Annotated in this window: 53 protein-coding genes and 1 tRNA gene (2 of these 54 only partly in view); 27 read left to right on the plus strand and 27 right to left on the minus strand. The window is 35.2% G+C overall.

Features of this window, described 5'->3' with window-relative positions; all coding sequences use genetic code 11:
• Positions 1-903, plus strand: partial view of a POTRA domain-containing protein gene (locus tag ACFO3O_RS12605; protein WP_379979320.1) — the 3' portion only. The gene continues 348 nt to the left of window position 1, outside the view; 903 of the gene's 1,251 nt are visible here — the last part of the coding sequence; its start codon lies off the left edge, out of view; its stop codon occupies positions 901-903.
• 351 nt (positions 904-1,254) lie between these two features.
• Here ACFO3O_RS12605 and ACFO3O_RS12610 read toward each other — a convergent pair whose 3' ends face one another.
• From ACFO3O_RS12610 to ACFO3O_RS12655, 10 genes are all read right to left on the minus strand, one after another.
• A complete protein-coding gene (locus tag ACFO3O_RS12610; RefSeq protein WP_379979322.1) occupies positions 1,255-1,974 on the minus strand; it encodes a TIGR04283 family arsenosugar biosynthesis glycosyltransferase in 720 nt (239 codons plus the stop codon).
• A 6-nt stretch (positions 1,975-1,980) separates the two neighbouring features.
• Positions 1,981-2,916, minus strand: a complete 936-nt coding sequence (locus ACFO3O_RS12615) for a DUF547 domain-containing protein (RefSeq protein ID WP_379979324.1) — start codon at positions 2,914-2,916, stop codon at positions 1,981-1,983.
• Between the two features lie 190 nt (positions 2,917-3,106).
• Entirely contained in the window at positions 3,107-4,075 is a 969-nt protein-coding gene (gene arsM / locus ACFO3O_RS12620) for an arsenosugar biosynthesis arsenite methyltransferase ArsM (protein ID WP_379979326.1), read from the minus strand.
• Between the two features lie 133 nt (positions 4,076-4,208).
• Complete coding sequence (locus ACFO3O_RS12625; protein WP_379979328.1) at positions 4,209-5,021, minus strand: purine-nucleoside phosphorylase; 813 nt, start codon at positions 5,019-5,021, stop codon at positions 4,209-4,211.
• A 9-nt stretch (positions 5,022-5,030) separates the two neighbouring features.
• Positions 5,031-5,738: a T9SS type A sorting domain-containing protein gene (locus ACFO3O_RS12630; RefSeq protein ID WP_379979330.1), complete on the minus strand. Its 708-nt coding sequence runs from the start codon at positions 5,736-5,738 to the stop codon at positions 5,031-5,033.
• Positions 5,739-5,749: 11 nt separating this feature from the next.
• Positions 5,750-6,370 (minus strand): TIGR04282 family arsenosugar biosynthesis glycosyltransferase, encoded by a 621-nt coding sequence (locus ACFO3O_RS12635; protein WP_379979332.1) that lies wholly within the window; start codon positions 6,368-6,370, stop codon positions 5,750-5,752.
• 1 nt (position 6,371) lies between these two features.
• Positions 6,372-6,857, minus strand: coding sequence for a rhodanese-like domain-containing protein (locus ACFO3O_RS12640; RefSeq protein WP_379979334.1), 486 nt, complete (start codon positions 6,855-6,857; stop codon positions 6,372-6,374).
• 122 nt (positions 6,858-6,979) lie between these two features.
• Entirely contained in the window at positions 6,980-7,675 is a 696-nt protein-coding gene (locus ACFO3O_RS12645; protein ID WP_379979336.1) for a TIGR04282 family arsenosugar biosynthesis glycosyltransferase, read from the minus strand.
• A 5-nt stretch (positions 7,676-7,680) separates the two neighbouring features.
• Complete coding sequence (gene arsS / locus ACFO3O_RS12650; RefSeq protein WP_379979338.1) at positions 7,681-8,739, minus strand: arsenosugar biosynthesis radical SAM (seleno)protein ArsS; 1,059 nt, start codon at positions 8,737-8,739, stop codon at positions 7,681-7,683.
• A 112-nt stretch (positions 8,740-8,851) separates the two neighbouring features.
• Positions 8,852-9,187, minus strand: coding sequence for an arsenosugar biosynthesis-associated peroxidase-like protein (locus tag ACFO3O_RS12655; RefSeq protein WP_013750118.1), 336 nt, complete (start codon positions 9,185-9,187; stop codon positions 8,852-8,854).
• Between the two features lie 217 nt (positions 9,188-9,404).
• Here ACFO3O_RS12655 and ACFO3O_RS12660 point away from each other — a divergent pair.
• Positions 9,405-9,477: transfer RNA gene (locus ACFO3O_RS12660), tRNA-Phe, on the plus strand.
• A gap of 96 nt (positions 9,478-9,573) precedes the next feature.
• The gene (locus tag ACFO3O_RS12665; protein WP_379979340.1) at positions 9,574-9,801 is read left to right on the plus strand and encodes a hypothetical protein; all 228 of its coding nucleotides are present in this window, start codon (positions 9,574-9,576) and stop codon (positions 9,799-9,801) included.
• A gap of 12 nt (positions 9,802-9,813) precedes the next feature.
• Here the strand turns inward: ACFO3O_RS12665 and ACFO3O_RS12670 are convergent, their stop codons facing one another.
• Entirely contained in the window at positions 9,814-10,326 is a 513-nt protein-coding gene (locus ACFO3O_RS12670) for a hypothetical protein (protein WP_379979342.1), read from the minus strand.
• Between the two features lie 351 nt (positions 10,327-10,677).
• Between ACFO3O_RS12670 and ACFO3O_RS12675 the strand changes: the two genes are divergently transcribed.
• The 6 genes from ACFO3O_RS12675 (at position 10,678) to ACFO3O_RS12700 (ending at position 18,301) form a co-directional block, all read left to right on the plus strand.
• Entirely contained in the window at positions 10,678-11,403 is a 726-nt protein-coding gene (locus ACFO3O_RS12675) for a type III pantothenate kinase (protein ID WP_379979344.1), read from the plus strand.
• Positions 11,396-12,643, plus strand: a complete 1,248-nt coding sequence (locus ACFO3O_RS12680; RefSeq protein WP_379979346.1) for a hypothetical protein — start codon at positions 11,396-11,398, stop codon at positions 12,641-12,643. Before ACFO3O_RS12675 ends, ACFO3O_RS12680 begins: the two co-directional genes overlap by 8 nt.
• Before the next feature lie 18 nt (positions 12,644-12,661).
• Positions 12,662-14,047 carry a hypothetical protein gene (locus ACFO3O_RS12685; RefSeq protein ID WP_379979348.1) on the plus strand — a complete coding sequence of 462 codons (1,386 nt, stop codon included), beginning with the start codon at positions 12,662-12,664 and terminating at the stop codon, positions 14,045-14,047.
• Entirely contained in the window at positions 14,047-14,613 is a 567-nt protein-coding gene (gene lptC / locus ACFO3O_RS12690; RefSeq protein WP_379979350.1) for an LPS export ABC transporter periplasmic protein LptC, read from the plus strand. Before ACFO3O_RS12685 ends, lptC begins: the two co-directional genes overlap by 1 nt.
• Before the next feature lie 191 nt (positions 14,614-14,804).
• Positions 14,805-16,103, plus strand: a complete 1,299-nt coding sequence (locus ACFO3O_RS12695; RefSeq protein ID WP_379979352.1) for a hemolysin family protein — start codon at positions 14,805-14,807, stop codon at positions 16,101-16,103.
• A gap of 77 nt (positions 16,104-16,180) precedes the next feature.
• A complete protein-coding gene (locus ACFO3O_RS12700; protein ID WP_379979354.1) occupies positions 16,181-18,301 on the plus strand; it encodes a peptidylprolyl isomerase in 2,121 nt (706 codons plus the stop codon).
• 269 nt (positions 18,302-18,570) lie between these two features.
• On the opposite strand, the gene ACFO3O_RS12705 is transcribed toward ACFO3O_RS12700, so the two are convergent.
• Complete coding sequence (locus ACFO3O_RS12705; RefSeq protein ID WP_379979356.1) at positions 18,571-19,482, minus strand: GYDIA family GHMP kinase; 912 nt, start codon at positions 19,480-19,482, stop codon at positions 18,571-18,573.
• Positions 19,483-20,811: a hydroxymethylglutaryl-CoA reductase, degradative gene (locus tag ACFO3O_RS12710; RefSeq protein WP_379979358.1), complete on the minus strand. Its 1,329-nt coding sequence runs from the start codon at positions 20,809-20,811 to the stop codon at positions 19,483-19,485.
• Positions 20,812-20,987: 176 nt separating this feature from the next.
• On the opposite strand from ACFO3O_RS12710, the gene ACFO3O_RS12715 reads away from it, so the two are divergent.
• The 4 genes from ACFO3O_RS12715 (at position 20,988) to ACFO3O_RS12730 (ending at position 27,312) form a co-directional block, all read left to right on the plus strand.
• Positions 20,988-23,183, plus strand: a complete 2,196-nt coding sequence (locus ACFO3O_RS12715; RefSeq protein WP_379979360.1) for a S9 family peptidase — start codon at positions 20,988-20,990, stop codon at positions 23,181-23,183.
• 51 nt (positions 23,184-23,234) lie between these two features.
• Positions 23,235-24,794: a peptide MFS transporter gene (locus tag ACFO3O_RS12720; protein WP_379979362.1), complete on the plus strand. Its 1,560-nt coding sequence runs from the start codon at positions 23,235-23,237 to the stop codon at positions 24,792-24,794.
• An 11-nt stretch (positions 24,795-24,805) separates the two neighbouring features.
• Entirely contained in the window at positions 24,806-26,554 is a 1,749-nt protein-coding gene (locus tag ACFO3O_RS12725; protein ID WP_379979364.1) for a peptide MFS transporter, read from the plus strand.
• 218 nt (positions 26,555-26,772) lie between these two features.
• Positions 26,773-27,312 (plus strand): thioredoxin family protein, encoded by a 540-nt coding sequence (locus ACFO3O_RS12730; RefSeq protein WP_379979366.1) that lies wholly within the window; start codon positions 26,773-26,775, stop codon positions 27,310-27,312.
• Positions 27,313-27,567: 255 nt separating this feature from the next.
• On the opposite strand, the gene ACFO3O_RS12735 is transcribed toward ACFO3O_RS12730, so the two are convergent.
• The 9 genes from ACFO3O_RS12735 to ACFO3O_RS12775 form a co-directional block, all read right to left on the minus strand.
• A complete protein-coding gene (locus ACFO3O_RS12735; RefSeq protein ID WP_379979368.1) occupies positions 27,568-29,592 on the minus strand; it encodes a ComEC/Rec2 family competence protein in 2,025 nt (674 codons plus the stop codon).
• A 383-nt stretch (positions 29,593-29,975) separates the two neighbouring features.
• A complete protein-coding gene (locus tag ACFO3O_RS12740; RefSeq protein WP_379979370.1) occupies positions 29,976-30,152 on the minus strand; it encodes a hypothetical protein in 177 nt (58 codons plus the stop codon).
• Between the two features lie 17 nt (positions 30,153-30,169).
• Positions 30,170-31,339 carry a hypothetical protein gene (locus tag ACFO3O_RS12745; RefSeq protein ID WP_379979372.1) on the minus strand — a complete coding sequence of 390 codons (1,170 nt, stop codon included), beginning with the start codon at positions 31,337-31,339 and terminating at the stop codon, positions 30,170-30,172.
• Positions 31,340-31,346: 7 nt separating this feature from the next.
• Positions 31,347-31,799 carry a hypothetical protein gene (locus ACFO3O_RS12750; protein ID WP_379979374.1) on the minus strand — a complete coding sequence of 151 codons (453 nt, stop codon included), beginning with the start codon at positions 31,797-31,799 and terminating at the stop codon, positions 31,347-31,349.
• Between the two features lie 42 nt (positions 31,800-31,841).
• Entirely contained in the window at positions 31,842-32,570 is a 729-nt protein-coding gene (locus tag ACFO3O_RS12755; RefSeq protein WP_379979376.1) for a hypothetical protein, read from the minus strand.
• Between the two features lie 50 nt (positions 32,571-32,620).
• Positions 32,621-33,241, minus strand: coding sequence for a hypothetical protein (locus ACFO3O_RS12760; protein WP_379979378.1), 621 nt, complete (start codon positions 33,239-33,241; stop codon positions 32,621-32,623).
• A gap of 427 nt (positions 33,242-33,668) precedes the next feature.
• Complete coding sequence (locus ACFO3O_RS12765) at positions 33,669-34,199, minus strand: DUF6705 family protein (RefSeq protein WP_379979380.1); 531 nt, start codon at positions 34,197-34,199, stop codon at positions 33,669-33,671.
• A 9-nt stretch (positions 34,200-34,208) separates the two neighbouring features.
• Complete coding sequence (locus tag ACFO3O_RS12770; RefSeq protein ID WP_379979382.1) at positions 34,209-35,840, minus strand: hypothetical protein; 1,632 nt, start codon at positions 35,838-35,840, stop codon at positions 34,209-34,211.
• Positions 35,841-36,297: 457 nt separating this feature from the next.
• Positions 36,298-36,711: a JAB domain-containing protein gene (locus ACFO3O_RS12775; RefSeq protein ID WP_379979384.1), complete on the minus strand. Its 414-nt coding sequence runs from the start codon at positions 36,709-36,711 to the stop codon at positions 36,298-36,300.
• Positions 36,712-37,109: 398 nt separating this feature from the next.
• Here ACFO3O_RS12775 and ACFO3O_RS12780 point away from each other — a divergent pair, with 398 nt between their 5' ends.
• The 7 genes from ACFO3O_RS12780 (at position 37,110) to ACFO3O_RS12810 (ending at position 44,667) form a co-directional block, all read left to right on the plus strand.
• Positions 37,110-37,781, plus strand: a complete 672-nt coding sequence (locus ACFO3O_RS12780; protein WP_379979386.1) for a hypothetical protein — start codon at positions 37,110-37,112, stop codon at positions 37,779-37,781.
• A gap of 97 nt (positions 37,782-37,878) precedes the next feature.
• A complete protein-coding gene (locus ACFO3O_RS12785) occupies positions 37,879-38,529 on the plus strand; it encodes a hypothetical protein (RefSeq protein ID WP_379979388.1) in 651 nt (216 codons plus the stop codon).
• Positions 38,526-40,640, plus strand: a complete 2,115-nt coding sequence (locus tag ACFO3O_RS12790) for a hypothetical protein (RefSeq protein ID WP_379979390.1) — start codon at positions 38,526-38,528, stop codon at positions 40,638-40,640. The genes ACFO3O_RS12785 and ACFO3O_RS12790 overlap by 4 nt, the downstream gene beginning before the upstream one ends.
• Complete coding sequence (locus ACFO3O_RS12795; protein WP_379979392.1) at positions 40,640-42,337, plus strand: hypothetical protein; 1,698 nt, start codon at positions 40,640-40,642, stop codon at positions 42,335-42,337. Before ACFO3O_RS12790 ends, ACFO3O_RS12795 begins: the two co-directional genes overlap by 1 nt.
• Before the next feature lie 517 nt (positions 42,338-42,854).
• Positions 42,855-43,388, plus strand: coding sequence for a hypothetical protein (locus ACFO3O_RS12800; protein ID WP_379979394.1), 534 nt, complete (start codon positions 42,855-42,857; stop codon positions 43,386-43,388).
• Between the two features lie 192 nt (positions 43,389-43,580).
• A complete protein-coding gene (locus ACFO3O_RS12805) occupies positions 43,581-44,348 on the plus strand; it encodes a DUF4145 domain-containing protein (RefSeq protein ID WP_379979396.1) in 768 nt (255 codons plus the stop codon).
• A 157-nt stretch (positions 44,349-44,505) separates the two neighbouring features.
• Positions 44,506-44,667: a hypothetical protein gene (locus ACFO3O_RS12810; protein ID WP_379979398.1), complete on the plus strand. Its 162-nt coding sequence runs from the start codon at positions 44,506-44,508 to the stop codon at positions 44,665-44,667.
• Between the two features lie 183 nt (positions 44,668-44,850).
• On the opposite strand, the gene ACFO3O_RS12815 is transcribed toward ACFO3O_RS12810, so the two are convergent.
• Positions 44,851-45,327 (minus strand): C40 family peptidase, encoded by a 477-nt coding sequence (locus ACFO3O_RS12815; protein ID WP_379979400.1) that lies wholly within the window; start codon positions 45,325-45,327, stop codon positions 44,851-44,853.
• Between the two features lie 973 nt (positions 45,328-46,300).
• Between ACFO3O_RS12815 and ACFO3O_RS12820 the strand changes: the two genes are divergently transcribed.
• Positions 46,301-47,647 (plus strand): microtubule-binding protein, encoded by a 1,347-nt coding sequence (locus tag ACFO3O_RS12820; protein ID WP_379979402.1) that lies wholly within the window; start codon positions 46,301-46,303, stop codon positions 47,645-47,647.
• A 146-nt stretch (positions 47,648-47,793) separates the two neighbouring features.
• On the opposite strand, the gene ACFO3O_RS12825 is transcribed toward ACFO3O_RS12820, so the two are convergent.
• Positions 47,794-47,952 (minus strand): hypothetical protein, encoded by a 159-nt coding sequence (locus tag ACFO3O_RS12825; RefSeq protein WP_379979404.1) that lies wholly within the window; start codon positions 47,950-47,952, stop codon positions 47,794-47,796.
• A gap of 14 nt (positions 47,953-47,966) precedes the next feature.
• Here ACFO3O_RS12825 and ACFO3O_RS12830 point away from each other — a divergent pair, with 14 nt between their 5' ends.
• The 5 genes from ACFO3O_RS12830 to ACFO3O_RS12850 all read left to right on the plus strand — a co-directional run bounded on the left by ACFO3O_RS12830 (position 47,967) and on the right by ACFO3O_RS12850 (position 54,179).
• Positions 47,967-48,353, plus strand: a complete 387-nt coding sequence (locus tag ACFO3O_RS12830) for a hypothetical protein (protein ID WP_379979406.1) — start codon at positions 47,967-47,969, stop codon at positions 48,351-48,353.
• Between the two features lie 83 nt (positions 48,354-48,436).
• Positions 48,437-48,982, plus strand: coding sequence for a PH domain-containing protein (locus tag ACFO3O_RS12835; RefSeq protein ID WP_379979408.1), 546 nt, complete (start codon positions 48,437-48,439; stop codon positions 48,980-48,982).
• Positions 48,983-49,023: 41 nt separating this feature from the next.
• A complete protein-coding gene (locus tag ACFO3O_RS12840) occupies positions 49,024-50,076 on the plus strand; it encodes a hypothetical protein (protein ID WP_379979410.1) in 1,053 nt (350 codons plus the stop codon).
• 3 nt (positions 50,077-50,079) lie between these two features.
• Positions 50,080-52,041 carry an AAA family ATPase gene (locus ACFO3O_RS12845; protein WP_379979412.1) on the plus strand — a complete coding sequence of 654 codons (1,962 nt, stop codon included), beginning with the start codon at positions 50,080-50,082 and terminating at the stop codon, positions 52,039-52,041.
• An 899-nt stretch (positions 52,042-52,940) separates the two neighbouring features.
• Entirely contained in the window at positions 52,941-54,179 is a 1,239-nt protein-coding gene (locus tag ACFO3O_RS12850) for a DUF6638 family protein (RefSeq protein ID WP_379979414.1), read from the plus strand.
• 212 nt (positions 54,180-54,391) lie between these two features.
• Here ACFO3O_RS12850 and lpxB read toward each other — a convergent pair whose 3' ends face one another.
• From lpxB to surE, 3 genes are all read right to left on the minus strand, one after another.
• Positions 54,392-55,507, minus strand: a complete 1,116-nt coding sequence (gene lpxB / locus ACFO3O_RS12855) for a lipid-A-disaccharide synthase (RefSeq protein ID WP_379979416.1) — start codon at positions 55,505-55,507, stop codon at positions 54,392-54,394.
• Position 55,508: 1 nt separating this feature from the next.
• The gene (locus ACFO3O_RS12860; RefSeq protein WP_379979418.1) at positions 55,509-55,787 is read right to left on the minus strand and encodes a hypothetical protein; all 279 of its coding nucleotides are present in this window, start codon (positions 55,785-55,787) and stop codon (positions 55,509-55,511) included.
• Between the two features lie 110 nt (positions 55,788-55,897).
• Complete coding sequence (surE, locus tag ACFO3O_RS12865) at positions 55,898-56,674, minus strand: 5'/3'-nucleotidase SurE (protein ID WP_379979420.1); 777 nt, start codon at positions 56,672-56,674, stop codon at positions 55,898-55,900.
• A 164-nt stretch (positions 56,675-56,838) separates the two neighbouring features.
• On the opposite strand from surE, the gene ACFO3O_RS12870 reads away from it, so the two are divergent.
• On the plus strand, positions 56,839-57,671 hold the 5' portion of the coding sequence (locus tag ACFO3O_RS12870) for a carboxy terminal-processing peptidase (RefSeq protein WP_379979422.1). Its footprint extends 1,306 nt past the window's final position; the window shows 833 of its 2,139 coding nt (coding positions 1-833); the start codon lies at positions 56,839-56,841; the stop codon falls past the right edge of the window.

A 57,671-nucleotide genomic window follows, 5' to 3' on the forward strand; every position in this document is an offset into this window, starting at 1 on the left:
AATACGTTAGGTAGAAATATTGCTTTTGGAGGTTTTTATCAAAAGGATATTTTTGATTCTTTTGGAATTAATTTAAGAACTCCTTTTCTCTTTAATAATAAACTGGGCATTGCCATTAATTTTCAAAGTTTAACAACACAGGAACCTGTATTTTTAGAAGAAGGCATTGCCGATTATAGGTACAACAATACTTCTTTTGAATTTTTGGGATTGTATGCCTTTAATTTCCGGCATCGTATAGAAACGGGTGTCACTATTTTTACAGAAGATTATGACTATTTGTTCGGAGTAACCAGTGATAATGTACCTCAAGAACTTGTCGTAGATAAGTTGCTTTTTAAAGGGGTCTACGAATATGATTCTTTAGACTATTATTACCAATACACTAATGGTTTTAAGAGTACGTTTAACATTCAATATGTGATAGCCAGTAATGAGACATTACCTGATTTTTTAATCTGGTGGAATGATTTTCAATACTTTTTAAAAGTTGGGCAAAAAGGTAATTGGGCTAACCGATTGCGTTTAGGTTTAGCGACCAATGACGATTCTCCTTTTGCCCCTTTTTCAGTAGATAATAACTTGAATGTACGGGGCGTTGGAAATACCATTGACCGTGGTACAGGTGTGATTGTGTTAAACACAGAGTATCGCTATACGTTTCTGGATAAACCCTGGTTTGCTATTCAGGGAAATGCTTTTATAGATGCTGGGAGTTGGCGCAATCCCGGCGGAGACCTAGGAGACTTTGGTGATGATCAGAATCTAAGGGTGTATCCAGGAATAGGGATGCGATTTATTCATAAAAAAATATTTAATGCTACTTTTAGAGTGGATTATGGATATGGGATTACGCCAAGTGCTACAAGTGGACTCGTCTTCGGAATTGGTCAGTATTTCTAGCCATAGTAACCAAAGCAATCTTATTTTTTTATAAAAACAAAGCTTCCTCTGAATGTGAAATCATCGGCGATTATATTTTCTTTTAAGCTTTTAAAGATAGAGCGGGGTGATTTATGCTTTCAGATGTTTATAGTACGCTTTCGCGAAAGCATACTCACCTCTTTTTGAAATAGAAGAGCGTTTATCAATTAAATTCATTCAAATTGTAAATCTTTACTCCTTATACCAATTTAGTTTTATCATATTTTTAATTTGAAATATAAGTACATCAGAAACGAATTATAGCAAGCATTTTATGGCTAAATTGTTATTAATCAAGATAGTTTCGTTTTGTTATTCATTGCAGTAAACCTAAGAAACAATGTTCTTTTTATAATACTCGTGTAGTTCTTCGGCTGACGCGCCAAACCATTTTTTTATGTAAATAGCCCAAAAATGGTATTGTAACTTCCAAATGCCATTAGTTTTGTAGCGTCTAGAAGAGGTTGTAATTTTCTTGTTAATGACTGTAAATTGATTACGAGCATATAATTTATTGATAAGGTCGTTATCTTCATAAATAATAAAATGTTCATCAAATTTCCCGAGTTCTTCAAATAGATCTTTGGTGATAAACTGACTTTGGTCACCTCCTCGACAAGCTCTCCAAGAAAATTGAGTAAGCCAACTAGCAAGACGTAGCCACCAGTGATTACTATCAAAACGCATTCTGAAGCATCCTGCAAGATTCCCTTTTGATATTTCGCCGACGATGTCTTGGTCGTAGCCTTTTGGAGGAAAGCTATCTGCGTGTAAAAAATAGAGAATCGTTCCTTTTGCATTAGTAGCTCCTGCATTCATTTGCTTTGCACGTCCTTTAGGAGCTGTGATCACCCTAATATAATCTATGTTATTTTGTTGGATATATTTCTGGATGATAGTAGGTGTATGATCATCACTTCCGCCATCTACGATAATCATTTCGATAGGAGTTTTTGCTGTTTTATTAGCAGCTAGATGCTTCAAAAGCCGAGAGATATTCTCGGCTTCATTGAGCGTTGGGATAATGATCGAAATTTTGGGTGTTCCCAAAGGTGTTTATTTATTAAGTGACCAATTATACTCTTTATATTTCTTTTTTGCATTAGATGCAATCTGGGTATCAGAATACTGATTTAAAAAATCAATAACAGACCCGTTGGTTTTAAAATCTTTAGCAAACCAATTAAAAATCTCTGAGATTTCAATGCTATTAGGTGTTATTGTATTACGTTGTGTATCATTTACAAAACGTCTTGCTAGCGTATCTAATTGTGCATCTACTTTTTGAGCTGTAAAGGCTTCGTTTAACAAAGGCGGACAGGAGAAGGATGCACAGTTGATCCCGAAATGAATCCGAGCATCTCCCATTTTTCGTAAAATCTTATGTTCAATTTCATTAAGATTGTAGTATTTGTCTCCTAATTTCCAGAAGCGCTGTCCCCAAGGATCTTTAATATCTTTAATACTTTCCAGAGGGTAATTACGCAGGATCAGATCTACAGTCATGGCATTGTAGGCGTTCATCCAATAAGCAAGCTTGTCTTCTGTAGTCCATGCATCTGTAGGCATGTTTTCTCCTAAGGCTTTGATATAATTTCTAAGCGTATTCCAATTTCTTTTAAAGCCTTCATAGTTTACATTTCCCTCATTAGAGACATATGTTGCGACGAGGTTGTTGTAATTTGTATGATCAAAGGCTTCTAAAGGTATTTTGTCTGGAACAGATGTGTCAGCTACGGTCTCATTCTCGTCGTGGGTTTTTGTATCTGTATTTTGAGGTGTTGAAATCTCCTTCTGAGGCTCTTTTTTTGGTGTTTCCATGATATCTTTTTCAACCTCTGGTGCTTCGCGTTCAATGACGGTTTCTTTTTCAGCCTTTTCTTCAACAGTAGCCACTTGTTTTATTTGCTCTGTGTTGACTATTTTTTTGCTTCCGCCACAAGCAATAAGTGTGCAAGCCAATAGAATTCCTGTAAGTATGTGATATTTCATGGGTTTGATTTTCGAGGTCTATTTTTAAATAACTGTTTTTATCAGCATAGATTCTGCACTAGTAGTCCAAAATGTACGCCATACTTTACATTCTATATTGATTTATTTCTTACCCCCTTTTATTTTATACATCAAAAGAGGATAACATATAACAGCTATCCTCTTTTGATGTATAAATTACACATAAATATTAGCAACAGCCCCCTCCATCGTAATGATACGTAGACTCACTTATAAAAATATCATTGCGTCCTAGGTCTGCGATCGCTTGTGCTGTTTTATCACAAATAGCTAGTGGCTGATTTTTTAAAAGAATATGTCCTTTTTTGTCATCAAAATAATCTTCACGGCCATAGTAAATAGCTGCTTTTCCAGTAAAGATACACGGGCCATCTTCTGGCATAGGATCTTTAATGGCTGCAATTTCAATAGACTCTATATAGATGAGTTCGTCTGTAGGGTAATCACCAGGATTTAAGATACGATAGGGTTTACGGGCTCTGATCTCTATGGTTCCAAAACCTACATCTGTCAATGCTTTTACATATTCGGCGATAGGGAGACTACCACTAAGACAAAGTGCACGTAATCTATCATCGTTACGTAGCTCATCATTCATAGGTTGCTCACAGGTAGGGTCACTCATGACGAGACGGCCATGAGGTTTTAATACGCGGTACATCTCTTCAATTGCCTTTTTCAAATCCTCAGCTTTGAATATGTTGAAAAGACAATTTTGTGCTGCTACATCAATGGTATTGTCAGCTACGGGTAGGTTAAGAGCATCTCCTTTTTTGAGATCCACAAATTCACTTTTAAACCAAGGATTCATGGCTTCAGCTTCTATGAAGTTTTTACGCGACGCTTCTAACATTTCATCGACAACATCTACACCTACAACACCTCCTTTGTGTCTATTAAAATAGGCGAATTGTAGGAGTTCCATGCCTCCTCCAACACCTACATATAGCATTTTAGGTTCGTTGGTTAGATCTCTTGCATTTACGGTACTACCACATCCGTAATTCATTTCTTGCATGATTCTAGGGATTTTTAACCCAGGTAGTTCCCAAATGGGATTTGTTGTGCAACAAAGCCCTATGTCTGGGGTGAGTGCAGCTTCTTTATATACATCTACGGTGGCATCTAAATAACTCATATTCTTGTGTGTTTTTACTCGGTAATCGAGGTTTAGTACTCCGAGGCTTGTCTCGAAATTGAATGTTTTTTTCTTAAACTACCTCGTGGGCTTACCCCACGGCAGTTTATTTTAAAATAATAAGGGGTTGTTCTTATAAACTTTTTATTAACTCTGAAAATAATGTAATCATGCGGGGTTCTGCTTTTCCAGCCATCGCGATAATTTCTGGAATATTTACAGGTGCCAAATTATCTGGATCACACTCGTCTGTGAGAACTGATACGGCACTTACAGGGAGGTTTAAGTGATTGGCTACAATAATTTCAGGAACGGTACTCATCCCTACAGCATCAGCTCCTATAATCTTGAGATATCTATATTCCGCTCTGGTTTCTAGTTGAGGTCCTACTACCGATGCATATACACCTTTATGTAATTTAATTCCGTTCGAGCTAGCGATATTCTCTAGAGCACTATTCATGTCTGCATCATAAGGAGCACTCATGTCAGTAAACCGTTCTCCTAGTTTTTCAACTCCTTTAAATGCAAGTGGAGATCCTCCTTGTAGGTTGATATGATCATCAATCAGCATTAATTCGCCTTTTTTAAAGTTGAGGTTGACAGCTCCAGCTGCGTTAGATACTAGCAATTTTTTAATACCTAATGCATGCATGATACGCACAGGAAAGGTAACATCAGTTAGCGAATAGCCTTCATACAAATGAAAACGTCCTTGCATCACAATCACACTTTTACCCTCGAGGGTCCCGTATATTAATTTTCCTGTATGAAACTCAACTGTAGCTGTTGGGAAATTAGAAATATGATTATAGCTTACCTCTTTGGAGATGTCTATTTTATCTAATAACTGTCCTAATCCTGTGCCTAGGATAATCCCTATTTCTGGATGCTCAAATCCTTTGCTTTTAAGATATTCTGTAGTTTCTTGAATAATTTTTATCATACTATATGGTTATTGAACAATCAGTTTTCTAGTTGCTTTTTGATCTCCAGAAGAGATCGTCATGATATATATTCCTGCTCTTAATGAAGAAATGTTAATCATCTGGTTGGTTACTTGTTGTTGTGTATATACTCTTTTTCCTAAGATGTCAAAAATCGCTATTTCTGCCTCTTGAGTAGTTAGTCCAGAAATTGAGAATTGATCTCGCATAGGATTTGGCGTAATATTTACAGTATCAAATGCATTGTTTTCAATAGCGAGTGTGGAGCAGTCAGCTCCTTCATTTTCTCCCAAATCAACACGTCCCCAGAGGACATCTGCTTGTACGCACTGTATAATGATGTATGAGAAATCTCCAAGATTTACGCTGTCAGGCACATCAAACGTTTTCATCCCTGTGATAGGATCATTGGTGTCTTGTCCACCATTATCATCTTGTAAAGGTTCTGTAGTTACTTCAAGTTCTGTTCCGCCTTGATTAAGGCGCTCTGTGGTAGATAAATATACACGTAATTCTATACCTTGTACAGTTGAAAAATCATCTCCAAATACGACTTGTTTTGTTCCATCTGTTTCAAATAGAATAGAACCTGTTCCTGATACAGGATATTGTGCAGGGTCATCTATAGCAGCAAAAGCTCCTTCTCTAAAGCATTGGGCATGTGCTACAGATGAGATTGCCATAAAGGCAACGACTAGGATTGTAATTTTTTTCATAAGTATAGTTTTTAATTGGTGACTAAGTATTTTGTAAATTCTGGATACGGTTCTAAATCTTCGGCAAAGTCAATGTCATTGAGCTCTTCCAAAACTTGAAGAGAATATGGTCTTACATCTTCCAATGTTTTCTCAAGGACGGTATCACTGCCCCATGATTTGTTTTTAAATACCTCTGGGATCAACAATCGCATGCCTAGTAAATAATAGCCTCCATCTTTTGCAGGACCAATAACGATATCGTTTGTTGATAGTGCCTCAAAGGCCTGCTCCAAGTGTTGCGGTTGTAAGTCGTAAAGATCACTTCCAATAATGACTACTTTTTTATATCCATCAGAAAATGCTTCTGAAAACGCGTGCTCCATCCGTTGTCCAAGATCTTCTCCTTCTTGTTGAAATTTTTCAAAAAGCGAAGATTCCCAGATGTCATTTTCTCTCACCTTAACAGAATATCCAATTCTTTTTTTGCCAGATACTTTTACAACGACATCATGTGTGTGTTGTAATAAGATCTTGTAGATAGTAAGTGCATTTGCTTCTCCAATACCTTGTGCTAGGCGCGTTTTGACTTTGCCTAACTCAGGGTTCCGGGTAAAAATAAGAAGCAAGTTGTCTCTATTTTCTATAGCCATTTTAAAATACTTTTATGCCTGTTTTCACATATTTTGACCATGCCTTACTATATACGTGGATACTATCTGTTGGGTTTTCTTTTTTGTTTGAAATGGTATACCCTCTGTCTTTCCAGCTAAAAATGCTTCCATATAGATTGTATACATTTTTGTATCCTGCGTTTTGTAGGCTTTCGCCAAATTTTTCTGAACGAACGCCGATAGAGCAATACACGACAATAGGTTGTGATTTGTCTGGGTACGCTTTCGCGAAAGCGGACTCCTCCAATAGCTCACCACTCCAAACAGCATTAGGAATATGACTCACATTATACTCCTCTTTTTTACGAGTGTCTAGGATGAGATACTTTTCCTTATTTTTATGAAGCTCCTCTACCGAAATATAGGGTACAGATTCTCTATTATACTTTTCTAGTGCAAGATCAATGGATTCCTGTCCTAGCATAGGAGAAATGATAAAAAAGAAGATAATACCGAGTATTTTCATCTAAATATTGATTTTTTAGTGCTGTGTAGCTTTTTTTAGAAAGCCTATGTTTTTATGTATAATGATGTCGACCTTATTGCTTATATCATAAGCAATAACATACATGCTTGATGTACGTGATTTTAAAGAGGAAGAAAAGTAGGGGAACCCTTGTTGTGGTGTACACGTCTAGAAAATGAATTAATAAAGGGAATCTTTTGTGTGTAAACAGTGGTTTTTGTATAAACAATAGCTTCAAGTAGCTGTTGTATGATGTGATTATTTAATGCACGAAGTCCTTTTAAAATGATTTTAATGTCTATAAAAAGGTCAATATCTTCTAAAGTTTCAAGAAGATGTGTTTGTATTTTTTCTTTTCTTAAAGAATACGCTATTAAAAGTTCTTTTGTAAGTGTCTGAGATTGCCAGGGTAATTGTAAAAATTCCGTTGGATTAAATTGTGATTTATGTAATCCTATGAGGTAAAAACCTCCATCTTTTGAAGGCCCTAAAACCAGCGAATGTGTTTCTAATTTTTTTGCGGTGTCAAGAATATGATGTGTTTGTAAATGTGGTGTATCATTTCCTATAGCAATGACATGGTCATATCCTTTGTCGTAAATAGATTGTATAGCATTGGTTAATCGCTCTCCAAAAGTACTCCCAACTTGTTGCTCTTCTGTGAGTCTAAAGTAGGGGAGTTTGCTTTTTTTGACAATAGCTATGGTATGATTATTTAATTGAGTAAAAAGTCGCGTTGCATTTTTAAATGGTTTATTTGCCGCTTCTTTTTGAGCAGATTGAGCAAATAATAATATGGCGGTTTTTTTTAAATTCACAATGATTACGCTACGGTTCCTTGACAGCTACTGCCAGCACCTGCGGTACAGCCATAGCAATGTTGAGAGATGACAATATCGCGATTATTTAAAACTTCTTCATTATAATCAGCGATATGTTTAATTTTTGAATTGACTTTGAGGCCCAACATTTGGTTAAAATCACAATCATATAACCAGCCATCCCAACTTATAGAAATCGTATTGGTACACATCACGTTGGCTACAGCCATTGGGTTGTATGCCTCCACAAGTTGATACATGTAGTCCTCATAATTTTCTGAGGCAATCAGATAATCTAAAAATCGAGCAATTGGGAGGTTGGTGATGGCAAATAAATTATGGAACTGAATTCCAAAATCTTCCATCAATGCTTTTTTAAAGTCTTTTTCCATACTGGCTTGATCTCCTGGTAAAAATGCACCTGATGGGTTGTAGACTAAGTCAAGTCGTAGATCGCTATCTGGCATGCCGTAGCCTACAGCATTTAGTTCTTGTAAGGCTTTAATGGATTTGTCAAAAACACCATCCCCACGTTGTTTGTCTGTTTTTCCTTTGGTCCAGTGTGGCATTGAAGAAATCACGTGTACATTGTGTTTTTTGAAAAATTCAGGTAAATCATAGTATTTTTTATTGGCTCTGATGATTGTCAGATTACTACGCACAATAAAATCTTTGATCCCGGCTTTACTAGCTTCTTCTACAAAACGTCTAAAATGCGGATTCATTTCTGGCGCTCCTCCTGTAAGGTCTAAGGTATGTGCCCCTGTATTGCGGATCACATCTAAACACAATTCCATCGTTTCCCACGTCATGATTTCTTTACGATCTGGTCCGGCGTCAACATGACAATGATCACATACTTGGTTGCACATGTAACCTACATTAATCTGTAAGATTTCTAGTGTGCGAGGACGTAATGGAAACTGGTTTGTTTCCATTATTTTTTTTGCAAACGTGGGTAATTCTCCATTTTTAAAAATACCATTGGAGAGTATTTCTAACTGGCGATTTGCATCTGCTAGTTCGTTATTAGTTTTTTGAAGTGACTTTGTTGCTCCCATATTCATTATCCCACGCAGGCGGGTTTTTTTGTTTTTTCTGCTTTTTTGCTTTAACGCTTCGCTCTCCCAATGGTCGTGAATCTCACAAGTTCGATTTCGCGAAAGCTATCCCTTACCCATCTAATTTGTTTACTTTATTCATCATCATCACCCCATGTACTAGTGTAGCGCCGCTTTTTATGGCAGCACCTACATGTACCGCTTCCATCATTTCTTCTTTCGTGATTCCTTTTTGCAAGCCATCTTTGGTATAGGCGTCAATACAATAGGGGCATTGTTCTGTATGCGCTACAGCTAGTGCTATCAGAGATTTTTCGCGAGCTGTTAGAGCGCCTTCTTCAAAAACTTTACCGTAATAGTCGAAAAATTTTGTTCCTAATTCTTCACTCCATTCTGTAATTTTTCCAAATTTCCTAAGGTCTTTTGGGTCGTAATATTGGTCTGCCATAGTGTGTTTGATTGCTGAAGGCTAAAGTATAATTAATCGAACTTCTGTCCAATTACTTACAGTAAATTTAAATAAATGGTTTTATTTATAAATTTAATAGGTTAAACGATTGATTTTGTGTGTTTGTAAATTAAAAATAATCACGAAGATTAATTTTTATTAAAAAAGTTGTTGTTCATATTTAAATAAGGTTATATATTTGCACCCGCATTAGCGAGGTACCTTAGCTCAGTTGGTAGAGCAACGGACTGAAAATCCGTGTGTCCCTGGTTCGATTCCTGGAGGTACCACATAAAAACCCGATCATTTGATCGGGTTTTTTGTTTTAGTTATTAGTTTTTTATAAAACTTCTTTCCTATATTTATAATACCTAAATATGTGTAGTATGGATCTACTAGAAGAAGCCATAGCTTTTGAAAATGCTAAAATGAGCAATATGTCTACAAGTGATAGGGTCGTGGCATCGAGAGAGGCAAAACGACTTGTGCTAGCTCTTAATGAAATTTATAAGGAAACTAAAGATCCCGTATTGATGGATATGATGAAGCGCCTTACAGAAAAAAAACGCAAAATAGAAAAACGCCTTAAGGGAAGACCGCCCGAGGCAGAATAATACGTTTTAAAATTATTTTTCTTTCTTGTAACTTTCCAGTTCTTCTTCTATCTCATCTTTGAGATCAAGATCTCCTATGATTTTATTAAGTTCATTGCTAATCCATACAAGGAATACAATGATAGGCATTATGATGACGAGTGAATACCAAAAGTCAAAATCATCAAAATAATCTTCTTGGTAATTGATAACACTTAATAGTTGAAAAAGAAACATGGTCAATGGAATGAGTATGGCCCATTTCCACCAATGTTTACAAGTGATAAACCAAAGGGTTGTAATAATTACAAATGTTGTTTTGGTAAATAATGCGTGTATAAAATTTTGGGCGTTACTAAAACTTTTAGTTTCAAATGTGAAAATCGTGGTTTCCCATACTTTGCTATTTTCAGGAGCATACAGATAAAGATAAAATAGAAAAGGTGTCATAGCAAGTAAAAATGCAATGACACCTCCAATAATAAGTCGTCTTTTTCTACCCGTTAACTGGGATTTCGTACTTGTCTTTTCTAATTTTTGTTTCATCTGGGGTTGAGTTCGTAGTAGTACCTACAAGAACAGCAAGAGCAAATGCAATCGCTAGAATTACTTTTTCCATAATTTCTGGGGGTTTATATGATTTGTAATGACACAAATATCCGTTACATTCCCTTGATTATGAACTTATTGCTATTATTGTTATTGCGCAACTTATCTACATATGTTTACAAACTTACTAAAAAATGGACTGCACACCTACACAAACCGTTTAAGCATGTTAATAACCCGTGTTTTTTTGTTAACTACCTGCCAATTTGCAAAACCTTTTACTCTTTTACGATTCTGTTAACAGGGTAGTGTTTTTCAATTTGTATTTTTGGCACCTTACTTTAGATTATGCAACTCATTATAGATGTAGGAAATACTAGGATCAAGATGGCTGTTTTTGATGCAGATCAGATGGTCGCCAAAATGACAACTTCATTGACTCAGTTTGTAGAAAGTCTTGGGGGTTTTATCGGAGATTATCCTATAAAGAAGGCTATTATCTCTTCGGTAGGGAGGTTGTCAAAAGAGCAATCTCGATCTGTACAGCTTCGGTTTCCAACGGTGTTATTATCTCACACTACACCACTTCCTTTTGTGAATAACTACGCGACTCCAGAAACCCTAGGGGTAGATAGGATGGCGCTGGTGGCCGCTTTCGCGAAAGCGTACCCAGAAAAAAATGGATTAATTATAGACGCAGGAACTTGTATTACGTACGATTTTATAAATGCCAAAGGACATTATAAAGGAGGCGCTATATCACCAGGAATTCATTTACGATATCAGGCATTGCATAATCTCACAGCAAATCTTCCTTTATTGGAGGTGCAAATGCCAGAAACTATTGTTGGAGATAGAACCGAGACCGCAATTCATTCTGGTGTTATGATGGGGATTGTAAAGGAAATTGATGGGATAATAGATCAATATCAAAGTGATTTTAACGTAGATACCGTTATTTTGACAGGAGGAGACGCAGAAATCTTGTCAAAACGATTAAAAAATAGCATCTTTGCGCACTCTAATTTTTTGATGGAGGGCTTAAATTATATATTAAGACGAACGAATGATTAAAAAAATAATTATTGCAGTAATGCTTGTGATAGCTGGAAGTGCCTATGGACAGGAAGGTGGTACTGCATCTCCTTACTCCTTTTATGGAATAGGGACACAACAATTTAGAGGGACTTATGAGGCTCGTGCTATGGGAGGTATGGGGCTTTATAGTGATAGTTTACACCTTAATTTACTTAATCCTGCTCAGTTAGGACGTTTGCGATATGTTACGTTTACGGTAGGAGGAAGTCACACTGAAGTAACGCTGAAAGATGGGGTTAACGAAAATAATACTTCTGTAAGTACCATAGATTACCTAGCACTTAGTTTTCCTATTAGTAAAAGAGCAGGTGTAAGTTTTGGGCTTGTGCCTCTTACATCAGTAGGATATGATCTTAGTGATGATGATAGTGTAACGACCAATACATTTTCAGGTAAGGGAGGCGTGAATCGTGTATTCTTGTCTGGAGGGTATGAGGTTACAAAAGGTCTTTACGTTGGAGCGAGTGCTAATTATAATTTTGGAAATATTCAAAATGAGACACTTCGCAGTATAGAAGGAGCAGAGTTGGGGACACGTGAACGTAATCGATCAGATATATTAGGTTTTACACTTGAATTTGGAGCGCAATACGATCGAATGATTACAGATAAGTTAGAACTTCGCAGTTCTGTTAAATACGTACCAGCGACAGAAGTGCAATCTCAAAATGACCGTCAGGTGTCTTCTGTTATATTTAATAACTTAGGTCTAGTGCAAGATATAGACATCGTTGAAGTTCCAGTAGGAGATACTAACTTTGACTTTCCTTCCTCTGTTACTGTAGGAGCGGGATTGGGAGAGCCTGATAAATGGTTTTTCGGTGTAGAATATACAAACCAAAAAAATAGTACTTTTACCAATAGGGGGTTTGACTTAGAAGATGTGCGCTTTGAAGATGCAACTCAATTTCGTGCAGGAGGATTTTATATTCCAAAGTATAATTCTGTATCAAGTTACTTACAGAGAGTCACTTATCGTGCGGGATTCAGGTATGAGCAAAGCGGTATTGTGATCGCTAATGAAGATATAAACGAGTTTGGCATATCTTTTGGACTTGGTTTGCCAGCAGGACGAACATTAAATAATATTAATTTTACTTTTGAGTTCGGACAGCGAGGAACGACAAATTCAGGATTGGTTCAAGAAAACTTCTTTAATGCAGGGGTTAGTTTATCTCTGAATGACGTTTGGTTCCTCCAAAGTAAATTTAATTAATAGCATAAAAACTAGATTATGAAAACTAAACTAACTACACTTTTTGCAGCAATCATAGTGATGATGACTGTAACCTCAAACCTAAATGCTCAACAAGTAAGCGAGGAGTGTATTACTACGGGGTCTATTTTTGTAGAAGCTGCAAAAGTTAAAAACTACGAAGCTGCGAGACCGTCTTTTGAAAAACTAAGAAAAGAATGTCCTAGCTGGTCACTTGCTTTATATCAGTACGGAGAACGTCTTTTGAAAGCAGATCTTAAAAAAGCAACTGGAGCGCAAGAACAAACCATCGCTTTAGATTTGATTGAATTTTTAAAACAACGTGAGCAATATTTTCCAGCTAAAACACCAGCAGGAGGAAATGCAGCAGATCAAGCGCAAATCCTTTTTGATAATAAAATTGGAACTAAAAAATCTCAATATGATGCATTTAATGCAGCATTTGCTAAAGATGCAGAATCTATTAGTAGTCCTAAGAGTATCTACACCCGATTTAAATTAGCGGTAGATTTATACAAAGAAAACTTATTACCTCTTCAAGATGTCTTTGATTTATATGATGAGACTCAAGAAAAACTAAATGTAGAAGCAACAAAGCTTGACTCTAAACTACAAAAACTATTAGATAAAGAAGAGTCTGGTTCAGCGCTTACATCAAAGGAAGCGAGAAGAAAAAAAGGATATGAAACAAATCTTAAAGCATTTGCCATTTTCGGGTCTAATACAGACGCAACAATGGGGGTTTTAGGGAATTGTGAAAATTTGATTCCTTTGTACGAAAAAGGGTATGATGAAAATAAAAGTGATATCAATTGGATACGTAAAGCAGCTGGACGTCTTGCGGGTAAAGATTGTACAGACTCAGACTTATTCCAAAAGTTGGTAACACAATTACACAACCTTGAACCTTCTGCAAAAACAGCAAAGTATCTAGGAATTCTTGCTGAGAAGAAAGGTGATGATGCTGCAGCGAGAGATTATTATCAGCAATCTATAGATCTTGAAACAGATCCTAAAGAAAGAGCCGATGCTTATTATAGACTTGCAGAAAAAGCAAGAAGAAGCGGAAGCTATGGTAAAGCAAGGGGTCTTTATAACAAAGCATTGGCAGAGTCTCCATCTATGGGTAAATGTTATTTAAGAATTGCAGCCATGTATGCAAGTAGTGCAAATGACTGTGGAGATAGCGTATTTAATAAAAGAGCTGTGTACTGGTTAGCTGCAAATACTGCAGAGCGTGCTGGTCGTGTTAGTCCATCGCTAGCAGGTAATGCCAATGCAACGGCAGAAGCTTACAGAGGAAAAGCTCCAGATAAAGCAATGATTTTTAATGCAAATATGGGGGGTAAAACCGTAAGCATAGGGTGTTGGATAGGATTAAGTATAAGAGTTCCTAATCTGTAATGACACAACAAAAATATATACTATACTTAGTCACAGCTTTTGCTGTGACTTTGTGTTTTAGTTGTAAAGGTAAAGGAGAGGAAATACGTAAAATGCGTATTAAATCCGATGCAGCGATTGCAGAAGGAACTGGGATTAATCTAAAGTATGTAGATTCTGGTAAAGTAACGGCACATCTCAGAACTCCGTTACTAAAAGATTTTAGTAATGCTAGTTTTCCTTATAATGAGTTTCCTGAAGGGGTAGAAGTAACTTTTATAGATGATCAGGGTAAGGAAAATGTCATTACCTCAAAATATGCAATACAGTATAAAAATACCAATCTCATAGATTTGCGTCAAGATGTAACGCTCTTTACAAGTGATTCAGTTACTCTAAAAGCACAACAGTTGTATTGGGATCAAACTAATAATTGGATATTTACAGATCAGCCTTATACACTTATTACGGCTGACGGTTCTCGTAATGAGGGAGATTTATTTGATTCAAACAAAGACTTTACAAATTTCGTATCTTTAAACAACGTAAGTAAACAATACGTAAAAGAAACCAAAGAAGAAGAATGATTCGATTTGCAAAATATACAGAATGGGTTTATGTGATTATTGCAGTATTAGCTGCGTATGAGTCGTTTTCCCAATGGAATATAGATAGAAATAGGGCCTATTTATTTCTTTTCTTTACAGCAGTAAGTATAGGGGTGTTTTTTTTTAGAAGACATTTCAGGAGAAAGTTTGAAAAAAGAAACCAACCGTAAATGGTAGCTCTAGAGAGTAGTATAGCGGTTATTTGTATTTCGCTTATTCTTTCCGCTTTTTTTTCAGGGATGGAAATTGCCTATATATCGGCAAATAAGATTCATATCGAGATTGAAAAAAAGCAAAATGATTTTATATCTAAAATTCTTACTCGACTTACCAAAAAACCTTCTAAATTCATAGCAACTATGCTATTGGGCAATAATATTGCTTTGGTGGTCTATGGGTATTATATGGGAGATGTGCTTCAGCATTGGTTAGAAGGGGTGCCTTTTGGCGAAAATTTACAATGGCTCTCTAGCTTTGTTTCAGAGTTTGGTCTGTTAAGTCAGACAATTATTTCGACCATTATCATACTTCTTACAGCAGAGTTTTTGCCAAAAGTATTTTTTCAGATTTATGCGAATAAGCTTTTGAAGTTTTTTGCGATTCCAGCCTATTTTTTTTATGTAGTTTTTAGCTTTTTAAGCTCATTTGTCATTTGGATTTCAGATGTTGTGCTTAAGTATATTTTTAAAACAGATGGAGATGAGGTACAGTTAGCCTTCTCTAAGGTAGAACTAGGGAATTATATTTCTGAACAAATGGAATCTGTATCAGAACATGAAGATATTGATACCGAAATTCAAATTTTTCAAAATGCCTTAGAATTTTCAGAGGTGAAGTCCAGGGAAGTTATGATTCCCCGTACGGAGATTATTGCGGTAGAGGAAAATACAACTCCAGCAAAACTCTCAACCATTTTTATAGACTCAGGACTTTCAAAGATATTGGTTTACAAAGGGACTATTGATGATATTGTTGGGTATGTACATTCATTTGCATTATTTAAAAAACCTAAAACTATCAGTAGTGTTTTGATGCCTGTGATCTATGTTCCTGAAACAATGTTGGTAAAAGATGTACTTAATGTGCTGACAAAAAAAAGAAAAAGTATCGGAGTAGTTATAGACGAATATGGAGGTACTAGCGGTATGATGACTGTAGAAGATATCATAGAAGAGCTTTTTGGTGAGATTCAAGATGAGCATGACTCTGTAGATTTGAAAGAAGAAATTACACAAGATGGATACTATCGTCTTTCTGCTCGTTTGGAAGTAGATTATTTAAATGAGATTTATAAATTAAATCTTCCAGAAAGTGAAAATTATGAAACTTTGGGTGGGCTTGTAGTGAGTCATACAGAGGAGATTCCAGAGGTGGGGGAGACCATAACCATAGAGAATTTCCAAATTCATATTCTTGAGACTTCCAGTACAAAAATCGAGCTTATCGAGATACGTCCAATCGAAGAGTAAATCCTATCATCTTTTTATTTTTTATTTTATAAGAAAATGGTATTTTCGCGCACTATTGTAGAATTAACTTAGGACAGATGGCAATTTTAAATAAAATAAGACAACGATCACTATTTTTGATACTAATTATTGCATTAGCACTTTTTTCTTTTGTGCTTGCTGACGTATTTAGAAATGGAGGGGCAGACTCTTCAAAGCAAAATCGTATTGCAACTATTAATGGAGAAGATTTAGATAGAAAAGAATTTGACCGTAAGGTAGAGCAGCAGCTACGTAATTTTGGAGCTTCTGGTACAACCACAAGAGCTGTAAACGCTGTTTGGGATCAAGAAGTAAACCGTATGGTTCTAGAAGGGCAGTACGAAGAGTTAGGAATCCGTATCGGAAAAGAACGTTTAGCAGATCTTCTTAAAAATGCTTTACAAGATGATGCTAGATTTCAAGATGCAGATGGTTTCTTTAGCGAAGCAAAAATGCAAGAATTTATTGCTACGCTCAAGGATAGCAAAAACCCTAACGACTTTCAAGGTTGGATTGCTTTTGAAGAATCTCTTGCCAATACAGAAAAGCAAGAAGTTTATTACAATTTAGTGAGAGCAGGATTAGGTGCTACCTTAAAAGACGGAGAAGTTGCCTATAGACTTGACGGAAACTCTGTGGATATCCAATATGTACAAGTTCCTTATGCAAGTATTCCTGATGAAGATATCGCTGTTACTGAATCTGAAATACAAAATTATATCAACGCTCATAAAGAAGAGTTCCAAACAGAGGCAACTCGTAATATCCGTTTTGTAAAGTTTGAAGAAAAAGCAACGCTTGACGACGAGAATATACTCAAAGAATCTATGATGAGTTACCTTAATGACGAGTTAGTGTCTTATAATAGATCTACTCAGATTAATGATACACTTCCAGGATTTAAAGTAGCTACAGATTTAAAAGAGTTTCTTTCTGAAAATTCTGATTTACCGTATGTAGATCGTTTTGTATTTAAGAAAGATTTAGCAGGGATCGTTAGGGATACAGTTTCTAAATTAGAAGAGGGTGCTATATATGGGCCTTATAAAGACGGTCGTTACATGAAATTAGATCGTATCGTAGAAACTCGTCAAATGCCAGATTCTGTTCAATCACGTCATATTTTATTATCCTATCAAGGAGCGTTACGTTCTCCAGAGACTCGTACTGAGGAAGAGGCAAAGAGACTTGCTGATAGTATATTAACAGTTGTGAAAAGAGATAAAAGTGCATTTGATAAATTAGCTTCTGAATTTTCATCGGATTCTTCAAATAAAGAAAGTGGAGGTGATTTAGGTTTCCAAAACCCTAATTTATTTGCTGCTGAATTCAGAGATTACATTGTAGATAACCCAAAAGGCTCTATGGATGTGGTAAAGACAGATTTTGGATATCACGTTATAGAGGTTGTAGAACAAAGAAATTTTCAAAAAGCATTAAAAATAGCTAGTTTGGCAAAAGAGATTGTGCCTTCTGATAAAACAATTTCAGATGTGTATACACAAACTCAAAAATTTGAAATCGCTGTTGGAGACGGAGATTTTGAAGCTATTGCTAAAGAAAATGGCTATACGGTTCGTCCAGTCAATAATATTGGAAGAATGGATGAGAACTTACCAGGTCAAGGCCCTCAGCGTGCAATCGTACAGTGGGCTTTTGAGGAGGATGCAAAAAAAGGAGATGTGAAACGTTTCCAAGTAAATGATGGATACATCGTAGCACAACTTACGCGTAAAGTAGAAAAAGGGGTACAACGTGCTGAAGACGTATCTGCAAGTGTTATCCCTAAAGTACGTATAGAAAAGAAAGCAGCTCAGATTAAATCAAAAATTACTGGAACAACTTTAGACGCTATTGCGCAAAACCAAGGTCAAACAGTTAGAACGTCAGGTGCACTTAATATGACGAGTCCTAACATTGCTGGAGCGGGTGATGAACCTAAGGTTGTAGGTGTTGCATTTGGTCTTAAAGAAGGAGCTATTTCTGAACCTATTGAAGGTGTAAAAGGAGTATATGTTATCAAAGTGACTAAGAAGACGGAAGCACCAGCATTAGAAAATTACGGTAGTTATGCTGCACAGCAAACGCAAAAAGCAAGAGCAGGTGTTACAACCAAAGTAATACAAGCCCTAAAAGAAGCTGCAGATATTGAAGATAATAGAGGAACATTCTACTAGTAAGAATATTCACTGAATCATAAAAAAAGGATCACATTTGTGATCCTTTTTTTATGTCTTAATTTTTAGTAAAAACTCAATTTTGAGAAGTCTGTAAGACGTACTTAAAATTGTAAGTTGAACTAATCCCGCTTTTTACTGAATTCGTTTCAGTAAAAAGCGGGATCTATGGTCTAATACCTCGACCCATACGACGTTCCTATTTATTAGGTTCAGGGCTTGCCATAAGGTATTATAATACCTTTTATTAAATTTCAAATTACTACTATCTAATGTAACAACATTTCTGAATAGGGAATAATCTTATAATATCCCTTTTCTTTAAAATACTCCATGTCTTCTATAGCGCCAATAGCAAGAATAAAGTCACCACCCCAGCCTCCTAAACTTTTGATAGCATTTGGATAATCAGAAAAGAGTTGTTCTTTGATGGTGGGGGTTTGTAAGATTTCTGATAATTTTGATTCGTGTTTTAGAAGTAAATCTTCAAATCTACTAAGGGAGTCTTGTGATGCAAGAATTTCTTTGGTAAGTGCTGTAAACTCCTTAATATGATAGTCTCTTTCAGTGGTATCAAGATTTTTGTAATGTGAAATACTATCTCTACTGTTTTGTTTTTTATTGAGGTGAATAAAGAAGATTTTTTCTTTAAAAACAGGGTCAAATACCACCGAATTTACTTCTGGAGTTGTTTCTTTGTTGGTGTATGTGATAGGGGTATTTGAAGAAGCACAGGCAATATCATAGCCACTGCCACCAAATGTCATTTTTAGTAACTCGTACGGATTGATAGTTGCCCATAATGCAATATTAGCAATTAGGGTAGAAGAGGAGCCTAGCCCCCAATCTCTAGGAAATTCTAAAGTGCTTACAACCTCATACCCTTTATCTCCTTCTAAAAATGTAGGATTCAGTACTTTAGCCGCTTTGAGAATCTCATAAAGTTTTTGAATAATCGGATTATCAGATGTGGTAGTAGATGGTAAGGGTATATTGATTTCTGTTTCAAACCAAGGGGTGTTGTCATGCAAGACACTCTTCCATATAAGTTTTTGAGTGTTGTTTTCTGTAACGGTCAAAGATTGCCCTAGTTTTGTAGGAACTGCAAGTGAAACTGCGCCATCAAGCACTAAGTATTCACTCGTTATTAATAATTTTCCGTGACTGTAAAAAGAAAGCATCTAAGACCTTATTTTTTCTATAAAACTTACCACAGCACTGTGTGTTACTGGATGTGTTTTAAAGTGGTTGATCGCTTCGTCCTTTTCTGAATTGCTTGCGTCAAATTGATTTAAGATATTCATCAGGTGCATTTTCATATGCCCCTGCTGTATTCCTGTTGTAGTAAGTGATTTGACAGCAGCAAAATTTTGGGCTAGTCCCGCTACGGCAATAATTTGCATTAACTCTTTTGCGTTAGGATGCTGTAGTAATTCAAAACACCATTTAACAAGTGGGTGTAGTTTTGTAAGACCTCCAACTGTCCCTACAGCCAACGGAATATCCATCCAAAATCTAAAGACACCTTTCTCAATACTTACATGTGTAAGACTTTTGTACAGTCCGTCTTTTGAGGCATAGGCGTGAATACCTGCTTCAATCGCTCTAAAATCATTTCCAGTGGCTAGTACAACAGCGTCTATACCATTCATAATTCCTTTGTTGTGTGTTACTGCGCGGTAGGGTTCTACTTCGGCAATGGCAATAGCTTGCGCAAATTTTACAGCAAATTCCTCTCCGTCAATCCCTTTTTCAGTTAGGTCTTTAATGGGGCAACTTGCTTCGGCTCTTACAATGCAATTAGGAACATAATTAGATAAGATGCTCATAATAATGTTGAGTTCGCTCCTGCCTGCCGGCGAGGCAGGTTCGCGAAAGCGAGCATCTGCATCAAACCCATCTTTAAAACTCTGGGCAAACTGTTCTAAACAGCTATTAATAAAATTGGCACCCATAGCATCCAGGGTCTCAAAGGTGCAATGCAATTGGTAGTAGTTGTTTAAAGCATCTGTTTTGTCAACGAGTTCAATATTGAGAATACCACCACCTCTTTTTTCCATATTAGCTGTGATGGACCTTGTGTCTTTAAGTAGTGTAGGTTTTATATCATTAAAAAATGCCTGCAAAACAGCAACATCACCTGTATACATAAAATGCACCTGTCCTATTTTGGTCGTTCCAAGAACCGTTGTTTTAAAACCGCCACGTTCTTCCCAAAATTTAGCCGCTTTACTAGCTGCAGCAACGACAGAACTTTCTTCTATAGCCATCGGGATGGTGTAGTATGTGTCGTTGATCAAGAAATTAGGGGCTACACCAAGCGGTAAATAATAATTGGTAATGGTATTTTCTATGAATTCATCATGTAATTGTTGCAGTTTCTGATCTGAATTCCAATACGTTTTGAGTAGTTGGCTTGCTTCTTCTTTTCTAGAAAAGTAGGTTTGTGTTAACCAGTTAATTTTTTCCAGTTTAGAGAGTTTTGAAAAACCTGCTATTTTTTTGGTCATTCTAATGGGTTTGTAGTCATCACAAAGATAGGTAGAAAGTTCATAAACGGTTTTTACCTATTGTTTTTAAGGATATTTTTTTCTTAACAATTTGGTGGTATTTAACACCAAATCGGGGGTTTTCTAATCTTTTTTTAGTAAAATTGGCAAACCTTTACTAAAATCGTACGATTTTTATGAGAATGTATACTTTTATGATTGCCATGTTTCTTTTGGCAACCCCCACGATTACTGCGCAAAACAAAGCGATAACGATAGCCGATATATGGAAAAATAACACCTTTGCAACAGAACGTTTGCAGGCATTACATTCCATGGCAAATGGAAAAGAATATGCCGTGCAAAATTATGATAGAGACAGCGGTGTTAAATCTGTAGATATCTATGACTATGAAAGTGGCCTGAAAGTCCGTACTGCAGTAAGCACGGCAGAGATTGACGGACTTGATTACTTTGTAGGTTATGAGTTTAGTTCAGACGAACAAAAGGTGCTGCTCTCTACCCAGCTTACGTCGGTTTTTAGACGCTCTACGCTTGGGGAGTTTTATGTCTATGATTTGCTTTCGCGAAAGCTAACCAAAGTATCTGATGATCTTATTCAAGAGCCTACGTTCTCACCAGATGGAACTAAAATTGCCTACGGAAAAAATAATAATCTCTTTGTGTTTGATATTGATAAAAACGAAACCAATCAATTTACGTTTGATGGTCAAAAAAATAGTATTATCAACGGAATTACAGATTGGGTGTATGAAGAAGAATTTGGCTTTGTACGCGCTTTTGATTGGAGTGCAGATGGAGAACGTATTGCGTATATCCGTTTTGATGAAACCAATGTCCCTGAATTTTCTATGGATGTGTATGGAGATAAACTCTACCAAACACAAACCGTTTTTAAGTATCCTAAGGCAGGAGAAGAAAATGCCAAGGTAAGTTTACATATTTATAGTTTAGGAGAAGCGCTTTCAGGAACAAATGTGGTGCAAACAAAAGAAATAAGTTTTGGCAATATAGGCGCTTACTATCTTCCTAGAATACAATGGACCAAAGATCCTAATGTACTCTCTGTACAAGCACTTAATAGAAACCAAAATGATTTGACACTTGTCTTTTACAATGCAAGTACTAATAAAGTTTCACAAGCGTTTAGAGAAAGAGATGCTGCCTATGTAGATGTCACCGATAACCTAACATTTCTAGAGGATCATAGCTTTATTTGGACGAGCGAAAAAGATGGATGGAATCATATTTATCACTACAACAAAGATGGCTCTCTCAAAAAACAAGTCACTTCTGGACGTTGGGAGGTTACAGAATATTATGGTTATGATCCAGCATCCGAGCGTATTTTTTATCAAAGTACGGAAAATGGCTCAATTAACAGAGGCGTATATGCTATTGATTTAAAAGGAAAAAATAAAACACCATTAGCAACTGAGGCAGGATCAAATAATGCTGATTTCAGCGCAGATTTTACTTATTTTATCAATTCTTTTAGTGATGCAGCAACGCCATGGCGTTACACATTACACGATGCTAAAGATGGTAGACTCATTAAAAGTTTAAAAGATAATGAAGCGGTCAAAACACTTTACAATAGCTATAAAGTATCTCCCAAAGAATTCTTTACATTAACCATTAATGGAGAAGATCTAAATGCATACATGATCAAGCCTGTAGATTTTGATCCGACAAAAAAGTATCCGCTGTTTATGTACCAATATTCAGGGCCAGGCTCTCAATCTGTAAAAAACTCTTGGAATAGTGCTAATGATATGTGGTTTCAGATGCTAGCACAAGAAGGTTATATTGTAGCCTGTGTGGATCCAAGAGGAACTGGTTTGAAAGGGCGTGATTTCAAAAAAATAACTCAAAAAGAGCTTGGGAAATACGAAGTGATAGATCAAATAGCTGCCGCAGAAAAACTAGGGCAAAGAGACTATATAGATGCGGATAGAATTGGAATATGGGGCTGGAGTTATGGAGGATTTATGGCATCCAATTGTCTTTTTCAAGGTGCAGATACTTTTACAATGGCCATCGCAGTAGCACCGGTCACCTCTTGGCGTTTTTATGATACTGTTTACACAGAACGGTATATGTTAACCCCACAGGTAAATCCTGAAGGATACGATAATAACTCTCCACTAAGTCATGTTGAAAAATTGAAAGGAGATTTACTACTCGTACATGGTAGCGCAGATGATAATGTGCACGTACAAAATTCTACACGACTCGTAGAAGCCCTTGTGCAGGCCAACAAGCAATTTAGGTACTTCAATTATCCTGATAAAAACCACGGGATTTACGGCGGCAATACGCGATATCATCTCTATACCATGATGACCAATTTCATCAAAGAGAAATTATAACCTATTATAACTAAAAACAAAACAACCTAATTATTAATTAACACGATACATATGTCAGCAAAAGCAGCACATCAAAAAGAACTATTTGGACATCCAGTAGGGCTTTATATTTTATTTTTTACAGAAATGTGGGAACGATTCTCATATTATGGGATGAGAGGTATATTTGTTTTATACTTAACGGCACAGACAATTGGTGATAATCCTGGTTTAGGATGGTTAAGTGGAGAAGCACTTTCATTATATGGATGGTATACAATGCTTGTTTATGTGGCATCCATACCTGGAGGAATAATTGCTGATAAGATTATTGGACAGAAAAAAGCAGTAATGATAGGAGGCTTTTTATTAGTTGCAGGTCACGGTATTTTGTCCATAGAAGAGATGTGGGCTTGGTATACAGGTCTAGGCTTAATAATAGCGGGTGTAGGTTTGTTAAAGCCTAATATCTCCACGCTTGTCGGAGGACTATACAAAAAAGGAGATGAGCGAAGAGATAAAGGGTTTTCGATATTTTATATTGGGATAAATGTGGGCGCGGCTCTTGCTAGTTTGACGGTGGCTTATGTTGCACAATTATATGGATGGCATGCTGGATTTGGTCTAGCCGCCATAGGAATGGTATTGGGGCAAGTGGTATACCTATTTGGACAAAAATATATTGTTCATGTTGGTAATAAACCCAAGAAAAAAGAGAAAGAAAGTGATGACGGATCTATCTCTATAGGTCAGATATTTAGAACACAATTCTCAACGCCTAAAACACTCGTTACTACATTGTTGTTGTCAGTAATAGGCCTAGGTGTCGCATACTTTTTAATTGAAAAGCAAACAATTGCTTATATGGTATTCTTTGTGTTTTTAGCTGTTGTGGTAGGAATGATGGTTACTATATATGGAGATCTTAAATCTCGAATTGAAAGAGATCGATATTTAGTATTACTATTATCTTTTATTATTGTGATTGTATTTTGGGGAGCTTTTGAGCAAGCTGGGGGATTAATGAATTTGTATGCTGAAAATAGAACAGATCGATTTTTATTAGGATATGAGATTCCTGCTGCAGCCTTTCAGTTTTTTAATCCTTTTTATATTATTTTATTTGCTCTTCCAGTTGCAAACTTTTGGCTTTGGTGGAAAAATAGAGGGAAAGAAGCGTCTTCTCTTTTTAAAATGGCAAATGGTGTGATCATCATGGGACTTGGTTTTGTTTTTATGGTATTTGCTTCAATGGAATATGAATCTTTAGGTAAGTCTGCCATGTATTGGTTAGCACTCGCATATTTATTCCATACTATAGGTGAATTGAGTGCATCACCAGTTGCATTATCTTTCATTACTAAGTTGGCTCCGGTAAGATATGGTGCTTTAATGATGGGTGTTTATTTTGCAGCAACTGGATTAGGTAACAAAGTAGCAGGATTAATTGGAGAATCAGCATCTGAAGCAGGTGAATTAACTATATTTTCTGGAATTACAATATTTTGTGTGATTTTTGGAATTTTAGTGATTGCTTTACTAAAACCTCTTAAGAGATTAACTCACGGAGCAGAAGATTTAAAAGGTAGTACTGACGACGAAGCCGAAGGATTTGAACTAGCAGATAACTAAAAAATGCTATTATGTCTACAAACTCAACAGATCAGTTTTTTGAAAACCCTGTCATAGGACACCCCCAAGGTCTTTTTGTATTATTCTTTACAGAAATGTGGGAACGTTTTTCCTATTATGGGATGCGTGCGTTGCTTATTATGTTTTTCACCGCTTCTATTACGGATGGCGGTTGGGGATGGCCAGAAGAATATGCGTATGCTATTTTTGGCACCTACGTCTCTCTAGTATACCTCTCCACACTATTAGGAGGCTACTTTGCAGATAAGAAGATAGGGTATCGATGGGCTGTAGTTGTAGGTGCGTTACTTATGACTCTTGGACATGCCTGTATGGCGGTTGAGACTCCTTTCTTTATTTATACAGGATTGACATTACTAGTGTTTGGAAGTGGTTTTTTTAAGCCTAATATGACCTCTATTATTTCAGAGATGTATAAAGATAGACCTCAAAAGAAAGATGGTGCGTATACTATTTTTTATATGGGGGTAAATGCAGGAGCCTTTGTTGGGATTTTGCTATGTGGCTATTTTGGAGAACGTGTAGGATGGGAATGGGGATTCGGAATTGCTGGAATTTTTATGCTATTTGGATTATTGCAATTTTGGTTTGCCCAAGACATTTTTGGAAAAATAGGATTAAAGCCCATTAAGAATGAAGCAGTCGTTTTACAAGAGGGTGAAGATACACAGTTAAATCCTTTTACAAAGTTTGAATTGTTATTAATAGTTGTCGCTTCCGCGCTTGGATTATCTTGGATTCTCAATGATCCTGTGAGTAAGATATCAGAAGGAGCTTATGATCTTTTTAGATTCGAACTCTTTGGATTAGCAGGCTCGCATGTAGTTATTATTACGGCTATTATTCTGTTTGTTCTTTTATTAGTTATTCGAATTCCTAAATACGCTAGAGTTACAAGAGATCGTATGCTCGCCGTGGTCTTCTTTGCTTTTGTGACTATTTTCTTTTGGGCCATATTTGAGCAAGCGCCTGGTTCACTAACTATTTTTGCTAGAGATTACACAGATCGTGTGTTGGAAGGTAATGCTGGATTGATTTTTAAAATTGTAGATGCGCTTATTACCATTGTACCACTTTCAGTCATTACGTGGGTATTGATTAAGTTGTTTTCTAAGACGTTTGGAAAATACAGCTTATCAAATATCTTCTTGGCCTTGAGTTTTGTGATTGTATGGAGCCTTGCCCTTTACAGATTATACGATAAGCTTACGCAAGATGCCGCAGAAGTTGATGCCTCTTGGTTTGGGATTTTAAACTCCCTATTTATTATCATTTTAGCACCTTTGTTTTCCAAGTGGTGGGAGAGTAAATACAATCCTAATGCCAACATGAAATATGCCATTGGTATGGGGCTTTTAGGGATCGGTATGGCCTTTGTAGCTATAGGATCAGCTGGTATTCCTCCAGGAGCAAAAACAGCCTCTGTGAGTATTATTTGGTTAATCTTGGTATACCTATTTCATACCATGGGAGAACTTTGTATTTCTCCCGTAGCCCTATCTTATGTAAGTAAACTTGTACCAGGAAGAATGATCGCGATGATGTTTGGCGTTTGGTATCTTGCTGTTGCCATAGGAATGAAACTTGCAGGGGTATTTGGAGAAGCTTCTACATCTATTGCAAAAACGGAAGGACTTAGTTATTTCTTTTGGCTATTAACAGCCGTAGCGGTTGGCTTGGGTGTTTTATCTGCAGCATTATATCCAGTCATTAAAAAACTAATGCACGGTGTCAGATAAATTATACGATTCTAACAATAAAAACGTTCCAAAATAAGGAACGTTTTTTGTTTGTAAGGGATTTGTAAACAAGCAGACATAGTAAGAAGGCATGTGGTTCCTAAGGGAACTAAGCGTATAAGCACTTTTCTATTTTTGAAGGGTACGCTTTCGCGAAAGCGGTCTCTTTAACATTACATTCTAACAGGTTTTTTAGAATATTTAATATTTTTAAATACATGAAAAAATTACTCTATATCATTGCGTTGATTTTTGTCAGTTCACTCTCAGCACAAGAGATTAATTGGATGACGTTTGATGAGGCATTGGCAGCACAAGAAAAGAATCCTAAAAAAATCATTGTCGATGCCTACACCACTTGGTGTGGCCCTTGTAAATTATTAGATCGAAATACATTTGGCAATAAAAAAGTAGCGGCGTTTATCAATGAGCATTATTATGCTGTAAAGTTTAATGCAGAAGGCACCGAAGAAGTAAATTACCTAGATAATGTATATACTAACCCAAGACACGACCCTAATCGAAGAGGACGTAACAGTCAGCATGAGTTTGCCCAAGCCTTGCGATTACGTGGGTATCCTAGTATTGTCTTTTTTGACGAGAAGGGAAATTACATTCAGCCTGTGGTAGGCTATAGAACACCCCGCCAGTTAGAAATTTATTTGAAGATGATTGCCAATGATGATTATAAAGAGTTGACTACGGATGAAAAATGGGAGGACTACCAAAACACCTTTGAATATACATTCGGGAAATAGGCCCTCACCTTAGTTCTCTCCCAGAGGGAGAGGAAATACAATTGACATTTCAATAATCAGATAGTTGGAATTTGTAAACTATATTAGTTTATTTCTTTGTGTTATTAGTGAAACGCTGTTTTGTAAAGTCTGAAAGACGCATTCAAAATAGCTAGTTGAACTACTCCCGCTTTTTTCAGCGGGATCAATCTTTTAATACCTCGACCCTTGAATCGATTTTCAGGGTCTAGGGCTTAATCTGGGGTTTAATACCTTTTATTGGATTCTGAAAAATCCCTTTTCATAGGTGCTATGAAAAGGGATTTTTAGTTCTAAACAAGTGGTTTTCCAACGTGAGATGTCACTTTTGTAATTAGATCCATCTGCGATAATAATGGTGTTTGGATATAACGAAATAAGACGTTCCAAATGGATATCTGGCGACTGTCGGAGTAAGATATACGTCGGTTTGATATCTTTAATTTTATACACGCCAAGACTATCGATAACAAGTATTTTTTTATGCTGAAGGCTAAAATAATTTGGCATGTCACGTTGGTAGATCGTATCTAGATTGAAGTTATTTTGATACGCTTCTATGCGACTATCTTTTTTATAATCAGCTGCAAGATCATCCGTGTAGACGATCAAGGTATCTGGGCTATACAGTCCCATTAATGTTTCTTTGTTTTTATGAAAGATCGTGAGATGTGACGCTTCGCGATGTGTTTTCTGATAGATATGGATACTTAACATAAGCGTTAGGGTTGTTAGAAAAAACAACAATCTTTTATATTGATATTTTTTAAGTAGGTAAAAGAAAGTGATGATCACAAGATACCATAGTAACATACTATTGAATGATACTGCTATGTGATCAATCACAAAATTTTCTTTGGAGGCGACCCAACCAATAAAATAGTTGAGAGCATCTATGATCTTACCATATCCCAATGCTATAAGATTAGGTAATATACCAAAGTAACTAAGGCTTACCACGAGAATCCCTAGGGAGAGTAGGATTCCTAAAAAGGGGAGCACTACGATGTTTGAAATTAAAAATAGTCCAGGAAATTGATGGAAGTAAAACAAGCTTAAGGGGAGTACCCCAACTTGCGCAGCTATCGATACCGTAATAATCCCCCAAAGTTTATCAAGTATATAGTTTTTAGGTCTGTAAAAACCAGACAGCCATGGTTGTAACCATAGGATGGCAATCACAGCGAGATAGCTTAATTGAAAACCGACCTGATAGAGTAAAGAAGGATCAATGACCAACAAGATGAAAGCAGAAAAAAGTAAGGCGTCATGGGTTCGGCGTTTGCCCCCTAAACAACTCCCTAACTCTAAGAAACTAAACATCGTTACCGCTCGTAACACAGAAGGTGATAGGCCTGTGATACATGCGAAGCACCACAGCAATCCTATAATCATCCCTGATCGAATCCATCGCCATTTTTTGATGGAAATAGGACGGGTCATAAATCTAAGGAGTAGTAACAAAATGCCAACATGAAGCCCAGAAACAGCAAGGATATGCATCATTCCTGCGCTGGCATATTGATTGCTCATTTCGGTGTCAATGTCTTGTCGCTGCCCGAGAAGTAGCGCTTGGATAATAGCCAATTGTTCGTTTGAAAATGGCTGTTTTTTTAAGGAGTTAATTACGCTTTCGCGAAAGCGTAACGCAACCACTCGACTATTTTCTGTGCTTTGGGCTGCCTTTAAGAGTTGGTCTCCATTTATAAAAAATTGACCATAGATTTGCTTTTTTTTCAAATAAGTGCCATAATCAAATTGATAAGGATTTTTTGAGAAAGGAAGTGCTGCGATAGTAGTGCGTACGTAATACCAACGACCTATGGCAGGAATCGTTTGAGAACTATCTTTATTGATGGATAGTAGTACTTTACCATTGATGGGTGTACTATCTTTTTGATGAAGTTGTGCTATAAATTTATGCTGATATGCACTCGGTTTTAGTTTTTCTTGGATAGAAAAAAGATAGGTATGTGTCGTTGAATCATTTTGATTTGCATAATGATGAGTAGATTGTAAGGGGTCTTTGAGTGTTTTGTTGGCGATACCTAGTAGTATAAATAAGAAGATCAATCCTATCCCAAAAGGGATAGACCATTGTGCAGTTTTGAACGCAAGAAGATGACAAAAACCTACAAGACTATAGGTGATGAATATGAGTAGAATGCAGCATAATAAACTGATGTGAATATAGGGTTGCAGTAGAATCCCTACAATAAAAGAAAGTGTTGTTTTTGCTAAGAGGGTGTTATAAGGTTTCAACGTCTTTACGAATCTTTATATGAAAAGAAGATTGGCATTTTATGGTATTGGGTTTTTAGTTTTTTGTAGATGTTGTTAATCCAAATCTATTTATATGCTGTGTATGTCTTATTTTTGTTTTAGAAATGCTGCTTTTAAAACGATAACCCAAGACGTAGGTATGCTAATGCATTGGGACACCTAATGTCTTAGTGCGCATGTTATCGTTTGTAAAAGCAGCCCCCTAACTAACTAACCAACCAAATAAATAGGATAAGACTCATTTTAAAGTCCATTTAATATGATATAATAAGGAGAAGGGGAGCCTAGTTTTAGGTGTATGCGCACATAAATGATAGGCCGTAACATCCCTTCTCCTTTTCTTTAAAATAAGTTTAATACGTTTATAATTCTTGTTTTCGTCCTTTGATGGATGCTGTTTTTAAGTCAATGTATTGCGATGCTTTTTTTATGAAAAGCAATATTTTTATAATGACAAACCCTATAAAAACGAAGAGTACTGTTAAAAACAATTGCCATAAAAGAAGATGAGCGTCTGATTCAATAATTCTTGTTTCCATTTTTTAATGTTTTGTTCTTAATCGTATTCATTGAGTCCATATAGGACTTCTTTCATTTTACTTCCGTTAATTTCTACGGGTTTGTAGGCGGTATTAAACTTGTCAATTGCAATAGCGATGCTTTCCTTTAGTTTTTTATATTCCACAGGAATCTTACTAGCACATTGTTTTTCATTCTCATAACTATCTAGCATAATGCCGAATTTCTCATAAAATTTAGCGCCTTGGTCTATGAACGCATTGTACTGTGTGATAAATTGTAGGAGCCTGTCAATGGGAAACTCTAAGTTAATTTGCATTTTATGGGCTTTATAGCGTTTGCTGTCGTCTGCGAGGGCTACATTAAGTGCTGCCAGATAGGTGTCTAAGTGCTCCCGAACGCTATCCCAATCGTCATTATTTCTACATTCCTCCAAAGGAGTTTTATATTTGATAGGTTTTGTAAAATCGACAAAGAGCTGTTGTAATTCTGTTATGATATTTTCATTGCTCTTTTGTAGAAAAACAGTCTCGAAATAAATCGTATTCAAATCATTATGCATGCGTAATGTAAAATCCAGTATACATTCTATGTCTTTAAGGCTTTCTTCTTTTTCAGCTCTAGAAGAACCATCATTATTAAATAAGGAGATAAAAGAATGCGCCACCGATGCATAAATATTATTTCCTAAGATTTTAGTAAGATCAAACCCTTTTTTCTTGTCTGCTTTGGTACCTATGGTTTCTTTAATATTTTTAAACTCTGGATAGTTATTAGGATTAGCAATTTTATTAATCTCATGAAACGTACTCACCGAAGCAAAATGATGATCTAACGCCAGTGTTTTCTCATAGAGTATTTTGATGATTTGAAGTCCTTTAATATATCGTATTTTACTGATGTCAGACAGTTCGTTTTCTAATAGACGCTCTCGTTCTTCTTTCAACCTATCTTTTTCTAATAACCAATATAGCTTTTGATCATTGGTACTACTTTTTTTGATGCCAACATTTGCTTTAGACAGGTCAATTGCAATGACATTATATTTTTTTTGATACGTTGCTTTTACTGCCTCTAATTCGATGAATAACTGTGCTATATGCTCTTCTAAAGAAAGTTCTTTGCTCTTTGTGATATTTGTTAAGCCATGGCTCTTATGAATACTACATAAGGAAAGAATAATGGTGATATATATGATAAGTTTCATAGTGTTCTTATTTTTTCTCAGGATCTAGAATGGTAATGTCTATATACTCATCTGTGATGACAGTAGGGTAGATTTTGGCTTCTAGTACAGAGAGTTGTTTTGATTTGTCTGTTGCAGTTATGGCAATAATTTCTTCTGGCAAGGGTAATGCTTCTTCCATAATAAATTCTGAGGCTTCTTTACCTTTAGATGGGATAGGTCCTCCAAGTATATGATCTAATTCTTCCTGTGTTAATTTTTCTCTGTACACTCTTAAAACGGTGCTTCCATTAGCAGCTAGAATAATAGACGCGTTGTTAGTGTTTTTTGCTGTTTTATCCACTGGGTTAGGTGTGCTTGTAATCGTACAAATACCTCTTCCTGAACATCCTGTTCTAGTTCCGATTTCAAGTCTGTATTCTTGAGATAAGGCACTAGTTGATAGGTACACCAGAAATAGCGTGGTGAGTATTAGTTTCATGTGTGAATGGTTTTTAGAGGAGAATTATAGTATTAGTTTTCTTTAGTTTTCTATATACCCTTCTTTAAGAAGTCCCTCTTTGATGCCTTCATAATGGCCTTTCCCATATATTATGACTATCTTCTGTCTAGAATCTGATATTATTTCCTTAATGACTACTTGATTTCTGTAGTTTAATCGTAAATCTGTAAGAACTTCTTTATTTTTTTTTGTTATGATATCATTACAAACTGTAAGTTCATAAAGCGTAGTTTCGTAATCACAAGGCTCTAGAAAAATTTTCCCAAGTTTTTTTTCATATAAATAAACTATTTCTTCCAAAGTAATATCAACATTCTTAGAATTTAATTTGTTTAACCCTAAACTAGAATAATTAGGTTGGCTAATTATCTTTTCTTTAGGTTTGAATTTTCCATTTGACAGAGAGTTTATAATATCTAAGTTTCCAGTTTTCCCATATGGTTTGCCAGATATTTTTTTGTGTTTTCTTAGTATAGTGTCATTATTAGTTACTTCTACTAGTTCATAATAAAAATAAAACCCTTGCTTGTCTAATGAGTCTATTTTAGAAGAAATATCATTATAAAATTCCTGAGTACCTATATGAAATAATGGGATAAAAATAATTTCTTTTTCTTTTTCATTTTGTAAATGATGTAAACTTACATGTTTATCATATACACCTTGATTTTCTAAATAAATATTTATCAGTTTAGATTTGCAAGAGGTGAGCAATAGTAGGCTTAGAAGTATATAAAAAGATTTATTCATAATTAATTTAATATTCCGCATAAGTTGTCATTCCTATGCGGAAATAGGGTTTATTGTTTATTTAAAAAATCACTTATTACGCCAATTAGAAAATCTTCTATAATATCACCAACTTCTTCTCCAAAAACAGAATCAAGTAGACTTGTTACATGACACCATACTTGCCACCACTTACATTTTTTTCTTGAAGTATCTGCTAAAGGATTATTTTCAAGGGCTAATTGATTTCCTCCGAATAATGCTACGTCTGCACTTATAGACGATTTGCTATTGTTTTTTTGGTAATTATACGTAAAAAGCAATGCTTCTCCAATAGTTTTTCCATTATCTTTTTCAGTAATACCCCTGTCTGTTAGTCCAGTACTTAAATATTCATATGCTTTTCTAAGCATAGCTTCTCCTTCTGGAGGTAATGTAGGTAAGGCTGTTTTTGCAGCTGCGGTTTGATTTCCTATGAGTACTTTTAACTTAAATAGCTGGTAGGTATCTCCCGCTGTATAAAAAGGACGAACTGATTCAACAAAAGAAGACATAGCATCAACTAAAGTCTGTTCTATATTTATATTTTGAATTTCAGGTGGTAGTGTAGGGGCAGGTTGTGTTTTTTGAGCACTCATGCTTCCTGATATGGCTATTATTGCGAGTGCAATACATATTTTAATGGTTTTCATATGACTAAAATTTTAATATTTTTAATACCTACTCATTCGCTTTTCGGTGTTCGCGGCTTGTTTTTGATGGGAGCATCCCATATTGGATAAATAATGCGCTGTTTATTAAAACTTTAGTATATTTGTTTCCATAAGACAGGCATTCGCTTGTTTTTCTGACAAATGACGAGAGCTTCTACCTAGTAGGAGCTTTCTCTACTTTTAGTGTGTTAGTGTTCTTTCATGTAAAATGGGTATTGCTTTTTAATTAGATTTCGTATATAAACCCAATGTGATTGATTACATACTACACGAAACTTTCAACGATTGGACTAAAAAAAATGTAAAAACCTTATACCCGAGGATTAATCGGGTAAAAGGTTTTTGAGTAGGGTGAAAGACAATAAGATTAATACTTATATTTTAGAGTACATCTCATAAAATTAAGTTATTGTTTGATAAGTGTTATATTTGTTGGTAATGAGAAGTTTTCACCATTTCCATAATTTACTTTAACGCCCTCGCTATTTCTTAATGTGAGCGTTGCTGTTGTTGAAGAGGTTAAAATAAATTCACCAGATTTATATGTATCGCTTATAACATCTCTAATAAAAACAATATATTCTGTTGGGCTTTTGTATATAAATGAAACTTTTTGATTTGTAAAAGTTTGTATGGTATCTACTTCAGCAATGGTCTCTCCATTTTCTATATACACATATTTGCCAAAAATTCTATCGTAATATTCGTTTGGTGTAATTATATCACTATACATTTCAAATTCTTGTAAAGTTATTTCAAATGAATCATTACCATTTTCCCACCTCCAAACACCTATAATATCGTCGTGATGGTTATTTATGTCTTTTACATAAAAACTACTTTCTACAATATCAGAAGTTCCTAGAGGATATACTGTTTGAGCTTTACAGCTTAGTGTAAATATTATGAATACTATTAAAATTATATTTTTCATCATTTCTTATGTTTAATTACAATTTTTTTCAACTCTGTCTCCGTTGTTTTTGATTTTAATTCTGGTCCAATCTGTTAAATCATTGACATTGCCACGAAATAGAGTCATTCCGTAATTTCTTTCTTTGAAAAGTTCGGCAAGCCTTAATTCATTTAGATTAGAAGATATATTTCTATTTATCCCTTTTAACGCTATATCTTGATCTATTATGACGGGAGTAATACCAAGAGAACCAGATACATCAATAAAATCATTTGAATTAGATATCGTTAATGCGTAAATAGTGTCATCGTTAGGGTCATTTGTTAAGCCTGGTGTTGTAACTACAGCTACAAAACTATTTAAATCATTAATTAGCCCGTTATTATTAAGATTAAAAATTGTATAAAGATCACTACCTGAGAAAACTGGTAAGGCTCTAAATACATTGCCATTAGGATTGGTCAAGTTAAAATGATTGTGGATATATGAATCTGTTCCAGAATTAGGTGGAGTTAGTTCAATACCTAGTTCATTTGGATTACTTTCAAATCTATCTTCATCAGGATAATTTGTATTATCGTCATCACTAGTTTCTCCAAAAAATACAATTTCTGTATTCCCTGAATTATTGGCTATAAGCTCCTCCATACGTACTTGAAAACTAGCGCTATTTGCAAGGTTTTCCAATAATCTACAATCGCTAATAAACTCTAAATCAAATATAATAATTTCATTTTCATTATCTGGATTATCGGGATTTTCAAGACAATTACAATTAGCATCAAATCCAAATTCACAGTCATTCTGTGCATTGCATTCATCATCACAGGGATTGCGTACTGCATTATTCTTTTGACCATCACATGCACTTACTGTGATTACCTCACCTGGTCCTCCTGAACAACTACATGGCGTAATAGTAATAATAACACAATCAATATCTTGCCCTCCATTACCTGTATCAGTAGGATCATCATTACCACCTGGCGGATCATCTCCTGTGGGAGGTGTTCCGTCTGCACCTCCATTTCCTCCTGTATCGCTCTCTTGATCTTGAGGATCATCACCAACAGGTTCACAAGCAGTTCTAGAAGTTTGGGAAACACTTAACCCATTAACAAATATATTAGAGCCTATGTAGAGTCCATTTCTGTCATAAACTTTAATCTCACCTGTATATTGAGATAAATTATTTATATCTGTAGTGTTTTGTAACCAACTTGTTTCGGGTATAAATTCTAAAAAATAGCTATAATAACTATCGCCATTTTCTTTAACAATGTAATTAATTACAGAAACTTCTTCCGTTGGTACTTCCTTTTCCATCGTAAAGGTATAATTCGATTTATCTTCACTGTTGGTGATTTGTTGTATTCTATCAGTATTTAGCGATCCTATAACTAAATTTTCTGTAGAGCGATTTTGTTCATCTGAATATGTCTTTAAAGCGAAGGATAAATTTTTATCAGATTGGGTCTCTATAAAGTCTATGATATGTGGTATCTGATTAGCTTTTACTGTTTGAGTGGTCGCTTGATGCTTTTCTGAGATTTGGGTGTCTAATCGTACTCCATCATCTCTCTGGCAACTATATAATTGCAAGCACAATATAAAGAGAAAGAGGAATTTGTAATAAAGAGTTAATCTTGTGTTTTTAATCATTTTTATTTTGGATTTTAAATTAATATTCAAAACAAAAAAGGTTTCTTTAAAAATTTAAAAGTCTTCAAATATAGATTACAGAATAAAAATAAATTATTGAAAATGAGTAAACTGACTATCTGAATTAGTGAATGACTTTTAATCCTTCTTTTATTGTAAAGAAGAAATTACCTTTTACTTTATAATTAGTGATTTATTATAACGATGAGGTAAACATATTCAATAATTATTGATATGTTGCAACACTATGTCGCACTGTTGCAGATAGTTACAGGGATTGGTTTTAAATGGATTGAGTTGTAAGAAAGTACTGTTTTATTGGGAACTAGATATTTATATTGTTACGAATAAGTATTTGAAAAATAGATAGTTTAAAATACTTATTTATAATAGCTTGTTCTGTTAAATACAAATTAGAATTACGGTTATTCCAATAGGGTTTCAAAATTTATGTAGTTCAGGTATTTTTAATGCTTGTATACTCTTTATTTTCGCTTATAATTATGTGATCTAGCAATTGTATTCCTAACACAGTCGCCCCAGCTGTTAATAATTGTGTCATTGCTATATCATTCTTGCTAGGGGTTAAATCTCCCGACGGGTGGTTATGACAAATAATTATCTTTTCGCACTTCTTAGCTACTGCAAAGTTGAAAACGTCAATAGGTTTAACATTGTTTTTATTGAGCGTACCAATCGTTAAAAGTTCGATGTATTCAATATTATTAGCAGAACTCAAACCGATAGCCCACAAGTACTCTTTTTTTCTATGTAGCCTATTTTGTCTTAAAAGAATTTTACGCATAATACGCGCTATGTCCTTCGTATTAGCGATGTGTATATTTTCATCTTTTGGTAAGCGTACATTCATTATAATGAATTTTATTAGAGCAAATATAAGATTTAACTACTAGTAATATTATTAATTACTATAACGCTATGCTCATGAAGTAGGCGTTTGTAAATGCAAAAAGAAAAATAAATTGAGATTCTATTAATAGTTTGATTAGAATTTCAAGTATATGGGACTACATTTGATAGATTATTTCGGGTACTTGTTCAAAATAGCAAGATTATTATTTTCCTAGAAAATGATGCTAATTTGAAAATTTACTCAAATGGCTTTAGAATACAGTATCTTCAAAACAATAGCGTTTTACACTTAGGACGCTGTAAATAGCTTTACGTCAGTAAAATCTGTTAGATTTGTTGTAAATATAACATATAATAGCAATTGCTATTGTATCATTGTTGTAGGTAAGCAAAAAAATGTACGAAAAACTAATACCTCCAAAATATAATCAAAGTTTAAACATCTCTAAATCACATTTTGATTTTGATAATGGCATATTGAGTGCATTTGAGAAATCTATTGAAGATTTATGTTCATTGTACAGTGTAGCAATAAAACCTTTGAATATCGAAAATGAAAAATTGAAAAATAAAATTGAAAAATATCCATACCCAACAGATACAGATAGTATGGAGAGTATCCTCCTATTGCGAATAAATGAACAAATTAATGCAGCATCTGACAAAATAAACAATGTAAATAGTTTTTTAACTCAGGTTATTTCGGTCTTCTGCTGGACCCAAATAGAACAAGCTGAAAATAAATTAATCAACTTGTTAAATATTAAAAATAAACAAGAAGAACATAGAGGGTTTACTCCTTGGAAACTAAGAAAAGAGTACTTTAAAGATAATGGTGTGAATATAAATGACTTTAAAAACTACTATGGTATTCTGGAATTACAAAAAGTCAACAATAAAATCAAGCATTTAGGAAAAGTAGATTCTGATTTAATTTCATTCAAACCTTTTCAAGGAAAGTTAAATTACCCTTTTGAATATATAAAATTACCAGTAACTAAATATGTGAGTAATTCTTATTTGTATTTGATTGAATTAATGACAGAAATTGAGGACAAAGCTATTTAAAAAAGCCAACCTACAACAATTTGTATATTGTATATGCCGCAGTCGGCAGGTAAACGCAACATACAAGAGAGGTTGTCAGAAATAGAAAAAAACAACCATGGAACAACAAATTATAAAAATAGAAAAGGATAGAATTAGAATATTTTTAATTTTATTTTTCTTTTCTGAAGAACATGATGATTCTTCAAATCGTAATTTAAAGAGACTTTTTGAAAGCGAAGTCAAGTTACAAAAATTAGATTTTTGGGTAAGAAACCCTGATTACTTTTGTTATTCACTCTTAGATATAGCGGAAAGAGAACTTAAAAAAAAGCAAGAAATAAAAGACATAGTACGGAAAATTTTTGAAGATAGAGAGCCTGAAATAAGAAGAGAAGACATGAGGAAATTTATATATGGCGCATATGAAGATATGGATAACGCAATAGGATTTCTGGACTCAGTTGATTTGATAAAATTCGATAGTAAAAAAGATGTAGTGTTAAGGACAAAAGAAAGAAAATATTACATTACAGATTTTGGAGTGAGTAAAATCATCGCTAATTTACCCAATTTGCCATTTTTAAAATGGTATGAAGACAGATGCTTACTGATTAAAAAATATTTTGGAGATAAAAATGGGACTCAACTTAAAGATATTCAATATCAAGTTGAGGCTTACACGAAAACGCCTTATGGACAACTAATTCCAAATGTTTCAAGCCTTGTAAAGGAGAAATATAATACCATTTACCAAGAAAAGATATGAAAAAATTTGATTTCAATTTATTTGTTCAAGAACAGTTTGAGCAATTTAAAGGCACTTTTTCTCTAAAAGAGGTAGAGAATCTCTTATATATTGGGGAAGAAGCATATACAAAAGATAACCCTAACTCTACTGGTAAAACTTTGGTATTAGATTTTCTCGCATTCAAAGGAAAAAAAGATGATGAAAGCATAATTGATTATAGTGTAGAACTTAAAAAAGGCTTAACTCTCTGGATAACAAAAAATAGCAACTTTAAAGGTAAATCCAGTATTTTTAAAATTATAAAGTTTGCGTTGACAGGAGATAATTCCATTAAACCCGATGTAAATAAATGGATAGAAGAAATTTTTCTATGTTTTACTATCGGGGTTCATCAATACACTATTCATATTATTAATAAATGGGGGTTAGTCGCAAGATTATATAACGTTAAGCTAAATGACTGGGGACAATTAGAGAATGTAGAAAAGAAACCAATTTTTGAAACTAACTCAAAGGATGATTTTAAAAATGAAATTCAAGATTTCTTTTTTAATCAATTTTCATATTACTCTTTAAAATGGACACAAGGTTCATCTAAAAAAGATAATCTTGATTTGGTAGAAAGTTCTGCGAGTTGGAAAACGTATTTCAAATCAATCTGCTTAGAGTCGAAAGACTATGGAGTTCTTTTTTTTGGCGGGAATATAGAAAAACATCAAGGTCAGAAAATATTTCAAACTTTGATGGGTTTAGATTTTACTTTTGCCATAAACCAATTAACAATTAGGAGGGATAACTTATTGAATGAAAAAGCAAAAGCAAAACTGAAAATTCAAAATACACAAGGCGATAATTTAAAAAAGATAGAAAGATTAAAAAAACAAATATCTAAGGTTAACTTGCAGATTGAAGCCCTAAATAAAGCTCCAATAGTCAATAGTAATCAAGAATTAGTCTCTTTAGAAAAAGAGTATAAGCTATTAATATCACAATATGAACAGTCCAATAAAGTAGAAAATGAATATCGAGAATTTCAGAAAACTAAAGAAATTAGTGAAACAAAATTAGAACAAAAAAGAAAAACTTTTAGAACGATTAGAAATCGAATTGATTCGGTCAATAAAAAAATACTTGATTTAAATCAACATATTGAGATAGGTATCTTCCTTTCTGATTTGGAAATTAAAAACTGTCCAAGTTGCCACCATGATGTAAATGAAACAAAAAAAACAACTAACCTAAATGCTCATAAATGCCCACTATGTAGTGAAACGATTAATGACTCAGATGGAGATGATAAAGAATCTTACGAGAAAAAAATAAAAGAATTACAGGTAGAACTAAAACAAGCGGAACAACAAAAAAATATAATTGAAAAAGAAGGAGGAGAAATAAAAAATCAACTACGAGTACTTAAAGTAAGTATGAGAGAGAAAGAAAGAAGTTTGCAAAAAGTGAACACTAATACATTACTCTTACAGATTCAATCAGCCCAAAGTAAAATTAATAAGATACTTGCTCAAAACCCCGTAAATAACCCACAAAGAGAAGAAGTAATTGCAAAAAAAGCAGTATTTGAGTATCAGTTGAAAGAAATTGAGAAAAATTCAAGTCAAACAAAACCATCAAATAATTTTGAGGAAAAGACTAAATTTTTAGAAAAGGTGATTAAGGCATTAATAAATAAACGCTACGAAATGGGTGTTAATACAATAAAACGTTTACAAGATCTAATGTTAAAGGAGGTGCAGTCATTTGGGATTACATCTATTACATCTATCAGAATAACTGAAAAATTTGATATAAAATACACTCAGTGGGGCGAAGAAATTAGCTTTGAAAAAATCTCCGAAGGTGAACAACTACGAGCAAAATTAGCCTTTTATCTCAGCCTTATCCAACTCGATATTGAATATAATATGGGAAAACATACAAGATTTTTAATGATTGATAGCCCAGGTAGAGAAGAAGCAGGAAAAAAATACATGGAAGGATTAATCCAGGTACTTCAAGGTATTGAAAATCGTTATCAAGATAAACTTCAAATCCTAATTGCCACAGCAGATAGTCGTTTTGAAAATGTATTGAAAAATCAATTTGTATATCCAGAAGAAACATACATTTTTTAATGAAAGTTATTTCTTACATTGAATTTAGCACTTATCCCTTATCAGAAAAAGTTGATTTTTTTGATAATGGTATTGCTTCTATTGTTCAATCAGTGGAGGATAGTCAGTTATATAAATTTTTAAGGCAAATTATTTTGAATGTTGCTGAAAATGCATTTATTAGAAAATCTGCAGTATCTATATTAGTGGAGTCTGTTTTTTTAGGAAAAATAAAAAACAGACAAGCTATTTCTATTCTTGTTGATGAATGGGAAGATTCTCCACATGTTTTTGTAGAACTGCAAAGAGTAAAAGACTTATTTTACTTCTTTGATGTTGAACCTGATATTAATAATATCTATAATTCATACCTCAAAAATGAAGAATTAGAAATTGTTACAGAAGCATTGTTAAATCTTGGATTCATACATTTACAAAAAGGATTTGAGGCGGTGAATAAAGATGATAAGATTAGTTGTTTTCAAGCAGCTATTCAATATTTCAATGATTCTGATAACTCAATTGAAAATAGAATAGATGCGAAATTCTATCGTGTAGTTTCTTCAATTTTGTTTGATTTTCTGAGTTTGAAAACTGCTAATATTGACAATCAGCTTAATCAATTGGCTGTGATTTTAAAAGAAAAGTGGCTGTACTCTTTTGATTTTAATGAAAATGTGATGGATGTAAGTTTTTACAAAACGCTAACATCAATTTCCAATATCAAAAAAGAAAATCCTACTAATTGGACTGAGTATCATATTGAATTTAATAAATTGTACGAGTGTTATTCAGATGTAAAAAATCAAAAAATCAAAAACCGTTTGAACAAAAGCAAGTTATCACACACGTTTGTAGCAATGTGTGAAGAATCGTTTATTGAGCCTTATTTTGCACTTAATTTTCATTCCCAAATGGTTAAGATTGATAATTGTATAAAAAGATACTCTGTGGGTTCGCCTTTGTATGATTTCCTAACGCACATCAAGAAACTTGCAAATAATAACGATTTTAAAAAAAAAGTAGATACTAAAACGGTTGAGCAAAAACTTAAAAACTGTTTCCCTAAAAGAAGTCCAGCAGCAATTGAAAAAACATTAAAAAAGATAAAAGATCCAAAAAATCCTGATGAGTTGATAAATGCATTTGAAGAACTAAATGCCCCCTCAATAGATAAATTTATAGATTCGCTTGTATTTGCTTGCATCACACTTCAAGGAGATAGAATTTATAAATTTAGTAACCGTAGTAACATAGAAGAAAACGATAGAAATAAATTTATTGCTCAATTATTGCGTTCCGCTGATTATTCTACTAATGACCAGTCACTTTGGGGAGAGTCTCCAGGAGGTAAAAAAGATGGTGAAATTGATTTAATGTTTTATGATTCTAGAGGTTTGCCATTTGCAATTATCGAGGCTTTGAATTGGAGGGATTATGATTATCTGAAAACACATATAGATAAGTTATTTAATAAATATGATACTGCAGGGTTTGAGAATAATTTTATAGTAGTTTATGCAAATGCGAAAAAATTTGGGGCACTATGTAAAAAATATATTGACTGTATTTCTAAGCACAACTATAAACATGTTTTTCAATGTGTTAATGAGATTGATGGTTATAATTATGCTGAATTGAAAATATATAAGGCAGAGCATATTAGGCATGGAGGCAAAGTTTTTTTGTATCATATAATAATTAACTTTAATATTTAACTACATTCTGACAACAATTGCTATGTGTCAAGCCCCCTGCTTCGGCTTGGAGATAGCCAGTACGTCACCTACAAGCTCTGAAAAGTCAAGAAGCAGTTAAGCTCTTTTTATTTTTTGAGGTACGAAAAAAGAAAACCCACAGCAACAATTGCCATTTAATGAACTCTCAAAATCTGGGGGCATTGTAAACGCATACAACGCCCTACTCATGGCAGAAGAATATGTAAAAGCGCAACATAAAAAATAAGTTGAGATTCTGTGAATAGTTAGGATAAGAATCGCAAGAATATGGTGGGTATTAGACACATCATATCGTGTACTTTCTTCCAATAACTAGGATATAAGGGGTCTATGTATCCCTTAGAAAATAATACGAACTTAAAATGTACTCAAATCATTTTACAAGGTAAGAGCTTCAAAACAATAGCGTTTTACACTTAGGACGCTGTAAATAGCTTTATGTCAGTAAAATCTGTTAGATTTGTAACACATAATATAAGCTATCATTGCAATAGCTATGATATTATTGTTATACACAAGCAAAAACACATTTTTAGAATTGGGAATATTTGATTGGATAAGAAATAAAGAAACAAAAACTGAGTTTGAAAAAACATTTGCTGATTTAAATCGGATGAGTTCTCTTGTTCCAAGCGCTGGAAAAACATTTGACTTACTAAAATCCCTGAATTCTGAAACTACTGAATCCCAAACTGACTCTCTAATTTCTGAATTAAATAAAATACAGTACGCTTCAAATACAAACAGCACTTTTTATTTTTATTTCCCTATAGTAACTCATATCCTGTATTTCAAGCCTGAATGTGAAAAAGATATTTTAGAATATTTAATCGGACCTAATTTTGCAAATGGAACAACGAATACGGAAGAAATGATTTCGCTTATTCAAGGAGCTATGAAATATAAGCTTTCTGAAAACAAAGAATATCTGACAAAAGAAAGTCAAAATTGGATAATGAATACATTACCGAAACTGGAAAATGAAGTTGAGCGCGAATTACAGAAATGCTGGAAAGGACTGAATGAATAAAAGCCTGTTATAACATCATATATGAAATCAGAGCAAAGTTTAGTGTCAAACCTAAAAGTCATTTCCTTTTTTGCAAAGGCGCTAGATTTTTATAAATTAAACAAGAAATAAAAATACGCAGATAAATCGATTGGTTTAGGCATACTTGCCTTGCTTCAATTCATATATTTGGGGTTGTACCCAATTTGAGAAATGAACAGAGAACTTTGGAAAAATAGAACATTTACAAACGAAAATCCTATCAATTATCCTTGTCCAAAGTGTAGTGTTGGATTTTTAACACCAAAGAAACAGATTCTAACTGAAATCACACCTACTGGAACCGAAATGGAATATCATGGCTATCCAAACGGAATTGAACATATTTTTAGCGGAACATTAATTTGTAAGAATAAAGATTGTAAAGAATTAGTTTCAATAAGTGGTCAATGTTTGAGAGATATTCAAACTGGAAAAGAATTACAAAGTGGAGAAATGGCTGAGCACAGATTTTCAACCTACTATCTGAAATTCTTTTATCCAAATCTTAAAATAATAGCTTTACCAAAAGAAGTATCCGAAAATGTTGCTGAACAAATAAACCTTTCTTTCTCACATTATTTTAATGATTTATCATCTTGTGCAAATAGAATAAGAAATGGAATTGAACTTATTTTAGACGATTTAAATGCACCTAAATGGAGAAAAACAAATGATGGCAATAAACAGGTTTTCAAAACGCTTCATAGTAGAATTGAACATTATGGAAAACGGAATAAAAAAATTTCCGACCATCTTTTAGCTTTAAAAATAATCGGAAATGAAGGAAGTCACGTTGGACTTGTTGAAAGTGATGACATTTTAGATGCTTACGAAATTTTAGAAGAGCTAATCGAATTTACCTATGTTAAGAAAAAAGAAAGAATTGCCCAATTAGTGAAAGAGATTGTTAGCCGAAGAAAACCAAGGTCGAAAGAATAAAAACTGGGTACAAGACCGTGTATAACTAATTGCTTATTCTGCGTATACTCGGAAAATCCACTAGAATTTTCTATCTGTGATTTGTTTGCTAAATTAGTTGCTTAAACAAGCAACGAGCCATAAACAAAATACGTATAACAAACCTAAAATCGACACAGTGGAAAACAAAAAGGAAGAGAGCCAAAAAGAAAAAGACAAGTCAAAACTTTTAGATATACATGGATTCGAAATTGTAAAGTCACCCTTTTTAGGAAATAGAAAAGTTGTCAAACACAATGCCGAAGATAGAGACCGACTTCATGGCGGACTTTTAGATTAATGGTAATAAAAAGCGTTAACGTTATTTTGTTTTAACTCATTTTCTATTGTATTAAAAGATAAGCCTAAGAAGAACTGAGGTAAAAACAACTGATTGCAGCTATTTTTTCCGTTTAGTTGACTTCTGTAATGATGATTGTATGGGATGGCATTTTTCACAATTAAAAATACCTGTTTTAGCACCTTAAATCACCCTCCGTGCCTCCACAAATGCTCGTTTCCAATACGTTTCTTCCAAAGAAGAGGTCAGTACGCCTTTGGAGGTAGTCGCATGGATGAAGTAAATCTCACCGCCTTTTACCATCGTGACTAAGCCCACATGATTGATCTGTCGGCTGTTTTTATTGGTTTTAAAAAACACCAAATCCCCCGCTTGTGTGCTGCTTTTGGAGATCGGTTTTCCTTTTTTTGCCATATCTCTAGAGATGCGCGGCAATACAATATTTTCTTTCTGAAACGCCACATATACCAATCCAGAGCAATCCATCCCTTTGGACGTCGTACCGCCAAATTTGTATTTCGTCCCACTAAAGGCTTGTGCCTGCGCAACAATACGTTCGGTTTTGTTGGGAGTATCTAGATTGTAGGATTTCGCTTTTTTGGCACCCCCACAGGAGGTCAATACAATAACAGTAAGAAGGAAGAGTAGGCATTTTTTCATATAAAAAGTGCGATTATAGATTCGGGTGAAACAAATATGAGGAAAAAATAACAGTTTTGAAAACGGATAATCGTTACCGCTAATTAGAGATTTATAATGGCTGATAGTTAGTTAGAGTGATACATATTATGTTGAATTTTATTGGAATTGACTTAACGGTTTCTCCCATGAAACAAAATTGGGCACATTTTGCTGTCTAAAATTCAAAATTTAGTATAAAAATCATTCTAAACTTTATTAAATAATAAGCAGTTATAAAGCTAGGTTTATTAATATGACTGGGGTTATCTGACGTGTAGCATTTTATGCTTTTGAGACTAATCAAAAATCTTTTAAAAATGGGATCTTTTATTTAGATTAAACCCTCATTTTTAATATTAAGGTAGTGGGGTGTAATCTAGAAATATCAAAAAATATAAAGTTTTACAATAAAGAAATGCAAAAATGGGAAAGAAGAATATTTAAAACTTCTCTTATATTATTTTTAAGCATAATTGTAATCACTATTGTAGGCTTATCTTTGAACGATTGGTCTTTAAATTTAATCTCAAATGAATTACAGGATACTTATAAATATTTTCTTGTATGCCCAATGGTTATATATTTAAGGTTTAGTATGATTCAATATGCATCTTTTAAGAAACAAATGAACATATACCGTTTAGAATCTGTCAAGTATAAATTTCTTAAAGAAATGACTTAAGATTAAATAATAGAGAGTAAATACTATTTTTTTTGAAAGCGAATTTTTATTAAATACTCTAATTTTCAAATTAATACAGTGTATTCCGTTTTGAACTTCCAACATGCTACTACTGCCCACTGCTACCATGTCTGTGTAACAATTTACAGGCATTTGAGACTCATCTACTAAACTTTTGAAAAGGAATTCTCAAATTCGGATTTTTTTACCGAAATTGAACCTTCAATTTTAGCACATTAATTCGTTCAACACTTAAAACTAGCCATACCTATGTCTGATGATTTTGACTTATTAGAAACCAATGACGCGTCTCAACAAAAAAGCGAAAAAGTAGATGTCAACTGGGGCAAAGCGGTAGACACCATGAAGTCGAAGCTTGCCCAGGAAGATGATCCCGAAATGCGCCAAAAAATCCTAAACGCTACCCTAGATGATGTGGTGGGTATGGCAGAAAAAGACAGAACATCACTACTAGACGCTATCAAAGACCTGACTGATTACCAAGATGAGGTGGGGATTATCTTTGAAAAATTCTCTACCCTGAATGCCAATGAGCAAAAGGTGATAGACGATGCACAAAAAGCGCTAGAGCGCGCCAAAATCGAATTGGAAGATGCGCAAAACGTCAAAGACAACTGGTGGAATAATCTTTGGGGGCGTAAAGCCAAAATCCAAAAGAAAATAGACGAGCTTGCCGCAAGACAAAAAACACGTGAAGGGGCTGATATGAAAGCCAAGCAAATGTTCCAAGAACGTATTGAGTCTGCAGATATCCAAACGCTTCTCAACGAACTCTCGTATAAATCACAAGCTGCGGTGACCCGTCTTAAAAATCGTGAAGTTGAAATCAAAGAAGTAGAAGACAAACTCCAAGTCGCGATTGTAGAGGCGAGTAAAAACCATAACAAAGCGCTTGAAAAGAAAAAGGAGACCGAAGATAAACTGGAAGAGCAATATGCGCTGTTAAAACAAGCACGTCAAGCCCTAGAGGAAGTGACTGACAAGCAATCGACAGATTACTCAGAGGCCATTGCTAAGATTACCAAGCTAGAGCAGAAAGTAGAAGAGCTGGAAGGGCTTAAAAATGCCTATACCACGCTGGCAGCGAGTAAAGACAGCTTTGTGCATAAACACAATTTAACCATCAAAGTATTGACTTCGTTACGTAGCAACTTACAAACACACAGGGCGAAGTTAAAGAGTGATACTGATGAGCGTTTAAAATACTATGACGGCTATGTCGTGGCCTTAAAAGCCCGTACCGATCAGGAATTTGCGGCGATTTTAGAGCATTTAGGTGTCAAAACCGATGAACATATCGGTCAGACGCTTGCTTCTATGCATACCGCAAGTGCCAAAGCACGTCAGGAAATGATGGATAATATTCCAGTACATGAAAAAGTAATGCAAGGCGTATACAGCAGTTATGCGGAGTCACTTCAGGAAATTCGGGAGAAAGATGCCAATATCCAGAAAGATTTTGCTAATCGCTATGGAATTGATATGAAAGAAATCTTTGAGGAGTTTTATGCGACAGACGGCAATGCCCCGGCACCGGATGACAGTCCAGCTCCAGCAAAGAAAGACGCTCCCGCTGAGGATGATCTTTTAGGATAAAATGATGAACGATTGGAGATTGTTGATTTAAAAAAAGACAAAAGAATATAGAGTATAGAAAATAGACTTGAAATCTTAATTATCTCGACCCTTCGTCTGGTGTCACACTGAGCTTGTCAAAGTGTATCGAAATTACCGACTTGAAATCATAACACCTCATACCAAAACCTCCCCTCTACCAAGAGGGGATTGAGGGGTGTGTTTTTAGATGATGACTCATTTATGTTAGCATATACACGCTCCTGTCTGCCGACAGGCAGGTTCGCGAAAGCGGCTACTAATAAACTAAAAATGTATAATACCATAAGACCTGGCAAGAATGGCTAATAGTTCTTTTGAAAAAAACATATATGTCATTCTAGGAATTGGAGTAATTATATTTATTCTTTTCTCTTATCAACAAAGAAAAGAAAGTAGTCTAGAGAAACATCAAAAGCATACGGTTGGGCAGATTTTAAAATTACAACCTAAGTATAAAACTGGATATACTATTAAATTTAAATACCTTGTTGAAGGAATATGGATTGAAGGGTCTGATCCTAAAAATGCTAGTTGGCCAGAGTATAGTAGGAAAGGTAGAATAATAGAAGGAGATTATCATAAAGTCGTTTATGATGCAACAGATATTGAAAACTCAAAAATTATTATTGATAGAAAGCCTCTTTCAGAAAAAGAAGTAAATCAACTTATTGAACGAAACAATTAAATGCCCATTGACGAAATCATCACCACCTCCTGATAGATATCACTATGAATACATAACAAATACATAACAACAATTTTAAATACATGAGAAGAAACCTACAATCAGAATTAAGACAACATATTGACATTAATGAAACCTTACTTTGGACGGGACAACCTAAAAAAGGAATCTTGTTTAGAAGTTCAGATATTGTCTTAATTCCTTTCAGTTTTTTATGGTGTGGATTTGCAATATTCTGGGTGGTTATGGCTTCTCAAGCTGGATTATTTGCGTTGTTTGGAATTCCCTTTGTCATAGTAGGACTTGTATTTGCCTTTGGGAGGTTTATTATTGATGCAAAACAACGAGCGCATACATTTTATGGAATAACAGAAGACAGAATTATTATAAAGTCTGGGGTGTTTTCTAAAAGCATTAAATCACTCCAAATTAAAACATTATCAGATATTGAATATAATGAAAAGAATGATGGATCTGGGACTATTTCTATAGGTCCTAAAAACCCAATGATGATTTGGGGTAATGGAATGAATTGGTGGCCAGGAATGAAAGCCAATACACAACTCGATTCAATCCCAGAAGTACGAAAAGTATATAATCAAATCATAGAAATACAGAAACAGAAATAAATCTAAATCTAAATAAAAAACAATAACACGCCTCGTCATACATGCCCATTAACGAAATCATCACACCCCTAGACAGCGCTGCCTTAGAAACCAAGGAGCAGTATGAGGTGTATTTTAAAATTGTAACACATGCGTTTTCTGAGCTAGTCAAAGCGCTCAAAGAGGAGCAAATTTGTAGCCCGTCTGAGACAACCTACATCAAACAGTATTGTGATTTATTGGTCTATACCTTGGAGGCTTTTCGCGTCAAATACCTTTTTGATGATGAAGAAAAAATGAAAGTCGACTTAACCGAATCTGGACTGCCTAACTATTCGGAGTTCCGATATCTGGTGAATGATATGGAGCTCAAAAATGAGTACATGCAAAAGCTTCCGGCGGTTGATACTTTAAAAAAAGAGTTTCTAGAAACCCTTTTAAAACACAAAGAACCGATCTCAGATAAGAAGTTACATCAAGCAGCATCGGTGGTGTATTATACCTCGGTAGAGAGTCAATTTTTGTTCAAGCGATTTGTGCAAGGAAAGGTCATTAAAACCGCACCTTCGGCAGATACGGAGTATATGATCAGTTGGGCATTTTATGATGTTGGGCACAACAGACCGTTTATTTGCTTTATGTATTTTGACCTCTACAAAGTGAAAATGGAGGACTACATCGAAGACATTTACAAAGTCCTTGAAGCCACCGCAGATCGCAGTATTACGTTGGACAGCATGGCGTATGCGATTGATAAAAAACTAGTCAATGTATTACCTAAAAGAATAAAAAAAATAGATCTAGGTCCTATCCACAGCGTATTTGCCAAAGATGAGTTGGAAGTTACCCACGCTATCTTACAATCTATTGTGGATAAAAACCTAGACCTTTCGGCCTACGCGGTATCAGTCACGATCAATGAGACCGCCTCAAAAAATAGCATTACCGAAGGGAGCATTTTTAGTAAACAACACTTACAAGTTTGGCAAAACAAAAGACCTGAAAAATACCTTTTTACATCACACCGAGTGATGCAATTACTCTACGATAAGATCCCTGATAAAGTCTACGGACTCTCGAGAGACCCTATCGAAATTGCAACACTTAAACTATAATCTATGGAGCACAATACTACATTTCCTATAAAATTAACGGAACTCGCTACCTTGCGCGATGAAGCCACTTCGTATCTAAAAGGCGTGCAATGGGAGCAAGGAAGCAAAGCACAACGTCGCGATAAAAACCAGAAGGATGAATCCATTTTGTTGTACTTGTCCAAAGCAAATGGAACTGGCGGAACCGATGTGACATCGGTTTCTAAAACCATTTTGGGGTTAAAAAAACGACTCCTCCCGGATTCTGTGGCGATTCCGTTGCATTTGAATCATGCGCTATATGCGTTACAAGAAGGGATTACAACGGGAATTTGGTTGAAGGATAGCTATTCGGACGCCTCAGGATTGTCTACGCTCAACGAACGTAAATCGACTTTAGATAACAACGGAAGACGTGAGTACGAATCTAAAATGCATACCGCGACTGCGTATATGTTATTTGGTACCGCCTACCGAATCTTATTTGACATCAAAGAAGCCGCCTCAGATGATCTGAGTGTGATGAAAAACAAATTCGCAGGCATTCCAGAAGTCTCGTTTATGAGTCCGCTGAAAGGAATTTCATGCTTGCTTTTTTACTATGACAAATACCTAAGCCATCCCGATATTATCAAATCTGATGAAGACGTTTTGGATTTTACGGTCGTCTTTTTTGAAGCCATTATTAGTGAGATTCAGCAACGCCTAGGATCCTTAGAATATACCGATACGATTACCGATAGAACCTACAAACTAGAAAAAAGTGAGTTTGCCGTTTCTGGTTGGGAGAATGTCTTTGAAGGGACTGCCGTCAGTGTGGAGTTTAACAAAATTCAGTTTGAAGAAATTGTTGGAAACCGAGATGCCAAGCATTTTGCCCGCCGACTTACAGAACGGATGCTGAGCTATGATTTTGAAGCTAAGAAAAATCCGTTTCAAGAATTAGGTGGATTTATGCCCGTATTTATGGGGTACGGAATCCCAGGGACCGGAAAATCGATGTTAATTGCGGCCATAGCCACACGTTTAAAAGAGCATTGTGATCATTTGGACATTCAGTTTTTATTTCATCCCATGCCAGACACGCTAATTTCTACCTTTCAAGGAGGATCGGCTGAAAAAATGGTCCAATGGATGAAACCGATGCAAGACCCTTCCAAATTAATCTTTGCGCCTATTGATGATGCCGAAAATAATTTACAAGAACGAACAACGCAAGGCGTTTCGGCGGGAGTGAAGGAGGTGATTGGCGTATTTCTAAGATACACCGAAGGTGCCTATGCGATTAATTACGGAAACAGTTCGATTGGGTTGTTTACCAATCTTCCGGAGATGCTCGATAAAGCGGTCATCTCACGGGTGCAAGGGCGTTTTAAAATAGACGGGGCGCGTACCCTTCCAGATTTTATCGATCAAGATTATATCTGGTGGAACAAGCTAGAGAAATCGATGCCTGATTTTGTTAACATGACCAATCCTGAGAAATATGACTTTTTAAGCGAACAAGGACTCGCCAAAAATTTAGGTGAAATCCTGAACCAAAGCGAGAAACCAACCGAAGCTAAAGTCCTCGAGATTTATGAGCAGGTAGCGTCCAAACACCAACAAACAGAACATTTATTTTTTGCCGAGTTGTATAAAGAAATTCAGAAAGCATTTCCGTTTTTCTCGTCTAGAGATATTCGTAATATCCAAAGTGCGATTTCGCTGCGTCTCACCGATTTTGATTTGCCAGAACAGTGGTTTGATGATCCAACAGCGTACTTCAAAAAGGATTATGATAGTAAATTGGTGATGCTGCAGGATTTAATGAAACAAAATATGAAAGGCCTCAACTTCTCAGACATTCGTCGTCAGGAAGTGGTACGCTACCTAGACAATGTCGCTACGATCGCCGATACGGATTTTAAACGTAAAGTTGAAGGGCGTGTGCATGATATGAAGGTACAATTAGAAGCAAGGCGTCTTTTTGAGAGTAATGAGTAATGAAGTTCAGTCATCTCGACAATAGGAGGGATCACATAAAGTAGCTCATTTTTAAGGGTCCGCTTTCGCGAAAGCGTATAACAAATGATTGGAGATTTTTGAAGTATTGAGGTAAGGTGATTGAGTGGTTTTAAAACGAGACATAGTGAAGATTTAAAATTGTATCAAAATTACCGATGCTATTGTCAGTCTGAGCCTGTCGAAGACGTTTATTTAAAAGAGAATAGAATATAGATAATAGAGCATAGACCTAAAATAAAGTCAGGTGATTGAGTGATTTTCGCTTTTCGCGAAAATAGTACCGAAATTACCGATACTATTGTCAGTCTGAGCTTGTCGAAGACGTTTATTTAAAAGAGAATAGAATATAGATAATAGAGCATAGACCTAAAATAAAGTCAGGTGATTGAGTGATTTTCGCTTTTCGCGAAAATAGTACCGAAATTACCGATGCTATTGTCAGTCTGAGCCTGTCGAAGACGTTTATTTACGAAGGATAAACACTATAGAGAAGAGAATGTAGACTGAATAAAAATATGTTTCCGCTTTCGCGAAAGCGTATAACAAATGATTGAAGATTAGAAAAAAGAATATAGCGTATAGAAAATAGACTAAAATAGAGTAGTACTCTATTTTGAATGATGAGATATCCACCGGAGTTTATCCTGAGCGATAGTCGAAGGGCGGATATGAAATGAAGGTCTGAGTTTCCCCTCTAGAAAGAGGGGATTAAGGGGTGTGTTAAAATAGAGTGGGCTTTCACGAACTTGCCTGCCGTGAGGTAGGAGCGGAAAGAGCATAAAAAAAGAAGAGTAGAATTAACAAAGATGAGATGTCCACCGGAGTTTATCCTGAGCGATAGTCGAAGGGTGGGCATGAAAAGAATTACAGGCATACGCATGAAAAAACTAAAAGAAGCAGGATTATTTGGAGGCGAGTTAGTGCCTATCTCTGGATCGTTAGCACAGCGCTATAATGACTGTCTTGCCATGATTGGCGTTGCGCCAACTTCTCTAACCAGCTTTGCGATAGATGCCATGGGCTGGAGTCCCGAGATTGCTGCCGAAAAACAAGAAAATTATTACTTAAATATAGGGGAAGCCAATACAAATGCGATTATTATCTCGCCAGAGCAACGCTATAAACCGGTGCATATGCCAAGTCATAGTTTTGATCGCAATTTGATGGAAGCCGTGTTTGAAGCCAATAATCGGGTGATACGGGATATTACCAAAGATTCTGCAATCTGTGTACACATAGACCAAAAGATTGATGCGTTTTATGAGCCGTTTGATTTATTACGATATGATACCATTACGGTGACGTTTCAGTTACTAAATGAGTTAGATGAAAAGCAAGCGGAGCAAAACGAATTGATTAACGAATTTCAAGAAGGGAATAATTTCATTAATCGAGAGCTTCATAAAAAAATGATTGCTAGTGCAAAAACGTATGGGGATTTACGCCATCGCAAACTGAGTATAGATCCATTACCACTTAAAGTGAGTTCATTTTACACCAGAGCTTTTGGAGGCGTGTTTGTATTGAAAGATTTCATTACTGACATCATGATCTTTGAAGACAAAGCCGTTTTTGACAAAGCCATTGCAGATACGGGACATGATGTAGTCTTATTTCACAAAGACCACGATGAGCTTATCGATCAGCTAGCAAAAGATTTTATTATTGATAATGATTTGAAGAAGGCGTCCAAAACAAAACGTTTTGATCGGATTAAAAAACACCGATTTGTCAACCATTCTCCCAAGGTTGCGCACTCTTTTGTAGAGATTTTAGACAGTCATTTTTTGTTCAAAAAATACCTTACGGGACTGGATCTAGAAGTCCAAAAACAACTGAACGGCGTTGAACTTTTTTTTCAAAAAAGTATTATTAATAAAGAGATCAAACAGGAAGATTATATTGATAAGGTGTATTTTAAAGCATTACAGCAACCACATTCTTCGCTAGAGGAGGAGCAAGCCGATTTGATTTGGAAACTTCTTGTTAAAATTCAACCGAATGATCCGTTGCATTTGTATTGGTATGATAAAGCCGCTTTTTATACAGTCTACCAAACATGGCCAGACACCTATCAAGATTGGGTGATTAAAGTGATTTTGGAAGAAAGTTCGTGATTTTATACAAGGCATCTTGCATCTTACAAAAGCTAACATTTCCAAAGTAATTGTACCCTTTAGGAAAGCGAAAGAAAAGATGGATAAAAGAATATAGAATATAGAATATAGAGTATAGAGTATAGACAAAATAGGATACAACTACCTTTGTTGAGATGCTTCTATAGTAACCGTCTATTTTCTATATTCTAAGAGCGTAGCGGTCTATACTCTTAAAGATTACGACCATACTCCACAATTAGCTTTGCGGTTTTGGCACTTGCTCCACGACCTCCTAGTTTTTTTTCTAGGTCATAATAGTCTAGAAATAGTGTCGCCCGATGATAGTCATCTAGAATTTGATTAAGAGACGCTTTTAAGGTTTTGGTGGTGAAGTCGTTTTGGATGAGTTCGGTGACGACCGGTTTGTTCATAATCAAATTCACCAAGGAGATATACTCCAGTTTAATAATCCGTTTGGCAATCTCATACGAGATTCGACTTCCTTTATAACACACGACTTGTGGTACTTTGAATAAAGCCGCTTCAAGTGTCGCCGTGCCAGAAGTGACCAGCGCAGCATTAGCAAAACTCAAGATATCATACGTCTTATTCATAATCAATCGTACCTGAGAGTTTTTAAGAAATGGTGCATAAAAAGAAGGCTCTTGACTCGGCGCTCCTGCGATCACAAACTGATAGTTTGGATAGTCATCTACCACACTTAGCATCACACTCAGCATCGCACTGATTTCTTGCTTACGACTGCCAGGTAATAAAGCGATCATAGGGCGTTCATCCAGATCGTGTTCTTTTGTAAATACATCCGGGTCTGCTTGGGTACGCCCTGAAATTGCATCGATAAGCGGGTGTCCTACAAAATGAACAGGATATTGGTGTTTATCATAAAAATCCTTTACAAAAGGTAGAATCACATACATGTGATCTATGGTCGCTTTTATGGTTTTGATTCGCCCTGCACGAGACGCCCACACTTGCGGACTGATATAATAATGTGTTTTGTACCCTGCTTCTTTTGCCCATTTGGCAATGCGTAAATTAAAGCCCGAATTGTCTATAAAAACAATCACATCTGGATGAAACGAGGCAATGTCTTTTTTACAGGCACTTATAAATCCAAGAATGGTAAAGAGATTTTTTAAGATCTCTATAAAGCCCATAAAGGCGCGTTCTTTATAGTGGGTGACAAGTGTACCGCCCACTTCTTGCATGAGATCACCACCCCAAAAACGAATGTCTGCTTCTGGGTCTTCCTGATATAAGGCCTTCATGAGATTTGATCCGTGCAAATCTCCGCTGGCTTCTCCTACAAGTATGTAATATTTCACTTTAAAAGAATTTACGTGCCATTACGGCCACTGCGATAATCACCGTAATCATAAGCACTCCGCGCGCTCTATAATCTTGTTTTTTCTTAATAAATAAAAAAAAGGCTATGAGGTTTAAAATCGCTCCTAGGGTCACAATTTTACCAAAATACCCTTGCGCCATTGATTTTTGAATGGTCGTCATAAAAGCATCACTAGAAAATGCCATTATGTAGAGGTATACACCCACTACATTTGCAATAAGTCCTGTAAGTATGCCTATGCCAATTTCTTTTCTCATAACTAATGGGTTGCTGTAATCACTGTGTATGACTTTTATGTTGTTACAAAAATAGTGATCCTTTTTGAGGTTTCTTTATACGCTTTCGCGAAAGCGTATACATTCTTTTTTCAGGAAAGATCCCAATTGGTCAATTCCTGAATTGCATGATGCGCTGTCAAGTCAAACTGAACAGGGACGATACTTACAAATCCATGTGAGAGCGCCCACTCATCGGTATCTTCGCCTTTATCTTCATTTACAAATTCTCCCGTCAACCAATAATAATCTCGTCCTTGTGGACTCTTACGTTTGTCAAAATCTTCTACCCACATCGCTTTTGCTTGGCGACATACTTTGGTGCCTTTAATGCCTTCAAGCGGCAGTTTAGGAATATTGACATTGAGTACGACCCCTTTAGGAAGACCGTTTTGTAATACCCTTTCTGTAATAGATTTTACAAAAGGTTTACAGGCCTCAAAATCGGCATGTTCACTATAATCAAGTAATGAGAAACCAATAGCAGGAATTCCTTCTATACCAGCTTCTAGTGCAGCACTCATAGTGCCACTATAAATCACATTAATAGAGGAATTACTTCCATGATTAATTCCACTGACGCAGATATCTGGCTTACGACCTAGTATTTGTTGTGTGGCTAGTTTTACACAATCTGCGGGTGTGCCAGAACAGCTGTATTCTTTGTGTATTGCTTCGGGATCAAAAACAAAAGGGTCACAATACAAGGTGTCATTAATAGTGATGGCATGCCCCATCGCACTCTGAGGTTTATTTGGAGCCACCACCACAATGTCTCCGATGGTTTTCATGACTTCAATCAAGGTGCGAATCCCTTTTGCGGTGATGCCATCATCATTGGTGATGAGGATGAGTGGTTTTTTTGCCATCGATATATAACGTTAGTTTCTATGCGCGAAAATACGTAAATTGCTTGTCTTATGTATCAAACTGTGCTAAGGAAGGTTTAACAAAATATTACAACCGTTTTATATATTATGGCACAATTTTTAATGTACATTGGGAGTTAAAAAAAATGCAAATACATACGTTTATGAAAAGCAATTTAAAATTAATAGCTCTCGCTATCTTATTTTCTGCGGCGAGCTGTAGTTTTACTACAAAAGAGATTGAAGATCCTGATAAAGATAAGTTACTACTAGACCTTATTTCCTATGTAATCGAACGTGGGCATTTTGATCCAAAAACGATGGATGATGCATTTTCTGAGTCTGTTTTTGAAGATTACATAGATGCACTTGATCCTTACCGACGATTTTTTCACAAAAAAGATATCGAAGAGTTTGCGGTGTATAAAGACAAAATAGATGATATGGTCAAAGAAAAAGATCTTTCTTTTTTTGATCTTACTTATACCCGTTATGTCGAGCGTTTCAAAGAAGCCCAAGAGGCACAACGCACTATTCTTGAAAACCCATTTGATTTTTCAAAGAGTGAAATCATCGATACAGAGTATGAAAAACAAGATTACGCTAAGAATAAAAAAGAAATTAAAGACCGTTGGAGATTACAGCTAAAATTGAATGTTTTGAGTACTTTTTATGATATGAAAGATACACAAGAAACATTGCTTGCCGATGGAGAAGAGGTAGATGAGGTACTTACCGATGAGCAAATAGAAGAAAAAGCTAGAGAAGAGATTGCAGAAAACACAAAAAATTTCTTTGACCTTACGGAGGAGTTGGAGCGCAAAGATTACTTTGCTACGTTCTTAAATGCTGTTGTGGAAGAGTTTGATCCCCACACCAATTATTTTGCGCCTGTTGCCAAAGATAGATTTGACCAACGTATGAGTGGTCAGTTTGAAGGGATTGGTGCACGTCTTCAAAAAAGAAATGGTGCTGTGCATGTCACTGATATTATTTC

Source organism: Dokdonia ponticola, assembly GCF_042653865.1.
Taxonomy (GTDB): domain Bacteria; phylum Bacteroidota; class Bacteroidia; order Flavobacteriales; family Flavobacteriaceae; genus Dokdonia; species Dokdonia ponticola.

What these genes read in the sequence shown, in the direction of transcription:
- ACFO3O_RS12615 (WP_379979324.1), bottom strand. Translation starts at nt 2,916, where the DNA reads ATGAAATATCACATACTTACAGGAATTCTATTGGCTTGCACACTTATT.
- arsM (WP_379979326.1), bottom strand. Translation starts at nt 4,075, where the DNA reads ATGAGTTATTTAGATGCCACCGTAGATGTATATAAAGAAGCTGCACTC.
- ACFO3O_RS12625 (WP_379979328.1), bottom strand. Translation starts at nt 5,021, where the DNA reads ATGATAAAAATTATTCAAGAAACTACAGAATATCTTAAAAGCAAAGGA.
- ACFO3O_RS12630 (WP_379979330.1), bottom strand. Translation starts at nt 5,738, where the DNA reads ATGAAAAAAATTACAATCCTAGTCGTTGCCTTTATGGCAATCTCATCT.
- ACFO3O_RS12635 (WP_379979332.1), bottom strand. Translation starts at nt 6,370, where the DNA reads ATGGCTATAGAAAATAGAGACAACTTGCTTCTTATTTTTACCCGGAAC.
- ACFO3O_RS12640 (WP_379979334.1), bottom strand. Translation starts at nt 6,857, where the DNA reads ATGAAAATACTCGGTATTATCTTCTTTTTTATCATTTCTCCTATGCTA.
- arsS (WP_379979338.1), bottom strand. Translation starts at nt 8,739, where the DNA reads ATGGGAGCAACAAAGTCACTTCAAAAAACTAATAACGAACTAGCAGAT.
- ACFO3O_RS12655 (WP_013750118.1), bottom strand. Translation starts at nt 9,187, where the DNA reads ATGGCAGACCAATATTACGACCCAAAAGACCTTAGGAAATTTGGAAAA.
- ACFO3O_RS12665 (WP_379979340.1), top strand. Translation starts at nt 9,574, where the DNA reads ATGGATCTACTAGAAGAAGCCATAGCTTTTGAAAATGCTAAAATGAGC.
- ACFO3O_RS12670 (WP_379979342.1), bottom strand. Translation starts at nt 10,326, where the DNA reads ATGAAACAAAAATTAGAAAAGACAAGTACGAAATCCCAGTTAACGGGT.
- ACFO3O_RS12675 (WP_379979344.1), top strand. Translation starts at nt 10,678, where the DNA reads ATGCAACTCATTATAGATGTAGGAAATACTAGGATCAAGATGGCTGTT.
- ACFO3O_RS12680 (WP_379979346.1), top strand. Translation starts at nt 11,396, where the DNA reads ATGATTAAAAAAATAATTATTGCAGTAATGCTTGTGATAGCTGGAAGT.
- ACFO3O_RS12685 (WP_379979348.1), top strand. Translation starts at nt 12,662, where the DNA reads ATGAAAACTAAACTAACTACACTTTTTGCAGCAATCATAGTGATGATG.
- lptC (WP_379979350.1), top strand. Translation starts at nt 14,047, where the DNA reads ATGACACAACAAAAATATATACTATACTTAGTCACAGCTTTTGCTGTG.
- ACFO3O_RS12695 (WP_379979352.1), top strand. Translation starts at nt 14,805, where the DNA reads ATGGTAGCTCTAGAGAGTAGTATAGCGGTTATTTGTATTTCGCTTATT.
- ACFO3O_RS12700 (WP_379979354.1), top strand. Translation starts at nt 16,181, where the DNA reads ATGGCAATTTTAAATAAAATAAGACAACGATCACTATTTTTGATACTA.
- ACFO3O_RS12705 (WP_379979356.1), bottom strand. Translation starts at nt 19,482, where the DNA reads ATGCTTTCTTTTTACAGTCACGGAAAATTATTAATAACGAGTGAATAC.
- ACFO3O_RS12710 (WP_379979358.1), bottom strand. Translation starts at nt 20,811, where the DNA reads ATGACCAAAAAAATAGCAGGTTTTTCAAAACTCTCTAAACTGGAAAAA.
- ACFO3O_RS12715 (WP_379979360.1), top strand. Translation starts at nt 20,988, where the DNA reads ATGAGAATGTATACTTTTATGATTGCCATGTTTCTTTTGGCAACCCCC.
- ACFO3O_RS12720 (WP_379979362.1), top strand. Translation starts at nt 23,235, where the DNA reads ATGTCAGCAAAAGCAGCACATCAAAAAGAACTATTTGGACATCCAGTA.
- ACFO3O_RS12725 (WP_379979364.1), top strand. Translation starts at nt 24,806, where the DNA reads ATGTCTACAAACTCAACAGATCAGTTTTTTGAAAACCCTGTCATAGGA.
- ACFO3O_RS12730 (WP_379979366.1), top strand. Translation starts at nt 26,773, where the DNA reads ATGAAAAAATTACTCTATATCATTGCGTTGATTTTTGTCAGTTCACTC.
- ACFO3O_RS12740 (WP_379979370.1), bottom strand. Translation starts at nt 30,152, where the DNA reads ATGGAAACAAGAATTATTGAATCAGACGCTCATCTTCTTTTATGGCAA.
- ACFO3O_RS12745 (WP_379979372.1), bottom strand. Translation starts at nt 31,339, where the DNA reads ATGAAACTTATCATATATATCACCATTATTCTTTCCTTATGTAGTATT.
- ACFO3O_RS12750 (WP_379979374.1), bottom strand. Translation starts at nt 31,799, where the DNA reads ATGAAACTAATACTCACCACGCTATTTCTGGTGTACCTATCAACTAGT.
- ACFO3O_RS12755 (WP_379979376.1), bottom strand. Translation starts at nt 32,570, where the DNA reads ATGAATAAATCTTTTTATATACTTCTAAGCCTACTATTGCTCACCTCT.
- ACFO3O_RS12760 (WP_379979378.1), bottom strand. Translation starts at nt 33,241, where the DNA reads ATGAAAACCATTAAAATATGTATTGCACTCGCAATAATAGCCATATCA.
- ACFO3O_RS12765 (WP_379979380.1), bottom strand. Translation starts at nt 34,199, where the DNA reads ATGATGAAAAATATAATTTTAATAGTATTCATAATATTTACACTAAGC.
- ACFO3O_RS12770 (WP_379979382.1), bottom strand. Translation starts at nt 35,840, where the DNA reads ATGATTAAAAACACAAGATTAACTCTTTATTACAAATTCCTCTTTCTC.
- ACFO3O_RS12775 (WP_379979384.1), bottom strand. Translation starts at nt 36,711, where the DNA reads ATGAATGTACGCTTACCAAAAGATGAAAATATACACATCGCTAATACG.
- ACFO3O_RS12780 (WP_379979386.1), top strand. Translation starts at nt 37,110, where the DNA reads ATGTACGAAAAACTAATACCTCCAAAATATAATCAAAGTTTAAACATC.
- ACFO3O_RS12785 (WP_379979388.1), top strand. Translation starts at nt 37,879, where the DNA reads ATGGAACAACAAATTATAAAAATAGAAAAGGATAGAATTAGAATATTT.
- ACFO3O_RS12790 (WP_379979390.1), top strand. Translation starts at nt 38,526, where the DNA reads ATGAAAAAATTTGATTTCAATTTATTTGTTCAAGAACAGTTTGAGCAA.
- ACFO3O_RS12795 (WP_379979392.1), top strand. Translation starts at nt 40,640, where the DNA reads ATGAAAGTTATTTCTTACATTGAATTTAGCACTTATCCCTTATCAGAA.
- ACFO3O_RS12800 (WP_379979394.1), top strand. Translation starts at nt 42,855, where the DNA reads ATGATATTATTGTTATACACAAGCAAAAACACATTTTTAGAATTGGGA.
- ACFO3O_RS12805 (WP_379979396.1), top strand. Translation starts at nt 43,581, where the DNA reads ATGAACAGAGAACTTTGGAAAAATAGAACATTTACAAACGAAAATCCT.
- ACFO3O_RS12815 (WP_379979400.1), bottom strand. Translation starts at nt 45,327, where the DNA reads ATGAAAAAATGCCTACTCTTCCTTCTTACTGTTATTGTATTGACCTCC.
- ACFO3O_RS12820 (WP_379979402.1), top strand. Translation starts at nt 46,301, where the DNA reads ATGTCTGATGATTTTGACTTATTAGAAACCAATGACGCGTCTCAACAA.
- ACFO3O_RS12825 (WP_379979404.1), bottom strand. Translation starts at nt 47,952, where the DNA reads ATGGTATTATACATTTTTAGTTTATTAGTAGCCGCTTTCGCGAACCTG.
- ACFO3O_RS12830 (WP_379979406.1), top strand. Translation starts at nt 47,967, where the DNA reads ATGGCTAATAGTTCTTTTGAAAAAAACATATATGTCATTCTAGGAATT.
- ACFO3O_RS12835 (WP_379979408.1), top strand. Translation starts at nt 48,437, where the DNA reads ATGAGAAGAAACCTACAATCAGAATTAAGACAACATATTGACATTAAT.
- ACFO3O_RS12840 (WP_379979410.1), top strand. Translation starts at nt 49,024, where the DNA reads ATGCCCATTAACGAAATCATCACACCCCTAGACAGCGCTGCCTTAGAA.
- ACFO3O_RS12845 (WP_379979412.1), top strand. Translation starts at nt 50,080, where the DNA reads ATGGAGCACAATACTACATTTCCTATAAAATTAACGGAACTCGCTACC.
- ACFO3O_RS12850 (WP_379979414.1), top strand. Translation starts at nt 52,941, where the DNA reads ATGAAAAAACTAAAAGAAGCAGGATTATTTGGAGGCGAGTTAGTGCCT.
- ACFO3O_RS12860 (WP_379979418.1), bottom strand. Translation starts at nt 55,787, where the DNA reads ATGAGAAAAGAAATTGGCATAGGCATACTTACAGGACTTATTGCAAAT.
- surE (WP_379979420.1), bottom strand. Translation starts at nt 56,674, where the DNA reads ATGGCAAAAAAACCACTCATCCTCATCACCAATGATGATGGCATCACC.